General features: G+C 54.0%; 55 protein-coding genes (2 of these 55 only partly in view). 32 read left to right on the top strand and 23 right to left on the bottom strand.

Features of this window, described 5'->3' with window-relative positions:
* From cysB to acnA, 4 genes are all read left to right on the top strand, one after another.
* Positions 1-641 carry the 3' portion of an HTH-type transcriptional regulator CysB gene (cysB, locus tag V1566_RS15780; protein ID WP_024907120.1) on the top strand. It extends 334 nt beyond the left edge of the window, so only the last 641 of its 975 coding nucleotides appear in the window; the start codon falls outside the window, past its left edge; it ends in the stop codon at positions 639-641.
* 338 nt (positions 642-979) lie between these two features.
* Positions 980-1,120 carry a YmiA family putative membrane protein gene (locus V1566_RS15775; protein ID WP_213327741.1) on the top strand — a complete coding sequence of 47 codons (141 nt, stop codon included), beginning with the start codon at positions 980-982 and terminating at the stop codon, positions 1,118-1,120.
* 310 nt (positions 1,121-1,430) lie between these two features.
* Positions 1,431-1,529, top strand: coding sequence for a small membrane protein YmiC (gene ymiC / locus V1566_RS15770; protein WP_032623144.1), 99 nt, complete (start codon positions 1,431-1,433; stop codon positions 1,527-1,529).
* A gap of 161 nt (positions 1,530-1,690) precedes the next feature.
* A complete protein-coding gene (gene acnA / locus V1566_RS15765; RefSeq protein ID WP_213327740.1) occupies positions 1,691-4,366 on the top strand; it encodes an aconitate hydratase AcnA in 2,676 nt (891 codons plus the stop codon).
* A 36-nt stretch (positions 4,367-4,402) separates the two neighbouring features.
* Here acnA and ribA read toward each other — a convergent pair whose 3' ends face one another.
* Positions 4,403-4,993 (bottom strand): GTP cyclohydrolase II, encoded by a 591-nt coding sequence (gene ribA / locus V1566_RS15760; RefSeq protein ID WP_395303938.1) that lies wholly within the window; start codon positions 4,991-4,993, stop codon positions 4,403-4,405.
* A gap of 197 nt (positions 4,994-5,190) precedes the next feature.
* Between ribA and pgpB the strand changes: the two genes are divergently transcribed.
* The 5 genes from pgpB to yciH all read left to right on the top strand — a co-directional run bounded on the left by pgpB (position 5,191) and on the right by yciH (position 8,840).
* Positions 5,191-5,958 (top strand): phosphatidylglycerophosphatase B, encoded by a 768-nt coding sequence (gene pgpB / locus V1566_RS15755; protein WP_395306003.1) that lies wholly within the window; start codon positions 5,191-5,193, stop codon positions 5,956-5,958.
* Positions 5,959-6,106: 148 nt separating this feature from the next.
* A complete protein-coding gene (locus V1566_RS15750) occupies positions 6,107-6,415 on the top strand; it encodes a LapA family protein (protein ID WP_023312067.1) in 309 nt (102 codons plus the stop codon).
* Positions 6,416-6,421: 6 nt separating this feature from the next.
* Positions 6,422-7,591, top strand: a complete 1,170-nt coding sequence (lapB, locus tag V1566_RS15745; protein WP_395303937.1) for a lipopolysaccharide assembly protein LapB — start codon at positions 6,422-6,424, stop codon at positions 7,589-7,591.
* A gap of 185 nt (positions 7,592-7,776) precedes the next feature.
* On the top strand, positions 7,777-8,514 hold the full coding sequence (gene pyrF / locus V1566_RS15740) for an orotidine-5'-phosphate decarboxylase (protein ID WP_023335943.1): 738 nt from the start codon (positions 7,777-7,779) through the stop codon (positions 8,512-8,514).
* Positions 8,514-8,840: a stress response translation initiation inhibitor YciH gene (gene yciH / locus V1566_RS15735; protein ID WP_395303936.1), complete on the top strand. Its 327-nt coding sequence runs from the start codon at positions 8,514-8,516 to the stop codon at positions 8,838-8,840. The genes pyrF and yciH overlap by 1 nt, the downstream gene beginning before the upstream one ends.
* 105 nt (positions 8,841-8,945) lie before the next feature.
* Here yciH and osmB read toward each other — a convergent pair whose 3' ends face one another.
* From osmB to V1566_RS15720, 3 genes are all read right to left on the bottom strand, one after another.
* Entirely contained in the window at positions 8,946-9,164 is a 219-nt protein-coding gene (gene osmB / locus V1566_RS15730) for an osmotically-inducible lipoprotein OsmB (RefSeq protein ID WP_008501216.1), read from the bottom strand.
* Positions 9,165-9,427: 263 nt separating this feature from the next.
* Positions 9,428-10,180 (bottom strand): DNA-binding transcriptional regulator YciT, encoded by a 753-nt coding sequence (locus V1566_RS15725; protein WP_023312063.1) that lies wholly within the window; start codon positions 10,178-10,180, stop codon positions 9,428-9,430.
* Between the two features lie 43 nt (positions 10,181-10,223).
* The gene (locus V1566_RS15720) at positions 10,224-10,406 is read right to left on the bottom strand and encodes a hypothetical protein (RefSeq protein ID WP_024907126.1); all 183 of its coding nucleotides are present in this window, start codon (positions 10,404-10,406) and stop codon (positions 10,224-10,226) included.
* 193 nt (positions 10,407-10,599) lie between these two features.
* On the opposite strand from V1566_RS15720, the gene V1566_RS15715 reads away from it, so the two are divergent.
* Entirely contained in the window at positions 10,600-11,469 is an 870-nt protein-coding gene (locus tag V1566_RS15715; protein WP_395303935.1) for a crotonase/enoyl-CoA hydratase family protein, read from the top strand.
* Here V1566_RS15715 and pdeR read toward each other — a convergent pair.
* The 7 genes from pdeR to V1566_RS15680 form a co-directional block, all read right to left on the bottom strand.
* On the bottom strand, positions 11,466-13,457 hold the full coding sequence (gene pdeR, locus V1566_RS15710; protein WP_395303934.1) for a cyclic di-GMP phosphodiesterase: 1,992 nt from the start codon (positions 13,455-13,457) through the stop codon (positions 11,466-11,468). The genes V1566_RS15715 and pdeR overlap by 4 nt on opposite strands.
* A 322-nt stretch (positions 13,458-13,779) precedes the next feature.
* Entirely contained in the window at positions 13,780-15,714 is a 1,935-nt protein-coding gene (locus tag V1566_RS15705; RefSeq protein WP_395303933.1) for an exoribonuclease II, read from the bottom strand.
* A gap of 88 nt (positions 15,715-15,802) precedes the next feature.
* Entirely contained in the window at positions 15,803-16,789 is a 987-nt protein-coding gene (locus V1566_RS15700) for a CMD domain-containing protein (protein WP_395303932.1), read from the bottom strand.
* 153 nt (positions 16,790-16,942) lie between these two features.
* Positions 16,943-17,731, bottom strand: coding sequence for an enoyl-ACP reductase FabI (gene fabI / locus V1566_RS15695; protein WP_003856831.1), 789 nt, complete (start codon positions 17,729-17,731; stop codon positions 16,943-16,945).
* A 270-nt stretch (positions 17,732-18,001) separates the two neighbouring features.
* The gene (locus tag V1566_RS15690) at positions 18,002-21,097 is read right to left on the bottom strand and encodes a multidrug efflux RND transporter permease subunit (protein ID WP_395303931.1); all 3,096 of its coding nucleotides are present in this window, start codon (positions 21,095-21,097) and stop codon (positions 18,002-18,004) included.
* A 4-nt stretch (positions 21,098-21,101) separates the two neighbouring features.
* Positions 21,102-22,013 (bottom strand): ABC transporter six-transmembrane domain-containing protein, encoded by a 912-nt coding sequence (locus V1566_RS15685; protein ID WP_395303930.1) that lies wholly within the window; start codon positions 22,011-22,013, stop codon positions 21,102-21,104.
* Positions 22,014-22,136: 123 nt separating this feature from the next.
* Positions 22,137-22,523: a transporter gene (locus V1566_RS15680; RefSeq protein ID WP_395303929.1), complete on the bottom strand. Its 387-nt coding sequence runs from the start codon at positions 22,521-22,523 to the stop codon at positions 22,137-22,139.
* Positions 22,524-22,794: 271 nt separating this feature from the next.
* Here V1566_RS15680 and V1566_RS15675 point away from each other — a divergent pair, with 271 nt between their 5' ends.
* Together V1566_RS15675 and V1566_RS15670 are read left to right on the top strand one after the other, a co-directional pair.
* On the top strand, positions 22,795-23,499 hold the full coding sequence (locus V1566_RS15675; protein ID WP_395303928.1) for a response regulator: 705 nt from the start codon (positions 22,795-22,797) through the stop codon (positions 23,497-23,499).
* On the top strand, positions 23,496-24,560 hold the full coding sequence (locus V1566_RS15670; RefSeq protein WP_395303927.1) for an ATP-binding protein: 1,065 nt from the start codon (positions 23,496-23,498) through the stop codon (positions 24,558-24,560). Before V1566_RS15675 ends, V1566_RS15670 begins: the two co-directional genes overlap by 4 nt.
* Here the strand turns inward: V1566_RS15670 and V1566_RS15665 are convergent.
* The 7 genes from V1566_RS15665 to pspF form a co-directional block, all read right to left on the bottom strand.
* Positions 24,541-25,482, bottom strand: coding sequence for an ATP-grasp fold amidoligase family protein (locus tag V1566_RS15665; RefSeq protein ID WP_395303926.1), 942 nt, complete (start codon positions 25,480-25,482; stop codon positions 24,541-24,543). The genes V1566_RS15670 and V1566_RS15665 overlap by 20 nt on opposite strands.
* Positions 25,483-25,631: 149 nt before the next feature.
* Positions 25,632-26,438 carry a putrescine export ABC transporter ATP-binding protein SapF gene (gene sapF, locus V1566_RS15660; RefSeq protein WP_023312051.1) on the bottom strand — a complete coding sequence of 269 codons (807 nt, stop codon included), beginning with the start codon at positions 26,436-26,438 and terminating at the stop codon, positions 25,632-25,634.
* Between the two features lies 1 nt (position 26,439).
* The gene (sapD, locus tag V1566_RS15655) at positions 26,440-27,432 is read right to left on the bottom strand and encodes a putrescine export ABC transporter ATP-binding protein SapD (RefSeq protein ID WP_023335931.1); all 993 of its coding nucleotides are present in this window, start codon (positions 27,430-27,432) and stop codon (positions 26,440-26,442) included.
* Positions 27,432-28,322 (bottom strand): putrescine export ABC transporter permease SapC, encoded by an 891-nt coding sequence (gene sapC / locus V1566_RS15650; protein WP_032656751.1) that lies wholly within the window; start codon positions 28,320-28,322, stop codon positions 27,432-27,434. The genes sapD and sapC overlap by 1 nt, the downstream gene beginning before the upstream one ends.
* Positions 28,309-29,274: a putrescine export ABC transporter permease SapB gene (sapB, locus tag V1566_RS15645; RefSeq protein ID WP_395303925.1), complete on the bottom strand. Its 966-nt coding sequence runs from the start codon at positions 29,272-29,274 to the stop codon at positions 28,309-28,311. The genes sapC and sapB overlap by 14 nt, the downstream gene beginning before the upstream one ends.
* Positions 29,271-30,911 carry an ABC transporter substrate-binding protein SapA gene (gene sapA / locus V1566_RS15640; RefSeq protein WP_395303924.1) on the bottom strand — a complete coding sequence of 547 codons (1,641 nt, stop codon included), beginning with the start codon at positions 30,909-30,911 and terminating at the stop codon, positions 29,271-29,273. The genes sapB and sapA overlap by 4 nt, the downstream gene beginning before the upstream one ends.
* Positions 30,912-30,999: 88 nt before the next feature.
* On the bottom strand, positions 31,000-31,977 hold the full coding sequence (gene pspF / locus V1566_RS15635) for a phage shock protein operon transcriptional activator (protein WP_395303923.1): 978 nt from the start codon (positions 31,975-31,977) through the stop codon (positions 31,000-31,002).
* Positions 31,978-32,143: 166 nt separating this feature from the next.
* On the opposite strand from pspF, the gene pspA reads away from it, so the two are divergent.
* From pspA to V1566_RS15560, 15 genes are all read left to right on the top strand, one after another.
* Positions 32,144-32,812, top strand: a complete 669-nt coding sequence (pspA, locus tag V1566_RS15630) for a phage shock protein PspA (protein ID WP_023617933.1) — start codon at positions 32,144-32,146, stop codon at positions 32,810-32,812.
* Between the two features lie 49 nt (positions 32,813-32,861).
* Positions 32,862-33,086, top strand: coding sequence for an envelope stress response membrane protein PspB (pspB, locus tag V1566_RS15625; RefSeq protein ID WP_023312045.1), 225 nt, complete (start codon positions 32,862-32,864; stop codon positions 33,084-33,086).
* Complete coding sequence (gene pspC / locus V1566_RS15620) at positions 33,086-33,445, top strand: envelope stress response membrane protein PspC (RefSeq protein WP_023617934.1); 360 nt, start codon at positions 33,086-33,088, stop codon at positions 33,443-33,445. The genes pspB and pspC overlap by 1 nt, the downstream gene beginning before the upstream one ends.
* Positions 33,446-33,457: 12 nt before the next feature.
* Positions 33,458-33,682: a phage shock protein PspD gene (pspD, locus tag V1566_RS15615; protein ID WP_023312043.1), complete on the top strand. Its 225-nt coding sequence runs from the start codon at positions 33,458-33,460 to the stop codon at positions 33,680-33,682.
* Between the two features lie 197 nt (positions 33,683-33,879).
* On the top strand, positions 33,880-35,577 hold the full coding sequence (locus tag V1566_RS15610; protein ID WP_395303922.1) for a sugar phosphorylase: 1,698 nt from the start codon (positions 33,880-33,882) through the stop codon (positions 35,575-35,577).
* A gap of 14 nt (positions 35,578-35,591) precedes the next feature.
* A complete protein-coding gene (locus V1566_RS15605) occupies positions 35,592-36,884 on the top strand; it encodes an ABC transporter substrate-binding protein (protein ID WP_395303921.1) in 1,293 nt (430 codons plus the stop codon).
* A 22-nt stretch (positions 36,885-36,906) separates the two neighbouring features.
* Positions 36,907-37,788: a carbohydrate ABC transporter permease gene (locus tag V1566_RS15600; RefSeq protein ID WP_395303920.1), complete on the top strand. Its 882-nt coding sequence runs from the start codon at positions 36,907-36,909 to the stop codon at positions 37,786-37,788.
* A complete protein-coding gene (locus V1566_RS15595; protein WP_395303919.1) occupies positions 37,775-38,617 on the top strand; it encodes a carbohydrate ABC transporter permease in 843 nt (280 codons plus the stop codon). The genes V1566_RS15600 and V1566_RS15595 overlap by 14 nt, the downstream gene beginning before the upstream one ends.
* Positions 38,618-38,645: 28 nt before the next feature.
* A complete protein-coding gene (locus V1566_RS15590) occupies positions 38,646-39,698 on the top strand; it encodes a zinc-binding alcohol dehydrogenase (protein ID WP_395303918.1) in 1,053 nt (350 codons plus the stop codon).
* 17 nt (positions 39,699-39,715) lie between these two features.
* A complete protein-coding gene (locus V1566_RS15585) occupies positions 39,716-40,504 on the top strand; it encodes a sugar phosphate isomerase/epimerase family protein (RefSeq protein ID WP_395303917.1) in 789 nt (262 codons plus the stop codon).
* Between the two features lie 14 nt (positions 40,505-40,518).
* Positions 40,519-41,574 carry a Gfo/Idh/MocA family protein gene (locus tag V1566_RS15580; protein ID WP_395303916.1) on the top strand — a complete coding sequence of 352 codons (1,056 nt, stop codon included), beginning with the start codon at positions 40,519-40,521 and terminating at the stop codon, positions 41,572-41,574.
* Positions 41,568-43,847, top strand: a complete 2,280-nt coding sequence (locus V1566_RS15575; protein WP_395303915.1) for a glycoside hydrolase family 65 protein — start codon at positions 41,568-41,570, stop codon at positions 43,845-43,847. The genes V1566_RS15580 and V1566_RS15575 overlap by 7 nt, the downstream gene beginning before the upstream one ends.
* Positions 43,837-44,502: a beta-phosphoglucomutase gene (gene pgmB, locus V1566_RS15570; RefSeq protein ID WP_395303914.1), complete on the top strand. Its 666-nt coding sequence runs from the start codon at positions 43,837-43,839 to the stop codon at positions 44,500-44,502. Before V1566_RS15575 ends, pgmB begins: the two co-directional genes overlap by 11 nt.
* A 13-nt stretch (positions 44,503-44,515) precedes the next feature.
* Positions 44,516-45,598 carry an ABC transporter ATP-binding protein gene (locus tag V1566_RS15565; RefSeq protein ID WP_395303913.1) on the top strand — a complete coding sequence of 361 codons (1,083 nt, stop codon included), beginning with the start codon at positions 44,516-44,518 and terminating at the stop codon, positions 45,596-45,598.
* Positions 45,599-45,664: 66 nt separating this feature from the next.
* Positions 45,665-46,579, top strand: coding sequence for an OmpG family monomeric porin (locus tag V1566_RS15560; protein WP_395303912.1), 915 nt, complete (start codon positions 45,665-45,667; stop codon positions 46,577-46,579).
* A gap of 34 nt (positions 46,580-46,613) precedes the next feature.
* Here V1566_RS15560 and V1566_RS15555 read toward each other — a convergent pair whose 3' ends face one another.
* On the bottom strand, positions 46,614-47,624 hold the full coding sequence (locus tag V1566_RS15555) for a LacI family DNA-binding transcriptional regulator (RefSeq protein WP_395303911.1): 1,011 nt from the start codon (positions 47,622-47,624) through the stop codon (positions 46,614-46,616).
* Between the two features lie 155 nt (positions 47,625-47,779).
* Here V1566_RS15555 and V1566_RS15550 point away from each other — a divergent pair, with 155 nt between their 5' ends.
* The 3 genes from V1566_RS15550 (at position 47,780) to tyrR (ending at position 51,880) form a co-directional block, all read left to right on the top strand.
* The gene (locus V1566_RS15550; protein WP_395303910.1) at positions 47,780-49,177 is read left to right on the top strand and encodes a YcjX family protein; all 1,398 of its coding nucleotides are present in this window, start codon (positions 47,780-47,782) and stop codon (positions 49,175-49,177) included.
* On the top strand, positions 49,174-50,226 hold the full coding sequence (locus V1566_RS15545) for a TIGR01620 family protein (protein ID WP_395303909.1): 1,053 nt from the start codon (positions 49,174-49,176) through the stop codon (positions 50,224-50,226). Before V1566_RS15550 ends, V1566_RS15545 begins: the two co-directional genes overlap by 4 nt.
* A 112-nt stretch (positions 50,227-50,338) precedes the next feature.
* Positions 50,339-51,880 (top strand): transcriptional regulator TyrR, encoded by a 1,542-nt coding sequence (tyrR, locus tag V1566_RS15540; RefSeq protein WP_023312028.1) that lies wholly within the window; start codon positions 50,339-50,341, stop codon positions 51,878-51,880.
* 37 nt (positions 51,881-51,917) lie between these two features.
* On the opposite strand, the gene V1566_RS15535 is transcribed toward tyrR, so the two are convergent.
* Positions 51,918-53,126 carry an aldose 1-epimerase family protein gene (locus V1566_RS15535; protein WP_395303908.1) on the bottom strand — a complete coding sequence of 403 codons (1,209 nt, stop codon included), beginning with the start codon at positions 53,124-53,126 and terminating at the stop codon, positions 51,918-51,920.
* A gap of 275 nt (positions 53,127-53,401) precedes the next feature.
* The gene (gene tpx / locus V1566_RS15530; protein WP_023335907.1) at positions 53,402-53,908 is read right to left on the bottom strand and encodes a thiol peroxidase; all 507 of its coding nucleotides are present in this window, start codon (positions 53,906-53,908) and stop codon (positions 53,402-53,404) included.
* A gap of 107 nt (positions 53,909-54,015) precedes the next feature.
* Between tpx and ycjG the strand changes: the two genes are divergently transcribed.
* Positions 54,016-54,981 carry an L-Ala-D/L-Glu epimerase gene (gene ycjG / locus V1566_RS15525; RefSeq protein ID WP_395303907.1) on the top strand — a complete coding sequence of 322 codons (966 nt, stop codon included), beginning with the start codon at positions 54,016-54,018 and terminating at the stop codon, positions 54,979-54,981.
* Here ycjG and mpaA read toward each other — a convergent pair.
* Positions 54,972-55,685, bottom strand: a complete 714-nt coding sequence (gene mpaA / locus V1566_RS15520; protein ID WP_395303906.1) for a murein tripeptide amidase MpaA — start codon at positions 55,683-55,685, stop codon at positions 54,972-54,974. The genes ycjG and mpaA overlap by 10 nt on opposite strands.
* A gap of 185 nt (positions 55,686-55,870) precedes the next feature.
* On the opposite strand from mpaA, the gene V1566_RS15515 reads away from it, so the two are divergent.
* A complete protein-coding gene (locus tag V1566_RS15515; protein WP_395303905.1) occupies positions 55,871-57,487 on the top strand; it encodes an ABC transporter substrate-binding protein in 1,617 nt (538 codons plus the stop codon).
* A gap of 90 nt (positions 57,488-57,577) precedes the next feature.
* On the opposite strand, the gene V1566_RS15510 is transcribed toward V1566_RS15515, so the two are convergent.
* Positions 57,578-57,671, bottom strand: partial view of a DJ-1/PfpI family protein gene (locus tag V1566_RS15510; RefSeq protein ID WP_395306002.1) — the final stretch only. The gene runs 470 nt beyond the window's last position; the window shows 94 of its 564 coding nt (coding positions 471-564); its start codon lies off the right edge, out of view; its stop codon occupies positions 57,578-57,580.

Here is a 57,671-nt window from a genome sequence, read left to right as displayed (position 1 = left end):
TCAAAGGCTTTATCGAGCGTTATCCCCGCGTCTCTTTGCATATGCACCAGGGCTCGCCAACGCAAATTGCTGAAGCCGTGTCCAAGGGTAATGCAGATTTTGCCATCGCCACCGAAGCGCTTCATCTCTATGACGATCTGGTGATGCTTCCCTGCTATCACTGGAACCGTTCTATTGTGGTGACCCCGGATCACCCCCTGGCGGGTAAAGGGTCGGTCTCTATCGAAGAGCTGGCGCAATATCCGTTGGTGACGTATACGTTTGGCTTTACCGGAAGGTCCGAGCTTGATACGGCCTTTAACCGGGCAGGGCTAACGCCGCGCATTGTCTTTACCGCGACGGATGCCGACGTGATTAAGACCTATGTGCGGCTTGGTCTGGGGGTGGGCGTCATTGCCAGCATGGCGGTGGATCCGGTGTCAGACCCTGACCTGGTGCGTCTTGATGCGCACGATGTTTTCAGTCATAGCACCACAAAGATTGGATTCCGTCGCAGCACCTTCCTGCGCAGCTATATGTATGATTTTATTCAGCGCTTTGCCCCTCATTTAACGCGTGATGTGGTTGATACCGCCGTTGCATTACGCTCAAATGAAGATATTGAAGAGATGTTTAAAGACATCAAACTCCCCGAAAAATAATCACACCCGGTATCTTTCCCTTACGGAAAGATACCGAAATAACGCCTCAAAGCTAAATTAGAATTATCATCATCTACGCACTCCCTGTCATATAATGTCATTATCCATTTAACCTGTAAGGTTATAATGTCGTGAATTGGCGACAAAAGTAGAAACTAATTTACGCCTTCGCAAATTTTTCTTTTCAATTATTTATTTCTTGTCAAAAGATTGAATATTTCATACCTCCCGGTGCGTAAATTCACTGGCTTTTCGGCTAAAGTTTCTTTAGGATTTATCTCAACAGATGATTAATTGTACCAATTGTTTGGTCCTAAATGATAAGCGATGTCGATTGTATGAGGTTAGCAATGCCTTCAGGAAGTGAAGAACCGCAAAGGGATCCTGCGCTCAAGCGTAAAGCCTGGCTGGCGGTCTTTCTCGTCTCTACCCTGTTTTGGGTGGTGGTTGCTCTCCTGGCCTGGAAATATTGGGGTTAAATATGGCAGTGACGGTACGTACAGAAACGGTAAAACAGATGTGTCAGCATCGTGACAACGGCCACAGAGGGCGTAAAGCACCTGCGACTGTTGTACCCGCGTCCTGGAAACTGACGCCGCAACAGCAAGCGTTTATTGATGTGTTCGCAGAAGACGAACCCAAAAAACAATAATTTAGTTAATTGCGTAATGATGCAAATAGTCTGAATATCGACTCTGCACTTTTGTACTCTTTAATTAATACACATCAGCAATATAGCACTGAGGATTCACCTCGGAACTTTTATAAATAATGCCTGGTGTCCCTATGATGAATAACATGACGTCTCACAAATACTGGTCATGGATCGGCGTTTTTACCGTGTCGATTCTGTTCTGGAGTCAGCTCATCTGGTTGGCCCTCCACTAAATTGTAAAACCTCGCTACGGCGGGGTTTTTTGTTTTCCCATTCTGGACCAATCCTAAATTTATCAATTTGGGTTGTTATCAAAACGTTACGACATCTTTGTGTTATCTTTAATTACGGCCCTGATGATTGTCGGGACATCTCTGTGATTAAGGAGGAGCTTATGTCGTTAACCCTACGCGAAGCCAGTAAGGACACATTACAGGCAGAAAACAAAACCTGGCATTACTACAGCCTGCCGCTGGCTGCCAGAACGCTTGGGGACATTTCGCGTTTACCCAAGTCATTGAAAGTTTTACTGGAAAATTTATTGCGCTGGCAGGACGGTGACTCTGTCACCCTCGATGATATCCAGGCGCTGGCAGGGTGGCTTGAAAAAGCCCATGCCGACAGAGAAATCGCTTACCGCCCGGCAAGGGTGCTGATGCAGGACTTTACCGGCGTCCCTGCCGTCGTTGATTTAGCCGCGATGCGCGAGGCTGTTAAGCGTCTCGGCGGAGATACGGCAAAAGTGAATCCGCTTTCCCCCGTTGACCTCGTCATTGACCACTCTGTAACCGTTGACCGCTTTGGTGATGACGACGCCTTTGGCGAGAACGTGCGTCTGGAGATGGAGCGTAACCACGAGCGCTACGTGTTCCTGAAGTGGGGGCAGCAGGCGTTCAGCCGGTTTAGCGTAGTCCCGCCAGGTACCGGTATTTGTCACCAGGTAAACCTTGAATATCTGGGTAAAGCCGTCTGGAGTGAATTGCAGGATAAAGAGTGGGTCGCCTATCCGGACACGCTGGTGGGTACGGACTCCCATACCACCATGATCAACGGTCTGGGCGTGCTCGGCTGGGGCGTCGGGGGTATCGAAGCGGAAGCGGCCATGCTCGGCCAGCCGGTGTCCATGCTTATCCCGGATGTGGTGGGCTTCAAGCTCACCGGCAGGCTGTCTGAAGGCATTACCGCCACCGATCTGGTGCTCACCGTCACCCAGATGCTGCGTAAGCATGGTGTGGTAGGCAAGTTTGTCGAATTCTACGGGGACGGACTGGATTCGCTGCCGCTGGCCGACCGCGCCACCATTGCCAATATGGCGCCGGAATATGGCGCAACCTGCGGCTTTTTCCCCATCGATGATGTCACGCTGGAATACATGCGCCTTAGCGGACGGAGCGAAGAGCAGGTCGCGCTGGTGGAGGCCTATACCAAAGCGCAGGGCATGTGGCGAAACCCGGGCGATGAACCGGTCTTCACCAGCACGCTTGAACTCGATATGGGAAGCGTCGAGGCGAGCCTCGCCGGACCGAAACGTCCGCAGGATCGGGTCGCGCTGAGTGACGTGCCAAAAGCCTTTGCCGCCAGCAATGCGCTGGAAGTGAACGTGGCGCAGAAAGACCATCGTCCAGTCGACTATGTTCTGAACGGACATCAGTATCAGCTCCCGGATGGCGCGGTGGTTATTGCCGCCATCACCTCCTGCACCAACACCTCGAACCCCAGCGTATTAATGGCGGCCGGTCTGCTGGCGAAAAAGGCGGTAGAGCTTGGGCTAAAACCTCAGCCATGGGTCAAGGCCTCGCTGGCACCGGGTTCCAAAGTGGTGTCGGATTACCTGGCGCAGGCCAAACTGACGCCGTACCTTGACGAACTGGGCTTTAACCTCGTGGGCTACGGCTGTACAACCTGTATTGGTAACTCCGGCCCGCTGCCTGAACCTATTGAAACGGCGATCAAGCAGGGCGACCTGACGGTAGGCGCGGTCCTGTCCGGCAACCGAAACTTTGAAGGGCGTATTCACCCGCTGGTGAAAACCAACTGGCTGGCCTCGCCGCCGCTGGTGGTCGCTTATGCCCTGGCAGGGAACATGAATATCAACCTGGTGACCGACCCGATTGGCCACGATCGCAAGAATGACCCTGTCTACCTGAAAGATATCTGGCCATCTTCGCGTGAAATCGCGCTGGCCGTTGAAAAGGTCTCAACCGAGATGTTCCGCAAAGAGTATGCGGAGGTCTTTGAAGGCACGCCGGAATGGAAAACCATTAACGTTATTGGCTCAGATACCTATGACTGGCAGGATGACTCGACCTATATTCGTCTGTCGCCGTTCTTTGATGAGATGCTGGCCGAGCCGGCACCGCTTAAGGATATTCACGGCGCGCGCATACTGGCGATGCTGGGGGATTCTGTCACAACAGACCACATCTCTCCGGCGGGGAGTATCAAAGCCGATAGCCCGGCGGGGCGTTATCTGCAAAGCCGGGGCGTCGAACGTCGTGATTTTAACTCCTACGGATCGCGTCGCGGTAATCATGAAGTCATGATGCGCGGGACGTTTGCCAACATCCGCATTCGTAACGAAATGGTGCCGGGCGTAGAAGGGGGCATGACGCGCCATCTGCCGGGAACGGAAGTCGTTTCGATTTATGATGCGGCGGTCAAATATCAACAGGCAGGTACGCCGCTGGCGGTGATTGCCGGGAAAGAGTACGGTTCCGGCTCCAGTCGCGACTGGGCGGCGAAAGGTCCGCGTCTGCTTGGCGTTCGCGTGGTTATCGCCGAATCGTTCGAACGTATTCACCGCTCGAATCTGATCGGTATGGGGATCCTGCCGCTCGAGTTCCCGCAGGGTGTGACGCGTAAAACGCTGGGTCTGACCGGGGAAGAGCAGATTGAGATTAGCGGTCTGCAAAATCTGCAGCCGGGTAAAACGGTGCCAGTGAAGTTAACGCGGGCAGACGGGAAAACCGAGGTGCTGGATTGCCGGTGTCGTATTGATACGGCAACCGAGCTGACCTATTACCAAAACGACGGCATTTTACATTATGTGATTCGTAAGATGCTGGACTGATGAAACGAGCCCGGCACGCGTGCCGGGCTTTTAGCATCACTCTTTCAGCAGATGGCCCATTTTGGCGGCTTTGGTATCAAGGTAATGGGCGTTTTTCGGGTTACGGCCGACAATCAGCGGTACACGCTCGACGATGTTGATCCCCGCTTCGGACAGGATCTCTACTTTTTTCGGATTATTGGTCAGCAGGCGAACTTCGTCCACGCCCAGCAGCTTGAACATATCTGCGCATAAGGTGAAGTCGCGTTCGTCAGCGGCGAAGCCGAGCTGATGGTTTGCTTCAACCGTATCGTAGCCCTGGTCCTGTAGCGCGTAGGCGCGGATTTTATTCAGCAGACCAATATTACGACCTTCCTGACGATGATAAAGCAGCACACCGCGGCCTTCTTCTGCAATATGAGACAGGGCGGCTTCCAGCTGGAAACCACAATCACAGCGCAGGCTGAACAGCGCGTCGCCGGTTAGACACTCTGAATGGACACGGGACAGCACCGGCGTCTGCCCTGAAATGTTGCCATACACCAGCGCGACATGATCCTGCCCGGTTGCCAGTTCTTCAAAACCCACCATCAGGAAATCGCCCCATGGGGTTGGCAGTTTGGCTTCTGCCACACGTTTAAGCTGCATGTGATTCTCCAGAGTAGGCTGACACGTTTCGTGCCTTTGCCCTGTTTTGCTTTCTGTATCAGTTCATTTTGCCACAAGCTCAGCAGGTTCGCCTAATGGGCACCATGCTATATGAACGTTAAACGCACGATCCGACATCTCCACCCATCGAAAGAATTTCAGTTATGATTGTGAGGCTTAGCGAAAAAGGAGAAGACATGCTTTCTATCGCCAGACGTACGGCAGCAGGTGCGGCCATTTTACTGATTATGCCCCTGGCCGTATGGCTTTCAGGCTGGATGTGGCAGCCCGGGCAGAACGCCATGTGGCTGAAAACGTTATACTGGATTACGGAAACGGTCACCCAGCCGTGGGGAATTATAACCCATGTACTTCTCTGCACCTGGTTTCTGTGGTGCCTGCGCTTTCGTCTGCGCGCGGCGCTGATGCTCTTTGCGATCCTCGGAGGCGCTATCCTTATCGGCCAGGGCGTGAAGTCCTGGGTCAAAGATCGCGTTCAGGAGCCGCGTCCTTTTGTCGTCTGGCTGGAAAATACGCATCACGTTCCGGTGGATGAGTTCTACAATTTAAAGCGTAAAGATCGCGGTATGCTGGTGAAAGAACAGCTTGCGGAACAGCAGGATATCCCGAAATTCTTGCGTAAACACTGGCAGAAAGAGACGGGCTTTGCGTTTCCTTCCGGTCACACCATGTTTGCGGCCAGCTGGGCGTTGCTGGGGGTTGGGCTGCTTTGGCCAAGGCGTCGAACGGTTACGCTGGTGTTTTTACTGGTCTGGGCGACGGGGGTCATGGGCAGCCGCTTGCTGCTGGGGATGCACTGGCCGCGGGATCTTGTCGTCGCCACACTCATCTCATGGCTGCTGGTGACGCTGGCGACCTGGCTGACTGAACGATTCTGCGGTCCGCTAACACCACCGCCAGAAGAGAAAGAAGAAATAGCCGAAAGGGACCAAACGGACGCCTGACGGTTGATATTCCGTATTTTGCCCATAAATCCATGACCGGCGCGTCACTTTTTCCGTTTCGCGCCCGTCGCTAAAATGGTAGTTTATAAGGCTGATTGCGGTGAGTTGAACACACTTTATTCGCTTGAACCACATAACGGGAAGTAATGTGAAATATTTACTCATTTTCTTACTGGTATTGGCGATTTTTGTCATTTCAGTCACGTTGGGTGCACAAAACGATCAGCAGGTGACGTTTAACTATCTGCTGGCTCAGGGTGAGTATCGCGTCTCGAGCCTGCTGGCGGTCTTATTTGCTGCCGGCTTTGCCATCGGCTGGCTGGTTTGCGGTCTGTTCTGGTTGAAAGTCCGTGTTTCTCTTGCGCGCGCTGAACGTAAAATTAAGCGACTCGAAAATAACATTGCCCCTGCGTCTGACATCCCGGAAAGCTCTGGTGTGCCGGTCGTGAAGGAATAATCGACTATGCTGGAGTTGTTGTTTCTGCTTTTGCCTGTAGCCGCAGCCTATGGCTGGTATATGGGCCGCAGAAGTGCGCAACAAACAAAACAGGATGAGGCCAACCGGCTATCCCGCGACTACGTTGCGGGAGTGAACTTCCTCCTGAGCAATCAGCAGGACAAAGCGGTAGACCTGTTCCTCGATATGCTGAAAGAGGATACGGGAACGGTTGAAGCGCATCTCACCCTGGGAAACCTGTTCCGTTCGCGCGGCGAGGTCGATCGCGCCATTCGTATTCACCAGACCCTGATGGAAAGCGCCTCGCTGACCTACGATCAACGTCTCCTTGCGGTGCAACAGCTGGGGCGGGATTACATGGCCGCAGGGTTGTACGATCGCGCTGAAGATATGTTCGCGCAGCTGGTGGATGAAACAGATTTCCGCATCGGCGCCCTACAGCAACTCCTGCAGATTTATCAGGCCACCAGCGACTGGCAGAAAGCCATTGATACCGCTGAACGTCTGGTGAAGCTGGGTAAAGATAAGCAGCGCGTTGAGATAGCCCATTTCTACTGTGAGCTTGCCCTTCAGCAGATGGGCAACGACGACATGGATAAAGCCATGGCGCTGCTGAAGAAAGGCGCCGCCGCGGACCGCAACAGCGCGCGAATCTCCATCATGATGGGGCGTGTCTTTATGGCGAATGGCGACTACGCCAAAGCCGTTGAAAGCCTGCTGCGAGTTATCGACCAGGACAAAGAGCTGGTCAGTGAAACGCTGGAAATGCTGCAAACATGCTATCAACAGCTGAACAAGCAGGAAGAGTGGGTAGCATTCCTGCGTCGTTGCGTGGAAGAGAATACTGGCGCCACCGCTGAACTGATGCTCTCAGACGTTGTTGAGCAGTATGAGGGAAGCGACACCGCGCAGGTTTATATTACGCGTCAGCTGCAGCGTCATCCGACCATGCGGGTGTTCCATAAGCTGATGGATTACCACCTGAACGACGCAGAAGAAGGGCGCGCCAAAGAGAGCCTGATGGTGCTGCGTGACATGGTTGGCGAGCAGGTGCGCAGCAAGCCGCGCTATCGCTGCCAGAAGTGTGGTTTTACCGCGTATACGCTCTACTGGCACTGTCCTTCCTGCCGCGCCTGGTCCACCATCAAGCCAATTCGTGGCCTGGACGGACAGTAATTTTTTAAAACACTTCACTTTAGTTACAACATACTGATAGGTTTGTCCATGTTCTGGACTCCGTGCGGTTTGCTGGCCTGGCAGGCGCATAAATGGATCCTGTCAATTTGCGGCGTCGGCAGGTAGAATGCTGGCCGTTTATCTGTTCCGCGCCGCTGCGCGCCCATAGACGAAAAGGGCTGGTCATGACGTCTGTTACATCCTCCACTTCCCGCGTAATTACGGATTCTCCTGTTGTTGTTGCGCTTGATTACAATAAGCGTGACGCCGCACTGGCGTTTGTCGACGGCATTGACCCTCGCGACTGCCGTCTTAAAGTTGGCAAAGAGATGTTCACGCTGTTTGGACCGCAAATCGTTCGCGATCTGCAGCAGCGCGGCTTTGACGTCTTCCTCGATCTCAAATTCCACGATATCCCGAATACCACGGCGCACGCCGTTGCCGCAGCCGCAGAGCTGGGCGTATGGATGGTCAACGTCCATGCATCGGGTGGGGCCAGAATGATGACGGCCGCCCGCGAGGCGCTCCTGCCGTTCGGTAAAGATGCACCGTTGCTGATTGCGGTCACCGTGCTGACCAGTATGGACGAAAACGATTTACGCGACCTGGGCGTGACGTTGTCACCCGCCGAGCACGCGGAACGTCTCGCGCGTCTGACGCAACATTGCGGCCTGGATGGCGTTGTTTGCTCCGCGCAGGAAGCGGTACGTTTCAAATCAGCGCTGGGCAAGGATTTTAAACTGGTCACGCCGGGGATCCGCCCTGCAGGCAGTGACGTGGGCGATCAGCGCCGCATTATGACGCCTGAGCAGGCGCTGGCTGCTGGTGTTGACTACATGGTCATCGGGCGTCCTGTGACGCAGTCTGCAAACCCGGCTGAGACGCTTAAGGCTATCAACGCATCGCTGAAAAAGGGGGCGTAATGAGCGATTCCAACAGCCGTCTGGTCTATTCAACCGATAGCGGGCGTATAGATGAACCGAAAGCGAAAGTGGAACGTCCAAAGGGAGACGGCATCGTTCGGATCCAGCGCCAGACCAGTGGACGAAAAGGAAAAGGGGTTTGCCTTATCTCCGGCATTGACCTGGATGATGCGGAGCTGACAGTGCTGGCGGCCGAGTTGAAAAAGAAATGTGGCTGCGGCGGTGCCGTGAAAGACGGCATTATTGAAATCCAGGGGGACAAGCGCGATTTAATAAAATCTCTGCTGGAAGCCAAAGGGATGAAAGTCAAACTGGCAGGCGGCTAAAATAAATGAGCCACGGCATATGCCGTGGCTCGTGTTATATACGTGCGTAAGTCAGACCTGAAATGCGTTCAAATATCGCAATACCGTGGAAGGCTTAAAGAATAATTATTTGCCAACCTGGTGACCGATAATACCACCGACAGCAGCGCCACCTAATGTACCCAGCGTACTACCATCCGTTAATACTGCACCACCGAGAGCACCGGCACCGGCACCAATAGCGGTGTTACGGTCACGTTTAGACCAGTTAGAGCACGCGCTCAGGGACATTGCTACAGTGATTGCCAGAACAGCGGCGGCTAATTTTTTGCTGGTTAAGGTCATAATACTTTCTCCTGAATTATCGATTCACGGAAAGATGTACACGTTAAGTATAGACGAATCGAATACTTAATTCTGTTCTCCGTGAAAGCTGGTCGCGCAGGCGTTACGTAATCACGCAGGTGATAGTCACTTCCTGTTATATCGCTAACATTAATTTTACGACTTTAATGCAGGTTAAACAGGTAAAAACTCTTAAAGAAGTACCAGGAATCATCTCAGAGAAAGAAGGGTGTATGCGCCCGAAATTCGGGCGCGGAGGGGACTCAGGCGGTCGTCTTAATAATATTGACGATCAGTCCGTCATCTTCCAGTTTATTACGGTGCGCGTCGCTCAATCTTTCGTCGGTAATCACGCGGCTAAAGCGTGAAACGGGGCCCATCGTATAAGGGTGAACGGCGCCAAATTTAGAGCTGTCGGTGAGCACAATGGCTTCGCACTCTTTTTCCAGCACGGCATTCACAACGTCAGAGCGCATCATATCCCGGCCGGTAAAACCCGTCTCCGGCTGCCAGCCGTCAATTCCAATGAAGGCCTTACTGAAATGAACCTGCTGGACATACTGACGGGTCAGCGGGCCCACCATGCTTTCACTTTTTTTCTGGTAAATGCCGCCGAGCAGAATCACCTCGCAGCGCGTCTCTTTGAGTAAATGCGCGATATAGCTGCTGACGGTAATGATAGTAACGTCCTTTTGATCGGCAAGCGTGCGCGCCAGAAGGGCATTACTGCTGCCGTTTTCAATAAAGACGGTCTCGCCGTTGTTCACCAGGGACGCGGCAAACTCCGCCAGTTCACGTTTGAGCGCGTAGTTATTCATCATGCGCGTCTCAACGTCATCGCTGTCCAGCGGGACAGCATATCCGTGCGCACGACGCAGGTAGCTCTGTTTTTCCAGCAGATTAAGATCCTGACGGATTGTGACTTCAGACACGCCGGTGGTTTTAGCGAGATCGACTACGCTTACGCGTCCCTGATCGATGACCATCTGCAAAATGAGTTGTTGTCGGGAATTCATAGCATCCATTTAATAAAGCGAAACGAGGTCGGAGACGGTGGGGTTAAACTTCCCACGGCGCTTTGGGCTGTCTGTTTTCAGGCGCGTTATCAGCACCATTCTGAGCAAGAAGTTCAGACTTCAGGATCTCGAGATTACGGATAGCAGAGTGATAATCGCCCGCCACCAGGATATCCAGCACGGTATCAATTCGTTGTGCTACAGCTTGTGCGTCAATAGTAGACATAATCTCACCCCAGGCGCGAAAAGTTAATATTTTCAATGATGCAGAAATTAGGATCAAAAGAGAAGGGAAAAAATGCAATAACTAAATTACATAAACGTAAGTGATAAATTTATTCCCCCTCATGCAGCGGGCTTATTGCGTGGATTAGTCTAAAACTGCGCGCAAGGCGCTTTTTTATAAGAGGAATTAGACTATGACCGTTATCAATCAGCCTACCTGCACACTGTTTACCGATACTGAACGGTTCACGCAGCTGTCAGGGTATTACGAGGCGGAGCGTCACACCGTCTGGATGATGCTGCGGGCTCAGCCACGCCCTTGCTTTAACCATGCGTTAATTGAGGAGATCATGAACTTTTCATGGCTGGTTCGCCAGTCTGGTTTTGCGGTTGATTTTTGGGTGACCGGATCGCTGGTTCCCGAAATGTACAATGTGGGCGGTGATTTACAGTTCTTCGTCGAGTGTATTCAGAACGGACGTCGGGAAGCGTTACGGGCGTACGCTCGCGCCTGCGTTGATTGCGTCCATGCGGCCTCACGGGGGTTTGATACGGGAGCCATCTCTCTGGCAATGGTCGAAGGCAGTGCGTTAGGAGGTGGGTTTGAGGCCGCTCTGGCGCACCATTTCGTCCTGGCCCAGCGCGATGCCCGTCTGGGTTTCCCGGAGATTGCCTTCAACCTGTTTCCGGGTATGGGGGGATATTCCCTGGTTGCACGCCGTTCAGGCATGAAGCTGGCGGAGGAACTCATCTACAAAGGAGAATCCCATACGGCTGAATGGTACGAACAGCACGGGCTGGTGGATGTCCTGTTTGAACCCGGACAAAGCTATGTCTCCACCCGAACCTTCATCGATACGCTGCGGCCAAAACTGAATGGCATAAGGGCGATGCTGCGCGCCCGTACGCGTGTTCTGCAATTGCCCCGCAGTGAACTGATGGACATCACGGAAGACTGGGTTGATGCCGCTTTCTGCCTGGAGCAGAAAGATATCGCCTACATGGAGCGTCTGGTCACGCTGCAAAACCGCCATCATGCGGCGGGCTTGCGTAAAGCCAGTTAACGTTGATTTCGCGCTTGATATCGTTTTAGCCATCGCTCGAATGCGGCAGCGGGCATCGGCTTAGCAAACAGAAAACCCTGCCGTTCGTTGACGCCGTTCTTGGTGAGAAAGGCGTCTTCTTTTGCACTTTCCACACCTTCGGCAATCACCTGCAGATTTAACGCCTGCGCCACCGCGACGATAGCGCGCACCAGAGACTGGGAGATGGACTGCTTATGAATATCCCTGACAAAAGATTGATCGAGTTTAATGGCGTCGATAGGGAAGCGGGCCAGTTGCGAAAGGGAAGAGTAGCCGGTGCCAAAATCATCCAGATGAATTTGCGCCCCGAGTCGACTGAACTGCTGGATCACGGACAGCGCCAGCTCTTCGTTCTCGATAAGACAGCTTTCAGTTAATTCAACGTCGACAGGGCAGTATTCAAAATTCAGATCCTTCAGAGCCTGCTTTAAGTCACTGAAGATGGTCTGGTCGGCCAGCTGGCGCGCAGAGACGTTCACCGCCACGCGCAGGTTTATTCCCTTATCGCGCCATTTCGCGACCTGGCGAACCACGTCGAGCATCACCCAGCGACCCAGCGGTACAATCAAGCCCGACTCCTCGGCATAAGAGATAAACTCCAGCGGCGGGATTAAACCACGCTCTGGTGATTGCCAGCGGACCAGCGCTTCGAGGCTTCTGACTTCCCCGCGCCAGGTTATTTTCGGCTGATAGTGGATCAGAAGCTGATCGTTATCCAGGGCCTTACGCAGGTTGGTATCCAGCCAGAGATACTCAAACACGCGCTGGTTCATCTCGGGTGAGAAGACGCAGAACTTGCCCCGGCCGTTCTCTTTGGCGGTGTACATGGCGGTATCGGCGTTACGAATGACGCTTTCCCGGTCGTTCCCATGCTGCGGGGCGAGGGCGATACCCAGGGAGCAACCGGTATAAATCTCAATCAGCCCGATTCGGAACGGCTGGCGCAGACGGGTTAAAATGCGCGACGCCATCGCCTCCAGAGAGCCCTGAGAGGTATTGGTGGCCATGACGATAAACTCATCACCGCCAAGTCGCGCCAGCACCTGCTCCTCGTCCAGACAGCTCAAAATGGCGAGGGCGACAGCCTGTAACAACTGATCGCCAAACATATGACCGTAAGCATCGTTGACCTTTTTAAAGTTATCCAGATCGAGATACACCACGCCCACCTGCGTGTCGCCGCGGTTGTCGATGGCGTCAGAAATCAGCTCGTGGATCGCATTGCGGTTTGGCAGGCCGGTGATGGTATCGGTATTGGCCAGCACGCGCAGCCGCTCCTGAGCGCGGCGCTCCTCGGTGATATCGGTCCCGGAACAGATAAGGAAAATTTCATTTTTTCCGCTGCCGCTGTGCACGAATTTGTTTCTGAACAGAAACAGACGCTGCCCTTTACGCGTTTTGATCCAGCGTTCGACTTCGTAGGAGCTGCCGTTGCGAAAAAAACCGGTAATATTGCGCTTTGAAGCGGCTGCTTCGCTGCGGCTCATAAACAGCTTAAAGACGTTTTGGCCAATCACTTCTTGCTCTTTCAGGCCGGTGTACTCTTCGCTAAGCCGGTTAAAACGCTGGATATTGCCGTGCCGATCGAGAATAACAATGACGGAGTTGGCCTCTGAGACAACCTGTTCCGCGAATGAGAGCCCCTGAGCCAGATCGCGCGCCACGGAGGGCGTATCGTTCCAGGCGGAAGCGGTTCCGGCCCACTCGTTACGGGTAATTTTACGGCCCACGAGATGAACCGGGACATCTTCCCCGTACAGGGAGAGCGACATTGAGATGCTGGAGGTAATAACGGTTAAATGACGGATGAGATCGGCCTGTTCATCGTCCAGCGCCACGACCTGAGTGACATCGGCATTTTCGCTGGTGGAAAGGTGCAGAGCGTTGCTGTCGGCTGACAAGCGCCACCACGGGCTGTGAGTCCCCATGTAGCGAAACAGCAAATTCTGCTCCAGATCGTCCATCATGTTTTCTCCCGCAGCTTTCATTAGCGCACAAATTATTCATTTGCAGTCGACTTTTCCGTTGAGAAACAGCGGCAAAACCGAAGTGAACCTATTGTTTTTCCCTGTTTTCTTATAATAAAACGAGTCAGGTTAAAAAGGATACTGAGCGTATAAAAATTCACGTAACCGAATATAACAACACTCTTTTACTGTAGATAATTATGGCGGTTTTGGGCGAAGGGATGCTGAAAATAGTAAGGAAAAATAATGATTTTGTGGCGGGGATAAAAAGAAAAAATGTCGGCCTTTCCGGAAAGGAAATGGCCGACAATTGAACCGGTTATCAGGCGACAGGGCGCGCGATAATACTGCGGGTTTCCATGCGAACCTCGGCAATAGTAACGTCAATCACGTCGGTGACTTTGTAAACTGTTTCACCTTTAATTTGCACGGTACCGTTTTCCTGGCTACAGACCATTTCGTCACGAACCGCATGCAGGAACGGCGCAGGAATAAACGCGACAGCACCGTTATCGACCAGGCGGACGCGCATCCCCCCGCGGCTGATATCGATGATCTCTGCGGCGAAACGGGTATCCTTACCGGCTTTATCCTGCAGGAAGCGTGCGTACAGCCAGTCTCCAACGTCACGTTCCGCCATGCGGTTCAGACGACGGCGATCGGCCATCTGCAGCGTGGTGTCTTCCTGCGGACGGGCAATGGCTTCACCTTTGATAATCGCTTTCAGCAGACGGTGGTTAACCATATCGCCATACTTACGGATTGGCGATGTCCAGGTGGCGTATGCTTCGAGGCCAAGACCAAAGTGTGGGCCCGGCTCGGTGCTGATTTCCGCGAAGGACTGGAAGCGACGAATGCGGCTGTCAAGGAAGCCCGATGGCTGCGCGTCCAGTTCGCGGCGAAGCTTGCAGAAGCCCGGCAGCGTCAGCACTTCTTCCGGATCGACGTGCACATCGTGATTCTTCAGCAGGGCCGCCAGCGCTTCGGTATTCGCCGGATCAAACCCGGTGTGAACGTTGTAAATGCCAAAGCCCAGTTTATCGCGCAGCACGCGTGCGGCACAGATGTTGGCGGAAATCATCGCCTCTTCAACGATGCGGTTCGCAATGCGTCGCGGTTCGGCCACGATGTCCAGCACTTCGCCTTTCTCGCCCAGAACAAAGCGATAGTCCGGGCGGTCTTTGAACACCAGCGCATGGGTTTTACGCCACTCGCCGCGGTTCAGGCAGATGCGATGCAGCAGACGGATTTGCGCGGCAATGGCGTCGGATTCAGGTTTCCAGCTACCGGTATTTTCAAGCCAGTCGGACACGTTATCGTAGGCCAGTTTGGCTTTCGATTCGATAGTGGCGGCAAAGAACTCGATATCGTCTTCAATCGCGCCATCTGCGGCAATGGTCATGCGGCAGGCAAGAACCGGGCGCACTTCGTTTGGACGCAGCGAGCAGAGGTCGTCTGACAATTCGCGCGGCAGCATCGGAATGTTGAAGCCCGGCAGGTAGTTGGTGAAGGCACGGATTTTCGCGGCGTCATCCAGCTTGCTGCCTTCGGCAATCCAGGCGGTTGGATCGGCAATGGCCACGGTCAGATGCAGTTTGCCATCGGTGCTCTCTTCAGCGTAGAGCGCGTCATCCATATCTTCTGTGCTGGCGCTGTCGATGGTGACAAACTCCAGCGAGGTGAGATCGCGGCGCGTCAGACCTTCGTCCTGCATCTCAGTCGCTACGCCATTCGGCGCTTCTTTTTCAAGATTGTGGCGTGCCAGCGTAACCCACCATGGCACGAAATGGTCGGCGCCAAAGGTGATGAACTGGGTCAACTCCGCATAAAAACCGCGATCGCCTTTCAGAGGATGGCGGCGCATTTCTGCTACGGCCCAGTCGCCTTCTTTAAAATCATGCTCAACACCACGGGCGGCGCGGCAGGGAATGGCATCTTTCAGCAGGGGATGATCCGGCACGATAGAAAGACGATCGTCTTTTCCCTGCACCTTACCCACAAAACGGGTCAGGAACGGTTCGATCAGTTCTTCCGGCTCGGCAGACTCTCGATCCTTCTCGGTATGAATGACGGCCATGACGCGATCGCCATGCATTACTTTCTTCATCTGCGGTGGCGGAATGAAGTAGCTTTTCTGCGCGTCAACCTCAAGGAAGCCAAAGCCCTTTTCCGTGGCTTTTACGACCCCTTCTGCACGCGGCGTCTGGGAATGCAGTTGCTGTTTAAGCTGCGCTAGCAGCGGGTTGTCCTGAAACATAATGTTCTATTTTCGTAGCCATTGAGCGGCTGACAGTTTTACGCGATTCTCACTGTCTCAGCAAGCGGTCTTTGGGTAATTAGTATGGTTATTCCTCTTTACCAAACGCGACTTTCAGACGATTGAGCCAGCCGTCAAACGCACTCTGGGTAAGCAGCGTGATGGCATGTTCGCCGGAGAGTCCTTGATCCGTGAGAGGGGTAAACTGCGCGGCGCTGAAGCGGTCCGGAGAGCGTGTCAGCAGTTCAACAGCAGCCGAAAGTGCGGGGGACGTCAGCGGGATCTCTTCACGGCTGTTTAACAGGATCTCTCCGGTCAGGTCGAGCAGCGACGGCTCATGGCAAAGGACCGGCGTCAGCGCCTCCAGCGCGGGTTCTGCCTGCCAGCGAGACAGCGACTCAAGCTGATGCGCACTCGCATAGCGCAGCTCGACGACGGGCAAAAGCGGCACCCACGCGGCGTGGCGCGCGGGCAGCGTGTGCGGCTGAATATGATGGCCTGGCAACCAGCGAACAGGGTGTCCCAACAGCGCCTGAAAAATCGCGACGACGCGCGCCTGAAACCCGATAAACCCGATAATCTGGTTTATCACCACTATGTCATACGTTGACAGGCCAACCTCATCAAGCTGGCTCTGCGCTTTATCATCAATGACATCAGGGGAGCTGGCGAGCTGGCGGGCATACTGCGTAATTTGCGCCAGACGTCGGTTACTTTCGCGCGAGGAGTCCGGGCCGGGAAGCGGGGCGAGGAGGGCGGCATAATGGTTACAGAGCCGCTGAACGCCACAGGCCTGTGCGACCGTTAACGCGGTACTGAGTCGATCGTAGGCGCTGAGCGTATGCAGGCGGTTCACGGGAATCGAGAGCGGAAACAGCTGGTGGCATAAGGCCCTGGCAGGGGTAAGCCAGCCAGAACAGGCGGCGACAATCTCATCAGGCAGGGCTAAATCGAGCAAAAAACGATCGTCGACGTTAGCGGCTTCGGGCACCAGAGGCAGAACATCTGTCTGCGCGTGGTTTGACTGGGTTTCGTGATACCAGTGGCCTTTGCCGGAAAAACGGCGTTGTTCCATGTGCGTTCCTTGATCTCAAAATGGCGATCAATATCCTGGCGTAAGGCAGATAAAGGGAAAAATATTGTTAGGTGATAACAAATAGCAGAACGGAATAACGAAGGGGTGGTACGGGGGGGAAACTCTCTTCCCGGGCGGGAAGAGAGTCACAGCTTATTTAATTTCCAGCTCGTTCATTGCAGCGATGTTGAAGCCGCCGTCAACGTGAACCACTTCGCCGGAGATACCAGCGGAAAGGTCAGAGCACAGGAATGCTGCAGAGTTACCCACATCTTCAATGGTAACGGTACGGCGAATCGGGGTAACCGCTTCGCAGTGTGCCAGCATTTTACGGAAATCTTTAATACCGGAAGCTGCCAGAGTGCGGATAGGACCTGCAGAGATGGCGTTAACGCGCACGCCTTCAGGACCCATTGCGTTCGCCATGTAGCGTACGTTCGCTTCCAGAGACGCTTTAGCCAGACCCATAACGTTGTAGTTAGGGATAGCACGTTCAGCGCCCAGGTAGGACAGGGTCAGCAGGGCTGCGCCCGGGTTCAGCATCGCGCGGCAAGATTTCGCCATCGCAACGAAGCTGTAGGAGCTGATGTCGTGAGCGATTTTGAAGCCATCACGGGTAACCGCGTTTACGTAGTCGCCGTCCAGCTGGTCGCCAGGGGCGAAGCCAATGGAGTGAACGAAACCGTCGAATTTCGGCCATGCTTTTGCCAGTTCAGCAAACATGCCGTCGATGCTTTCGTCTTGTGCAACGTCACATTCCAGAACAATGCTGGAACCCAGCTGCGCGGCAAACTCTTCAACACGGCCTTTCAGCTTGTCGTTCTGGTAGGTGAACGCCAGCTCAGCGCCTTCGCGATGCATTGCCTGTGCGATGCCGTATGCGATGGACAGTTTGCTGGCAACGCCAGTCACCAGAATGCGCTTACCGGAAAGAAAACCCATAGCTTTAATCCTTATATTCATTGCTAATTTTGCCTTGTAATTCATAGCGTTACAGGCAGTATTTCAAAATCATTCGAAATTAGCTCGAAATTATAGCCCACTCACAGCCCCTTGTGTCACGATATTTCTCGCACTTCTCCGAAGACGCTTGCTCCGAAGAATGCACCGCGGACTCGCGGGGGCTCAAAATTTCAGCATTCGTCCAGTATATCACCCGGCAACAGCTTCGCCTCATCCAACCAGAGAGGGAGTGCGATTCCACCAGGCTATTCACGCTTTCCTGATGTTGTCGACAAAACGCGCAATGACGATAAAGAAAACCGGTACGAAGAAGATCGCGAGAAGCGTACCGCTAATCATGCCGCCAAATACGCCGGTACCGATGGCATGCTGCGTACTGTCGCTCGCACCACTGGCCAGCATCAAGGGAACAACCCCTAAGGTGAAGGCTAACGATGTCATCAGAATGGGACGCAGGCGCTGGCTGGCGGCATGAACGGTTGCCGCCAGCAGGGGTTGCCCTTCGCGATGGAGCTGCCTGGCGAATTCAACAATCAAAATGGCGTTCTTGGCCGACAGACCGATAAGCGTAATCAGGCCGACCTTGAAGAAAACGTCATTCGTCATGCCGGCAACAGACACCGCTATCACCGCGCCGATAAGACCCAGTGGAACCACCAGCATGACCGCAAAAGGAATAGACCAGCTCTCATACAGCGCGGCGAGAACCATAAATACGACCAGTATCGACAGGACGATAAGGCCCGGAAGCTGAGATTCCGATTTTCTCTCCTGCAATGAACTCCCGGCCCACTCGCCCGCCATGCCCTGAGGTAAATCTCTGGACAAACTCTCCATAACCTTCATTGCGGTGCCGCTGGACTCTCCCGAGGCCGCACTTCCGGTAATGCGAATAGCAGAATATCCCTGATAACGGGTCAACTGCTGCGGCGCAACGTTCCAGGAAAGCGTGGCAAACGTCGATACCGGTACCATCTGACCCATCCGGTTTTTCACTGATAATGTCAGTATCTGCTCAGGCTGCATTCGGTAGGGCGCATCGGCCTGAATAATCACCTGTTGAACGCGGCCGCTATTCGTATAGTCATTGACGTAATTTGAGCCCAGGGTGACGGAGAGCGTCTGGTTGATTTCATCAAATGAGACGCCCATCGCTTCCGCCTTTTCTCTATCCACCTGGAGCGCGAGGCTTGTTCCTTCCGGCAGGCCGTCTATATACACGTCGTTCAGTTCAGGGCGCTGATTAGCGTGCAGGACCAGCGCGTCGGCAGCGCGCTTTAGCGCCTCGTAACCCAGTCCTGCTCTGTCCTGCACGTACCAGGTGAAGCCCGAGGAGGTGCCCATATCTGAAATGGCTGGCGGGAGCAGGCTCATCGTGACGGCATCAGAGACGTTCGCCATGCTGGCCTGTATATGGTCGGCTTCATCCTGGGCCGTCGAGCCCTGCCGGTTTTTCCAGTCCTTTAGCGTGGTGAAGGCCATAGCCGAATTCGGCCCTGAACCTGAAAATCCAAACCCCAGGATCATAATGTTGCTTTCAATATCCGGCCGGGCCGCAATTTCCTCTTCAAATTTTTTAACCACGTTGAGGGTGCGCTGCATCGTGGCATCAGAAGGCAGCTGGATTGAGGACATAAAGTAGCCCTGATCTTCGTCCGGCAGAAAGGACGACGGTAACGAAGACAATCCCAAAAACAGCGCAGCGCAAAGCGCAACGTACAGGAGCAGCATACGTCCGGTTCGCTTCAGAACGGCACCCAGCACGGCTTCGTAGCAGACGGTGAGCGAACGGAAGCGCGCGTTAAACCTGGCCGCGAACCGTCCGCTTCCGCTCTTTCCTGCCTGATGCGGCTTGAGTAACGTTGCGCACAGAGCAGGCGTCAGCGTCAGGGCAAGAAACGCGGACAGCAGTATGGAGACCGCCATGGAAATACAAAATTGTCGGTAGATAATCCCGACGGATCCTTCAGCAAACCCCATGGGGATAAATACAGCGGTTAGCACCAGCGTGATCCCTATAATCGCCGGGGTGATTTCCTGCATGGCTTGTCGCGTGGCGTCACGCGGGGACAGGCTTTTTTCCTCCATCAGTCGTTCAACGTTTTCTACGACCACGATGGCATCATCAACGATAATTCCTATCGCCAGCACCATGCCGAACATCGTCAGAATATTGATGGAGTATCCGCTCAACAGCATCACCGTGAAGGTGCCAAGAAGTGCGACGGGAGCAACAATCGCCGGGATAAGCGTACAGCGTATCTTGTGCAGAAACAGCAGCATAACAAGGAAGACGAGGACCATCGCTTCCGCAAATGTCTGAACAACCTTCACGATAGAAAGTTTCACAAACGGCGCGGTATCGAAAGGAACCGTAAACGCCATTCCGTCGGGTAACACCCGGGAAAGCTCGTCGATGCGCGCGCGCACGCCTGAAGCCGTACTCATTGCGTTGGCACCTGGCGAGAGCTGGATTGCAGCCGCCGTTGCGGGCACGCCATTTTCACGGATACCAAAGGCGTAGCTTTGCAGGCCAGATTCAACCCGTGCAATGTCGGACAGTTTCAGGCGGGCGCCGGATGTGTCAGATTTCAGGGTGATATTCCTGAACGCCTCTACCGAGGAGAGTTGTCCCTTCACGGTGATGGGATACGTCACCCCTTGTCCTGCAGCTACAGGCTCATCTCCCGTTTTTCCGGGCAAAACCAGGGCATTTTGCTGGCCAACAGCGGTAAGAACATCATTTACCGAAAGCCCATAGCTGTGGAGCTTCAGTGGATCCAACCAGATGCGCAGCGCTTTTTCGCCGCCAAACAGCTGAACCTTCCCGACGCCGGGCACGCGACGAAGCTCGTCACTGACGTTTCTGGCAAAATAGTCGCTTAAATCGGCTTCCTCAAATTGACCTGTCGTGGACTTCAGCCCCACCATCATTAAAAAGCCAGAATTAGCGGCCTCGACGTTAATGCCGTTTTGTCTTACCGCCTGAGGCAGACGAGGCTCAACAATCTTAATCTGATTCTGCAGGTCCATCTGCGCCAGCTTGATGTCCGTGCCCGGTTTAAACGTGACGGTAATCGATGCCGACCCAGTTGTGTCACTGGAGGATTCAAAGTAGAGCAAATTATCTACGCCAGAGATTTCGCGCTCGATTAACGACACCACCGACGTATTCATGATGTCGGGGCTGGCCCCCGGGTAACTGACGGAAATAATGATTCCCGGCGGTGCCACCGCCGGATACTGCGCAACCGGTAAACGGGGAATAGACAGCAGTCCCGCCAGAACGATAAAAAGCGCCACTACCCAGGCGAAAACGGGGCGTTCAATAAAAAAATGAGGCATTAAATTAACGTCCAGTTACGTGAATTTCATCATCAGTGGATACGCGTTTACCGATGTCCCTGAGCTGCGAAAATTTCTCAAGAAGCTGCGGTGCGTCATCGAGGCTCGTCGCGAACATCCACATGTAGGTCATCACGGAATAAATATGCCCGGCGGTGATGCCGGTTGAGCGCGTCATCCAGACGATGGTCAGTGTAAAAAGCGCGGCAACAAGTACGCCAACCCACAAATAGCCCCACGCCTCGCGGTCAGATAGTGCGATACGTAAACGCGCAAGCGTGGAGTAATGTCGGTGAAGGGTGGCCGTGCCAGCCTTATGAACATAATCCACTTCTTTTTCCAGCCGATTATTCAGGCGCATGAATAGCCATTCATTTTTACGAGCATATCCGGAGACAAATCCGAGCAGGATAAATACAATCGCAAAGCACATGACGCCGGCCCAAAATTCAATAAACAGCAACATGATGGCGGCACCAAAAAGTGAACTCAGCGATGTAATCAGCAGGGGAAGGTGCATTTCAAAGAAATCCACATATTCGCGCGAGAGCGTGACTCTGGCGGCGATTGCCGAATGGTTTAGCTGATATTTGCGCTGTGCCAGGACGACGGATACCGCGAGTCCGGCATAAATGCGTGCAAACGTGCGCGTGTCGATGCTCCGTCTGGCCGCGCCGATGAACCACATACAAAGTACCATCAGGCCATACAGCGCGGCGTTAAGCGTCTCTCCTGCGAGGATGGCATTTATCGCGATGCCTGCCAGAATGGGATAAAGTAAAAAAGTCACGTTTTCGGCCACCACCAGGAAGAAAGTGACAGCCAGTTTTTTTCGGTGCCGTATCGCGAGTTTTTTAAGCGAGTGCATCACACCGGCAGGTTCAGAAGAACGAAGATTATTATTACGGTTCATCATTATGGGTAAGTCGTGCCAGACTTTTCAGTGAGTTATTTTTGTGCAAAAAAATGAGATAGAGAGTCTACCGCTAGCCTGTTTAGCGGACATGGGCGGTTTATGGAGGACGTGTGGAGCAGCGGCTCAAATCATTCTCATAATGAGGTACAGCGGTGCTCCGCCAAAAAAAATGATCAAATAACACTCGTAGTAAAAGACCAGATCCTCGATATCGGGCAGCGCGTTTAACAACACGGTGAACGTAATAATGAGATAGACAAAAATCACTATTAGCCAGAAGGCGATGACAAGCAGCTCAGTCAACGCGCCAGCTTTATTTTGAATTATCAGAGAGAGCACCGACAATGCGATGCAGCCATAGATAATGGGTGAAGAGAGCAGCGTCGAGGCGACTTTTTCATCCATTCTGTGCACCAGTACCAGCCAGGTATAAAGTAATCCCCACGACAGCAGCAGAAACAGGGAATATATGCCCAGTTTTTTAGGAGAGAAATATTTTGAAAGTTCCATGTTCATTATTTCAGCCAACTTCATAAAATCTTTAAGAAACAGTGGTAATTTGCAACGCCCAATGCACAAAAGGTTATGCCTCAATAGCGATTATGAGCGGACATTGTCGAGTCTTTATTGACTGAATGTGTAGGCTGTGTGGAGAAATAACCGGGCATTTAAATCAACCGGGAAATTTTCGTGACCACGGCACTTTTTCGCGGAGGCTGTGTCTTATTGTGCTAAAGATATCTGATAGCGTGCTCAAAGGGATTTCACCCACGGAGATAAAATGCACAAAAATACGCTGATCCTTATTGTTGAAGATGAAGACGAAATCGCCGATATACTGATGAGCTACTTAGAGCGTTCGGGAATGAAAACGCTCAGAGCCAGGCAGGGCGAGCAGGCCATAACGCTCAATCGCCTCCATAAACCGGATCTCATATTGCTGGATATTCACCTGCCCGTATGTGACGGCTGGAGCGTACTTACCACGCTTCGTCAGGAAAGTTCTGTCCCCGTCATTATGGTTTCCGCTCTCGATCAGGATGTCGATAAGCTCATGGGGCTGAGGTTGGGCGCAGATGATTACGTGATCAAACCCTTCAACCCTTCTGAGGTTGTCGCACGGGTTGAGGCGGTGCTGCGCAGGACAAAAACCGCGCTTCAGCAGGCGGGTTCCCTGCCGCTCAGAACGCCCTTTATTACGGTCTATCCGGATGACTTCTATGTGGAAGTCACCGTGGGCGAAGAGGTTATCTCCCCGGTATTAACGACGACCGAATTTAAATTACTTACCTGGCTGATGCGATATCCGCGAAAGGTCTGTTCCCGCGAAGAGTTACTCAACGCGTGTCTGCCGGAAGGTGACACGCTCGACAGAACGGTCGACAGCCATATGAGCAAGTTGCGTAAAAAACTGGAGCTTGCCGGTCTTCACGGTGTTCCCGAGAGCATCAGAGGCATGGGCTACCGGCTTGGGGAAAAGAAATGAACAAAGAGTCTGTCCTGAGTCGTCAGATCTTAACGTATATGCTGTTGCTGACGTTTACGATAATTGCCATCGCCATACTCGGCTCCTGGTTTTTTTACTCCTTTATTCTGGATCACCTCCCGGGCGGCCCTGCTGCGGGCGATGACGAGCAGATGACGATGTGGGACTGGGTGTGGATTGGGACCGCGACAACGATCAGTATGATTATTGCTCTCTTTTTCACGGTCAAACTTTCATCGCGAATACTCACCCCGCTAAACGCGGTAGCGTCCAGCCTGAAAAAAATTTCTCAGGGCGATCTGGATGCCAGGGCATTTTGCGCCAGTTCCCGGCTGGGTGAGATTAATCACCTTGTGATGGATTTCAATGAAATGGCGGAAAAATTACAGACGCTGGATATTCAGAGAAAATCCTGGAATGCCGCTATTGCGCATGAGCTGAGAACGCCGGTCACGATCTTACGCGGACGGCTTCAGGGGTTGGTTGACGGTGTTTTTACCCCAGATCCGGTGCTGTTTAATAATCTTCTCAAACAGACGGAAGGGTTAACCCGCCTGATTGAAGATCTCCGGGTTGTCAGTTCGGATGGCGGGGCGGGATACACACTATACCAGTCCAGAGCGGATCTAAAAGGGACAATACAGGGTACACTCGATACATTCATGCCCGAGTTCAACCGTAAGGCATTTACCGTCAATACAGAACTGAGGGAGCAGCAATGCGTATTCGATCCGTTACGCATCAATCAGTGTCTGACCGTTTTATTTGACAATGCCTTACACTATTCAACCTCGCACAAACTCATCGTGAAAAATGGCGTTTCTGATAAAGGCAATTATATCCTTATTCAGGACGGGGGACCGGGCATCCCCAGAGAGTTTCATGATTTCTTATTTCAGCCCTTTCAGCGCGATAATGGCGCCAGACATTTGAACCCGGAAGGCTGTGGTTTGGGCTTGTCGGTGGTAAAAGCCATCATGCTGGCTCATGGTGGCGATGTTACCTATACCTTATCGACGCAAAACCACTCGATATTTAAGCTCACCTGGCCCGACTCGTGAGTTTCAGCGGCAGGTCAAATGCGCCTGCCGGCGATAAATGCCATATTTTTCCTAACTTAGCATCCCATTCCTGCGGGGTAATCGTCAGTTTACCGCGTCTCGGGCTTAGGGTTATTTCACTGAAATAGATTTCATCTTTCTTTAGCATCAGGTCAACGCGGCAGTAGTCAATTCCATCCGCCAGCTCCTGGGACGCCAGCAATGCCTGTCGGAACAAGACCGGTTCGCCTGGATCTGCTGAAGTATTCGGATATTCCATCTGGAAGGGTTGTAAGTTCCAGTGCCTGTCATAAACGTTGATAAAACCGTTGCCGTTATCATCCGTAAAATCTGCTTCAACATAGTGGGCAACGCCGTGAAAGCAATGGATCCTCAGCATTTCGGGCGTAGTGTTCTTGTCAGCATCATCGAAGAGATCGACAAACGGCTCGCAAAGAATGCTCGGGGTAATGTTTTTGTACTGCCATTCGCGCGTGGTGTAGTACAAATTTTTCCTTAACGCGAGGCTCAGTTTTTTACATGCTTCCCTGACATTAAATTGCGCTTTATTTGTACATATTATTGTGCTGCCGCTGTCATGGTTGCACTTAAGGACGAATTTGTCAGGGAGTACTGAAAAATCAATCTGCGACGGCCGGGAATAAACACCAATTAATGGCACCGTTTTCACGCGCTTTGTTCTGGAGGAAACGTATGCCCGAACGGCGAGTTTATCGGCGAGCATCGTGTAGAGGTTATTATGGTCATAAACCAGACGATGACATATTTTTTCACTCAACGTCGTGGGTGATTGAATGTCAGGGTTTTTCCCGGATGTTTTCTTTAGCCTCACAGTATGAAAGTGCAGGTCCGTCATTAAAAATGAACGGCATTTTCTGATGAGATACTCGGTGTATTTTAGAACGTAAATGGTGGTGTTCATTTCTTCTCCTCCGTAATGTCCGGATATTCTGGAGAAGAACTGTTGATTTATTTTGCTTAGAATATGGAGCAGGAGTGGAGATGAAAAAGTTAAAGGATTAAACAGCGTGTAAAAGCTATTTAATCCTTATTGAACAGTGCAACGTTTGTTTAACGGTCTTTGCGCCATGCATCGGCGGTTAATGCTTCACCGAAATGACCGGCTATCAGTCGTTTCGTCAGCTCATGAAGCGGGGAGGCCATCACATCTGCCGTACTGCCGCGCTCGACAACTTCACCCTGGTGCATGACCATCACCTGATCGCTGATGTGCTTCATCATTCCCAGATGTTGGGTGACATAGATATACGAGATCCCCTGTTTTTCCTGCAATTCCAGCATCAGGTTAATCAGCTGTGAGCGCATCGACATATCCAGCGAGGCAAGCGCTTCATCCGCAATGATCACTTTTGGCCGCAAAATCAATGCACGCGCCAGACCCAGACGCTGTTTCTGGCCGGGGGCCAGCATATGCGGGTAGTAGCTTTCGTGATCCGGTAACAGGCCAACCATACGCAGGGTTTCAAATACGCGTTTACGGCGTGCCTCCGGCTCCAGGTCGGTGTTCAGACGCAGCGGAAAATCGAGGATCTGCGAAATGCGCTGACGCGGATTAAGCGAGGTAGACGGATCCTGGAAGATCATGCGGATGCGCTGGCTGCGGAAAGAGTAATCGCCGAACGTCAGAGGATGATCGTCAATCAACACTTCGCCTGCAGTCGGTTCAACCATGCCGGCGAGCATTTTCGCCAGGGTGGATTTCCCGGAACCGTTCTCGCCGATGATCGCCAGGGTCTGTTTTTCACGCAGCGTAAAGCTTAGCGGCTTCACCGCGTCGACAGTTTGACGATGAAACAGCCCCGTGCGGTAGCGAAAGGTCTTACTCAGGTTGCGAACTTCCAGTAAGGTTTCGACCATTTCACTCTCTCTCCATGTTCAGCGGGAAATGACAGGCGTAAAGATGATTTTTCGCCCCGGTCAGACGTGGCGTCTCGATACATTTACGCTGAGCATAAGGGCACCGCGGCCCCAAACGACAGCCTATCGGCAAGGATTCCAGCAGCGGAATCGCCCCCGGCAGGGTATTCAGGCGGCTTTTATGCGGCATGGCGCTGCCAAAATCCGGAATGGCGCGGATGAGCGCCTGTGTATACGGATGATGCGGGGCGTTGATCAGATCTTCACTCGGCGCGGTTTCGACCGTTTGCCCGCAGTACATCACGTCAATTTTATCCGCCCATTTGCTGAGCATTTGCAGGTCATGGCTGATCAGCAAAATGGTAGTGTTGTTATTCTGGTTGAGACGCGACAGCAGGCGGAAAATTTGCGCCTGCGTGGTGGGTTCCATCGCGTTGGTGGGCTCATCCGCAATCAGCAAACGCGGCTGATTTGCCAGCGCGATGGCGATCATCACTTTCTGACATTCACCGTCGGTCAGCTCATAAGGGAAGCTGCGCATCGCATCTTTGTGATCTTTAATCCCAACGCGGTGTAAAAGCTCGATGGCGCGACGCTTACGCCAGCCAACGCGTTGCCACCAGCGGCCTTTATAGGTCCAGCCGGGAATGTTCTGCATGAGCTGTTTACCCACGCGTTCGGACGGGTCGAGACAGGACTGCGGTTCCTGGAAAATCATCGAGACGTTATGCCCGACCAGCTTACGCCGCTCGCGGGGGGAGAGGCGCAGCAGATCGATATCATCAAAACGCATACGGTCTGCGGTCACGCGCCAGTTGTCTTTCGCCACGCCGCAGATAGCCTTGGCAATCAGGCTTTTTCCGGAGCCGGATTCCCCCACCAGCCCGCGAATTTCGCCCTCCGCGAGGGTGATACTGATGCGATCGACGGCTTTAACCCAGCCTTCACCGGTTTTAAATTCGATGGTGAGGTTGCGAATATCAAGAAGCGGCATTATTGCACCCCCGCATTAATTGCACGGCGAATACCGTCGCCCAGCAGGTTGATGAGCAGCACGCTCACCATAATGGCCGCCCCCGGCAGCATGACCGTCCACGGAGCCACGTAGATGAGTTCCAGCGCGTCGCCGAGCATCGCACCCCATTCGGGTGACGGAAGCTGTGCACCGAGGTCGAGGAAGCCGAGCGCCGCGATGTCCAGGATCGCCATTGACAGAGCACGGGTGATCTCAGTGACCAGCCCGGCAGCAATGTTAGGCAGCACGGCAAACCACAGAATGTTGAAGGTCGTTGCGCCGTCCAGACGCGCGGCGACGACGTACTCTTTTTCCAGCTCATCATGCACCATGCTGTAAACCGAGCGCACAATGCGGGGCAGGATAGCCAGCCAGACGGCGAACATGGCATGTGACAGATGCGGACCGGCAAAGGCAACAACTATGATCGCCAGCAGCAGGGACGGAATCGACAGCAGCGTATCCAGAATGTGGTTAAGCACCGCCGAACGCAGGCCATGCGTGGATCCTGCAAAAATACCGAGCGCCAGCCCACAGATCGTTGCCGCGAGCGTCACCACAAATGCACCGCCCACCGTCGGGGCTGCACCGCTCAGCAGGCGGCTCAACACGTCACGTCCGAGGTCGTCCGTTCCCAGGAAGAAAGAGACTTCGCCGTAGCGCGACCAGGACGGCGGCAGCAGCTGATAGCCAAGGAACTGCTGGTCAATGCCGTACGGCGCAAACCACGAGCCAAAGACGCACAGCAACACCAGACCGGCACAGCCGTAAAGGCCGATCATCGCCGTGGTATCACCATAGAATTTACGCCACACGGTGCGCAGCACACCGGGCGTGCGCTTTTCACTGTATACGCTATCGTAGGGCATACCATTCCTTATGCTTCAATGGGTTAGCCATAGCACCCAGAATATCGGACAACACGTTGACAATAATCACCAGCGAACCAATCACCATCACACCCGCAGAAATAGCGGCGTAGTCCTGCTGGCGGATGGCGTTAATCAGCCATCGCCCGAGGCCTGGCCAGCTAAAGACCATCTCGGTGATCATGGCCAGCGTCAGCATGGTGGAAAACTGTAATCCCAGGCGCGGAATAACCGGCGGCAGCGCGTTGTGCAGGACGTTGCGGCGCAGTATGGTCAGGCGTGACAACCCGCGCGTGGCGGCGGCTTTGACATAGTTCTGGTCAAATACCTCAATGGTGCTAAGGCGCATCAGGCGGATCACTTCGGTTGTCGGTGCAACCGCCAGCGTCAATACCGGCAATACCATATGGCGCAGGGCGCTGACGATCATCTCGTGGCGCCACACCGAATCGGACAGCCATGCGTCAATGATGGCAAAACCCGTCACCGTTTTAACCGTATAGAGCAGGTCAAAACGACCCGAAACCGGCAGCCAGCCCATCGTCAGCGAGAAGAACAGCGTCAGCAGCAGCGCCAGCCAGAATACCGGGATAGAGAAGCCGAACAGGGCGAGGGCGCTGATAAACTTATCCTGCCATTTATTGCGGTAGATCCCGGCGAGCATGCCCACGGGAATGCCAACCATCAGGGCAAAGCCGAAGGCCAGAATGCACAGCTCCATCGTGGCCGGGAACACCTCTTTAAGCTGCTGGGAAATCAGCTGTCCGTTAATGCTGGACACGCCGAAATCCCAGTGCAGCAGCCCGTTAAACCAAAAGAGCCAGGCATCCCACAGCGACGACCCCTGGAGCGGGGCGTGGGGCGTGAAATAGCTCAGGCTAAAGCCGACAAAGTTCAATAAAAAGAGCGTCACCAGCAGCAAAAGGAGCCGACGTAAGGTAAAAATAATCATGGTTTTTTCACCTCTTGTTCTTTTTCACGCGACACGCCGGCGAACGAGGCGTTGCCAAACGGACTCAGCACCAGGCCTTTAATATCATAACGATAGGCCTGAAGACGCAGGGAAGAGGCCAGCGGCAGCACCGGCAGTTCCTGGGCGAGGATCTTCTGCGCTTCATCATAGGCGTCGATGCGTGAGGCCAGCTGCTGGGAAGCCAGCGCTTTTTGCAGTACGGCGTCAAACTCCCGGTTACACCAGTGGGCGTAGTTGGTCTGCGAGTTTATTGCCGCACAGCTCAGTAGCGGCCGGAAGAAGCTGTCCGGATCGTTACTGTCGGTCGCCCAGCCGGTCAGGGTTAAATCATGATTCATGTCCATCAGGCGCGCCTCCTGGAAACGGCCCTCAACCGGTACGATGATCACTTTCACGCCCACCTGCGCCATATCTGCCTGCAGCAGTTCGGCGGTCTTGAGTGGGCTGGGGTTCCACGCCTGGGAACTGGTGGGCACCCAAAGCTGCAGCGTAAGGTTTTCCGCCCCCAGCGCCTTCAGCTGCTCACGCGCTTTTGCCGGATTGTATTCCGTAATTTTAGCCTCACCGTCATAGGCCCACGAGGCGCGCGGTAAAATTGAGGCGGCGGTTTCTGCCGTGCCGTAGTAGATCGACTGCATCAAACGCTGGTTGTTAATCGCCAGCGCCAGAGCGTGACGAACGGCAGGGTTATTCAACGGCGGCTTATCGGTGTTAAAGGCCAGATAAGCGATATTCATGCCGGGGCGCAACGTCAGACGCAGACGCGGATCGTCGCGCAAAATGGTGAGTTGGCTGGCCGCGGGCCAGGCGAGCACGTCACATTCCCCGGTGAGCAGTTTCGACAGACGTCCCGTTCCGCCTGAACCGAGGTCGACCACCACCTGCGGCATCAGCGGGGTGCCGCGCCAGAAATGCTCATGGCGCTGCAGACGAATATACTGCCCGGCGCGGTATTCGGCGAGCTGGAACGGACCGGTGCCGACCGGCTGACGATCGAGTAACTCCTGGCGATCTTTTTTCGTCAGGTTCGCCGCGTACTCAGCGGACATGACCGACGCATAGTGGGTTGCCAGGTGCCAGAGGAAGGAGGCATCCGGGCGCGTCAGCGTAAATTCTACCGTGCGGTTATCCAGCTTACGCACGCTTTTGACGGTGTCGGCAAACTGCAGGCTGTCGAAATAAGGGAAGTTGCCGCCGTTAACGTTATGCCAGGGGTGGTTGCGGTTAAAGATGCGCTGGAAGGTGAAGACCACGTCATCTGCGTTCAGCTTGCGCGTGGGGGTAAACCACGGTGTGCGCTGAAACGCGACGTCATCGCGCAGGTGAAAACGGTAGGTTGCGCCGTTATCCAGCACTTCCCAGCTTTCCGCAAGCTCAGGCACCAGACGGTAGGTGTACGGGTCAACATCAAGTAGACGATCGTAAAGCTGCGCGGCCAGAGTATCCACGATCAGGCCGCTGCCCGCTTTTTGCGGGTTGAATGTATCCACCTGGCCGCTTACGCAATAGACGAAGCCGCTGTCACGAATGTCAGGCTGCGGCGTTAGCCCGGGCGCGGCAAAGGCCAGGCTGCTAAACAGACCGAGTGCAAAAAAGGACGATAAAACCAGACGCATAATTTTTGAGGTTTTTAGGTTCGATCTGCAAAGTGTATCGCACTTACGCCTGCTACGTAAAAATGTCTGCAGGTAAGTGCTGATATTGTCAGCGCATTTGATGTTTTTTGAGCAATGCCCTTAACTGATGGTAGGTCAGACCCAGCAGTTCAGCCGCCCGTTTCTGGTTATATTTCGCCGTCTTCAGGCTTTGCTCCAGCAGCTGTTTTTCCTGATCGTTCTGGAACTGGCGTAAATCAAGGGGAAGAGGAGGGCGATCGCCTGAAGACGTTGGTGCGGGTAGCGGCGGCACGCTGCGCTGGAAAGGATCGATAATGATGTTGTCCAGCTCCGTCTCGCTGCTCCCGTGGCGATAGACGGAACGCTCCACGACGTTTTTCAGTTCACGGATATTTCCCGGCCAGTGGTAAGCAAGCAGCGTCTCCTGTGCATAATCGCTGAAGCCGGGGAACAGCGGCAGGCCGAGCTCGCGGCACATCTGAATCGCAAACTGGTCTGCCAGCAGCATGATGTCGCTTTTGCGCTCGCGCAGCGGAGGAAGCTGAACGACGTCAAAGGCCAGGCGGTCAAGCAGGTCGGCACGGAATTTCTCCTCCGCCACCATCTCCGGCAGGTTGGCGTTCGTGGCGCACACCAGACGCACGTTAACCTGCAGCGGCTGGCTACCGCCGACGCGCTCCAGCTCGCCGTACTCAATTACGCGCAGCAGTTTTTCCTGCACCAGCATGGGCGCGGTGGCCAGTTCATCAAGAAACAGCGTACCGCCATCGGCGCGCTCAAAGCGACCGGGATGGCGTTTCTGGGCACCGGTAAACGCACCTGCTTCATGGCCGAAGAGTTCGGTGTCGAGCAGGTTTTCATTCAGCGCCGCGCAGTTAAGGGAAATGAAGGGGCCGTCCCAGCGCCCGGATAAATAGTGCAGACGGTTGGCTATCAGCTCTTTCCCCGTTCCGCGTTCACCGATGATCAGCACCGGTTTGTTGAGCGGCGCCAGGCGAGAGACCTGTTCCAGCACTTCAAGGAAACTGTTTGCTTCGCCGAGTAAATTGTCTTTGTATCCAGGCATGATGAAATTAACCACTCCTTAGCGATATTCACCAGGGAAGGATAGTTCTTCGCTGCATGAAAATCAATCAGTGTCAGTGAAATCAATAAGATAAAAAGTTGGCATGATGTTTGTATTATCTCTACAGCAGGGCATAGCCCGATAACAGAACTATGAGGATTAGATTATGGGTATTTTTTCTCGTTTTGCCGACATCGTGAACGCCAACATCAACTCACTGCTTGAGAAAGCGGAAGATCCGCAGAAACTGGTACGTCTGATGATTCAGGAGATGGAAGACACGCTGGTTGAAGTGCGTTCTACCTCCGCCCGCGCGCTGGCGGAGAAAAAACAGCTTACGCGTCGTATTGAACAAGCTACCGCTCAGCTGAACGAATGGCAGGAAAAAGCGGAACTTGCGCTGCGCAAAGATAAAGAGGATCTGGCCCGCGCGGCGCTGATCGAAAAGCAGAAGCTGGCCGATATGGTCGCGACGCTCGAGCATGAAGTGACGCTGGTGGATGACACGCTCACCCGTATGAAGAAAGAGATCGGTGAGCTTGAAAACAAACTGAGCGAAACCCGCGCGCGTCAGCAGGCGCTGACCCTGCGTCACCAGGCGGCAAGCTCTTCCCGCGACGTGCGTCGTCAGCTGGACAGCGGTAAGCTTGATGAAGCGATGGCGCGTTTTGAATCGTTTGAACGTCGTATCGACCAGATGGAAGCCGAAGCCGAAAGCCACGGCATCGGCAAGCAGAAGTCGCTGGATCAACAGTTCGCCGACCTGAAGGCTGATGATGAAATCAGCGAGCAGCTGGCGGCACTGAAAGCCAAAATGAAGCAAGACAACCAATAATAATTCCTGCGGCACCTGAGCGTGCCGCATCGTAAGACAAGGAGTACACATGAGCGCGCTTTTTCTGGCCATTCCCCTGACAATTTTCGTGCTGTTCGTTTTGCCGATTTGGCTGTGGCTGCACTACAGCAACCGTTCTTCACGGGGCGAACTTTCCCAGAGTGAACAACAGCGTCTGGTACAGCTCTCCGATGAGGCGAACAAAATGCGCGAACGCATTCAGGCGCTGGAAGCCATCCTGGATGCTGAACATCCAAACTGGAGGGACCGTTAATGTCTGGACTGAATCTGAACAAAAAGTTGTGGCGTATTCCCCAGCAGGGCATGGTGCGCGGCGTTTGTGCCGGACTGGCTCATTATCTTGATGTCCCGGTCAAACTGGTGCGCGTGGTCACGGTGCTATCGATCTTCTTCGGTCTGGCGTTTATTACCCTGGTGGCATACATCGTCCTGTCGTTTGTCCTTGATCCGATGCCGGAAGGAGAACTGGCTGCGGAAGGTGCCCCTACCAGCAGCGATCTTCTCAATGCGGTTGATGAGCAACTTGCCGCCGGTGAGAAGCGGCTACGGGAAATGGAACGCTATGTCACGTCGGATACCTTTACGCTGAGAAGTCGTTTTCGTCAGCTTTAAGAGAGAGATGAGATGAAACAACACTGGCAACAGGCCGGTCAGAAGGTAAAACCCGGCCTGAAAATCGCAGGTAAACTGGTCCTGCTGACCGCGTTACGGTTCGGCCCGGCAGGTGTCGCGGGCTGGGCAATAAAATCCGTTGCCCGCAAGCCGGTCAGAATGGTGCTGGCCGTGGCGCTCGAGCCGCTGTTGCAAAAGGTGGCAAAACGGCTTTCTCGCCGCTACTTATCCCAATAATTCCCGCTGGCGTTAGCCCTTTCCCTTCCGGGAGAGGGACTGGCGACGGTTAACCGCATTTTCTCTTTTCCCCGTGCTTTCTTTGCAGCAGCTCACAATATTGCGCTGAGTTGCTTTGCAAACACCTTTTTCTCCTTCCCGGTCCGTTGACAGATATTTTTCATGGGAGTAGATTGCCATTCCGTGGGACCGCTACCATGGAAAATAAAATGAAGACAAAAATTAAAGAACTCATTAATCTTGTTTACGGGGAAACGTTTTCTGAAGCCCATCTTAATGTGCTATTGGAAAATATCGGAAAGGCCACTTCTGTTATTACAGAAAAACGTAAGATGGCCTGGGATGAAAAAGATGTTGTTCTGATTACCTATGCCGATCAGTTTTCAGCGAAAGGGGAGAAGGCGCTTCCGGTTTTAACACGTTTTTATAACAAATGGCTTTCTCATTCTTTTTCTCATGTCCATCTCTTGCCTTTTTATCCGTGGTCTTCGGACGACGGATTTTCTGTTATTGATTATCATGAGGTTGCACCTGAGACGGGTACGTGGCGAGATGTCGCTGAGTTAAAACAGTCTGCCAGCTTAATGTTTGATTTCGTCTGCAACCACATGTCAGCCAAAAGTAAATGGTTCGCTAATTATCTGAAGCAAACGCCTGGGTATGACGATTTCTTTATTTCTGTCGATCCTGAAACAAACTTATCCGCGGTGACGCGTCCGCGTGCCTTACCGCTTCTTACGCCTTTCACGCTGCATGATGGCAGTGTGCGACATCTGTGGACCACCTTCAGCGAGGACCAGGTTGACCTCAATTTCGCCTCTCCGCAGGTGCTGATCGCGATGGTGGATGTGCTGCTGCATTACCTGATTGAAGGGGCGCGGTACATTCGTCTGGATGCTGTTGGCTTCATGTGGAAAATACCCGGAACAAACTGCATCCACCTTGAGCAAACCCACCAGCTCATCCAGCTTTTCCGCGCCATCACCGAGGCTGTCGCTCCGGGGACGGTGATTATCACCGAGACGAACGTTCCGCATAAAGATAACGTTGCTTACTTCGGCGACGGTGAAAATGAAGCGCAGATGGTTTATCAGTTCTCTTTGCCCCCGCTGGTGCTGCATGCGGTGCATTGTCAGGACGTCCGGACGCTGAGCCAGTGGGCTGCGTCGCTGACGCTGCCTTCCACGAAAACCACCTGGTTTAACTTCCTGGCCTCGCATGACGGGATTGGTCTGAATCCGTTACGCGGCATTTTACCTGAGTCGGAAATCCTCTCACTTGTGGAGAAACTTCAGGCTGAAGGGGCGTTGGTTAACTGGAAAAATAACCCGGATGGTACCCGCAGCCCTTATGAAATTAATGTGGCCTATCTGGATGCATTAAGTCCGCGTGACAGTCTTGATAGCCATCGGATTGCCCGGTTTATTCTGGCGCATGCCGTCCTCCTAAGCTTCCCCGGCGTGCCTGCGATTTATATCCAGAGTATTCTCGGCTCGCGTAATGATTATGCCGGCGTTGAACGCCTGGGATACAACCGTGCGATAAATCGAGAGAAATACGCTGCGGGACAAATTGATAGCGTGCTTGAAGATAAAAATAGCCTGCGTTCTCGGGTCTATTGCTCGTTAAGCCAGTTAATCGTGCTGCGTCGGGCGGAAAAAGCATTCCATCCTGACAGCGAGGCTTATTTCAGTGCGTCAGGTGAACATGTTTTAAAAATCGTTCGCGTGGCGAGTTGTGGCGAAAAAATAACGGCGTTGTTTAATTTCAGTGATGGCATTCAAATGGTGGAGTCCGATATTCAATCCGGAACGGAGTTGATTGCGGGAAAAGATATTACAGATAAAACGCTGACCCTACATCCATGGCAGGTATTGTGGATTAAAGAAAACTAAAAAGGACCTTAAAAATGAAAATGCCCAGAATTGTGCTGATATCAGCACTGGTTTCGTGCGCCCTGTTATCAGGCTGTAAGGATGACAAAAAGTCTGCTGTCACCATCGAGTTTATGCACTCATCGGTCGAGCAGGAGCGCCAGGCGGTTATCACGAAGCTTATCGAAAAGTTCGAGAAAGAGAACCCCGGCATCACGGTGAAACAGGTGCCGGTAGAAGAGGATGCCTACAACACCAAGGTCATTACGCTCGCCAGAACGGGCGCGCTGCCTGAGGTAATTGAAGTCAGCCATGACTACGCGAAAGTCATGGACAAGGAACAGCTGCTGGATCGCAAAGCTATTGGTGAAGCCATTAAAGCGGTAGGTGAAAACACCTTCTATGACGGCATCTTGCGTGTTGTTCGAACGGAAGACGGTTCAGCCTGGACGGGGGTGCCAGTCAGTGCCTGGCTATCTGGCGTCTGGTATCACAAAGATGTGCTTGCTGCGGCGGGTATCCAGGAGCCCCATAACTGGGAACAGCTGCTTAAAGCCAGCCAGAGCCTTAACGACCCGGCCAAAAAACGTTACGGCATTGCGCTGCCCACCGCGGAAAGCGTGATGACAGAGCAGGCATTCTCCCAGTTTGCGCTTTCCGGCGGCGCGAACGTTTTTGATGCCAAAGGGAACGTCGACATCGATACCCCTGAAATGGCAAAGGCTCTGGCGTTTTATAAATCCCTGGCCGCGACCACCATGCCGGGTTCAAACGACGTCATGGAGATCAAAGATGCCTTCATGAACGGTTCTGCGCCGATGGCGGTTTACTCCACCTACATCCTCCCGGCGATATTCCAGGACGGTAACCCTGCGAACCTGGGCTTCGTCGTCCCAACAGAAACATCTTCTGCTGTTTACGGCATGGTCACGTCGCTGACGATTACCACCGGTCAAACCGAAGATGAAACTCAGGCGGCTGAAAAGTTTGTGACCTGGATGGAGCAGGCTCAAAACGCAACCGACTGGGTCATGATGTCGCCTGGTGCGGCACTGCCGGTAAACAAGCTGGTGGTGGGCACCGATACCTGGAAAAACAACGATGTGATTAAAGCGTTTGGGCAACTGCCTTACGAACTGATTGCGCAGTTCCCAAATGTGCAAGTCTTTGGCGCCGTGGGCGACAAAAACTTCACACGCATGGGGGATGTAACCGGGTCCGGCATCATCAGCTCCATGGTGCATAACGTCACGGTGGGGAAACACGATCTCAGCAGCACGCTTAGTGACAGCCAGAAGCGACTGACTGATCTGATTTCACAACGATAGGAGCGCTCTGCGGAAGGAAATTATGAAGACGTTGTTTTCTGGTCGTTCAGATATGCCTTTCGCCATGCTGCTGTTGGCCCCCAGTCTGGTTTTGCTGGGGGGCCTGGTGGCCTGGCCAATGATTTCCAATATTGAAATCAGTTTCTTACGTCTGCCGCTTAACCCGCGTATTGATGCGGTGTTCGTCGGGCTCGATAACTACATCCGCATTCTCGGGGATGCTGCGTTCTGGCACTCACTGTGGATGACGTTCTGGTATACGGCGCTGGTCGTGCTCGGCAGTACCGGTCTGGGGCTTGCTGTCGCCATCTTCTTTAACCGGGAGTTTCGTCTGCGGAAAACGGCGCGTTCGCTGGTGATTTTATCCTACGTAACGCCGTCCATTTCGCTGGTGTTTGCCTGGAAATACATGTTCAACAACGGCTACGGCATTGTGAACTATCTGGGCGTTGACCTGCTGCATCTGTATGACCAGGCACCTCTGTGGTTCGACAACCCGGGCAGCAGCTTTGTACTGGTGGTGCTGTTCGCCATCTGGCGTTACTTCCCGTACGCGTTCATTTCGTTCCTGGCGATTTTGCAGACCATTGATAAGTCGCTGTATGAAGCGGCGGAAATGGACGGCGCGAATGCCTGGCAGCGTTTTCGAATCGTTACGCTGCCCGCGATTATGCCGGTGCTGGCAACGGTGGTGACGCTTCGCACCATCTGGATGTTCTACATGTTTGCGGACGTCTACCTGTTGACGACCAGGGTCGATATTTTGGGCGTCTACCTCTACAAAACAGCATTCGCTTTCAATGATTTGGGTAAAGCTGCGGCGATCTCCGTCGTGCTGTTCGTGATCATCTTCGCGGTGATTCTGCTGACCAGAAAAAGGGTAAACCTCAATGGCAACAAATAAACGCGTACTGAGCCGTATTGGTTTTTATCTGGGGCTGGCGATGTTTCTGGTCATCACGCTGTTCCCGTTCTTCGTGATGCTAATGACGTCATTTAAGAGTGCGAAAGAGGCGATATCGCTTAATCCGACCATACTGCCGCAGGCCTGGACGCTGCAGCATTACGTCGACATATTTAACCCGCTGATTTTCCCGTTTGTGGACTATTTCAAAAACAGCATGGTCGTGTCGCTGACCTCCTCGGTGATTGCCGTGTTTCTCGGCACGCTGGGGGCTTACGCCTTGTCCAAACTGCGTTTTAAGGGGCGCACGACGATCAATGCGAGTTTTTACACCGTCTACATGTTCTCCGGGATATTGCTGGTAGTGCCGCTGTTCAAAATCATCACTGCCCTTGGGATCTACGACACCGAGCTGGCGCTGATTATCACCATGGTGACCCAAACGTTACCGACCGCAGTGTTCATGCTGCGCAGCTATTTCGACACCATCCCGGACGAAATCGAAGAAGCCGCGATGATGGACGGCCTGAACCGCCTGCAAATCATCTTCCGCATCACCGTGCCGCTGGCGATTTCCGGGCTTGTATCGGTGTTTGTCTACTGCTTCATGGTGGCGTGGAACGACTATCTGTTTGCGTCCATTTTCCTGTCCAGCGCCAGCAATTTCACCTTGCCGGTCGGGCTGAACACGCTCTTTAGCACGCCAGATTATATCTGGGGTCGCATGATGGCGGCATCGCTGGTGACGGCGCTTCCGGTTGTCATCATGTATGCCCTGTCTGAACGTTTTATTAAAAGTGGTTTGACCGCCGGTGGCGTGAAGGGCTGAGGCGGCCAATTTTAACAAGGAGTCAGTCATGAAAAAATTAGTAGCGACAGCGCCTCGTATGGCGGCGCTGGTGGAATATGAAGATCGTGCTGTTGAAGCACATGAAGTGAAAATTCGTTCACGCTTTGGCGCCCCGAAGCACGGAACGGAAGTCGTGGATTTCCGCGCGGCAAGCCCGTTTATTGACGAAGAGTTCAACGCGGAGTGGCAGATGTTTACCCCGCGTGAAGAGGGGGCGGCCCGCGGGATCGAATTCGGTAAGTTCCAGCTGGGCAACATGATTGTTGGTGACATTATCGAATGCGGTGATGACGTCACTGAATATCAGATCGGCGACAGCGTCTGCTGCTACGGCCCGCTGCAGGAAACAGTCATCGTCAACGCAGTGAACAACTACAAGTTGCGCAAAATGCCGCAGGGTGCCTCCTGGAAGAATGCCGTTTGCTACGATCCAGCGCAGTTCGCCATGAGCGGCGTGCGTGATGCCAACGTCCGGGTCGGCGATTTTGTGGTCGTGGTGGGACTGGGGGCGATTGGGCAGATTGCGATCCAGCTGGCGAAAAAAGCCGGTGCGTCAGTGGTTATCGGCGTTGACCCTATCGAACACCGCTGTGAGATCGCCCGTCGTCATGGGGCAGACCACTGCCTGAACCCAATCGGCACTGATGTCGGTCTGGAAATCAAGAAGCTGACCGGGAAGCAGGGCGCGGACGTGATCATCGAAACCAGCGGCTTTGCAGATGCACTGCAGTCCGCGCTGCGCGGACTCGCCTACGGCGGCACTATCTCCTACGTAGCCTTCGCTAAACCGTTCGCGGAAGGCTTTAACCTTGGCCGCGAAGCGCATTTCAATAACGCGAAGATTGTCTTCTCCCGCGCCTGTAGCGAACCCAACCCGGATTACCCGCGCTGGAGCCGCAAACGTATTGAAGAGACCTGCTGGGAACTGCTGATGAATGGCTATCTGAATTGTGACGATCTGATCAACCCGGTCGTGACCTTCACCACCAGCCCGGAAAGCTACATGACGTATGTCGATCAGCACCCGGAACTCAGTATCAAAATGGGCGTCACTTTTTAAGCTAAGGAGAGCAAATCATGAAAATAGCAACACAAAACCAGGCCTTTTTCCCGAGCACTATCATGGAGAAATTCGAGTACATCAAAGCGATAGGTTTTGATGGCTACGAAATTGACGGCCGCCTGTTGGTTGAAAACCTCGACGATGTAAAAGCCGCTATCAAAGCCACCGGTCTGCCGGTGACGACGGCCTGCGGTGGATACGATGGCTGGATTGGCGACTTCATCGAAGAACGTCGGCTGAACGGATTAAAGCAGATTGAACGCATTCTGGAAGCGCTGGCTGAAGTGGGTGGCAAGGGCATTATCGTGCCTGCCGCGTGGGGGATGTTTACCTTCCGTCTCCCGCCAATGACCTCGCCACGCAGCCTGGACGGTGACCGCAAAGCGGTGAGCGCCTCGCTGCGCTGGCTGGATGAGGTCGCGGCGCGCACCGGGACGACCGTCTACCTGGAGCCGCTGAACCGCTACCAGGATCATATGATCAACACCCTGGCTGACGCGCGTCGCTATATCGAAGAGAACGGCCTGAAGCACGTGCAGATCATCGGCGATTTCTATCATATGAACATCGAAGAAGACTCGCTGACGGACGCGCTGCATCAGCATCGCGATCTGCTGGGCCATGTGCACATCGCAGATAACCACCGCTATCAGCCGGGCAGCGGCAGCCTCGATTTTGCCAGCCTGTTCGATCGGCTGCGTGCGGATAATTACCAGGGTTACGTGGTGTATGAGTGCCGAGTCCGCGCCGAGGATCCGGCTCAGGCATACCAGGACTCACTCACTTATCTGCGTGAATGCTAAGGATGACGAGCGTGATGAGTGCTTCTTCACCTTCGCCTCTGCGCGTTGCCATCATCGGTGCCGGGCAGGTCGCGGATAAAGTGCATGCCTCGTATTACGCCACGCGCAGTGATGTTCAGATGGTGGCTGTCATGGACAGCCATCCTGAACAGGCTCGGGCGTTTGCGGAACGTCATGGTATTCCCTCGGTATGGCAGGATGCGCGAGAGATGCTCGAGGCGGTTAAGCCGGATGCGGTGAGCGTCTGTTCGCCTAACCGGTTCCATTTCGAGCACGTCATGGCAGCGCTGGAAGCGGGCTGCCACGTAATGTGTGAAAAACCGCCGGCTATGACGCCGCAGGAGGCCGATCGGATGCGCATGGCCGCGCGCAAGGCGGGAAAAGTGCTGGCGTATGATTTTCACCATCGCTTTGCCCTGGATACCCAGCTGCTGCGCGATGCGGTAATAAACGGAACGCTCGGCGAAATTTACTTCACGTCTGCGCAGGCGCTGCGCCGCTGTGGCGTGCCAGGCTGGGGCGTCTTTACCAACAAAATGCTTCAGGGCGGTGGGCCGCTGATTGATATCGGCATCCATATGCTCGATGCCGCGATGTACGTGCTGGGGTTTCCGGCGGTAAAAAAGGTGACGGCACGCGGCTTCCAGAGGCTGGGAAACCGTAAAAGCAGCGGCCAGTTTGGCGAGTGGGACCCCATGCAGTTTACCGTTGAGGATGCCCTGTTTGGCACCATTGAATTTTGCAACGGTGGCCTTCTGCGTCTGGACACCTCCTTTGCACTTAACATCCGCGAACAGTCCATCATGAACGTTGCATTCTGCGGTGAAAAGGCGGGGGCGACGTTATTCCCGGCGCACATTTACAACGACGAAGCCGGTACTTTAGTCACCCTCACGCAGCGTGAAGAGGCTGACGATCAGCGTCATATGCGCAGTATGGATGCCTTTGTTCGCCATGTGCAGGGAGAACCCGTCATGATCGCTGATGCAGAGCAGGGGCTGGTTATCCAGCAGCTTGTCGCCGCGCTGTATGAATCAGCAGAGACAGGGGAAAGCGTGACGTTATGCTAAACGTGTCTGTATTAACCGACCCCGGCTTTTGTCCACACAGCCTTAATAAATACGCCTCCATCATGGCCTGCGGTAATGGCTACATGGGGATCCGGGCTGCGCATGAAGAAGATTACACCCAGCAAACCCGAGGCATGTATCTTGCAGGTCTCTATCATCAGGCGGGGCGTAATGAGACCACTGAGCTGATCAACCTGCCGGATGTCATCGGTATTGATGTTGAACTGGATGGCGTAAATGTCACGCTCCTGTCAGGCGAAATTCTTGAATGGCAGCGCGAGCTGGCATTTGCCAATGGCGAACTTCGTCGCAGCGTCGTCTGGCGCTCGCCTGACGGGAAACGCTATCGTCTGGAAAGTCGTCGTTTTGTGTCGCTGGTCCAGTTGCCCTTAGTGGCCATGCAGCTTTTGATTACACCGCTTGATGCCGCCACGCAGGCCGTGCTGAAAACCGGCATTGATGCAACGCAAACGAACAGCGGCAGACAGCATCTGGATGAAATGTCGGTCAGAGTGTTCGACCAGCAATACATGCAGGGCGTGTATGAAACGCAGGACCGAGCGTCAGAAGTTGTTGTTTCGGCGTTTTGTCAGCTCTCTGCGAAGAGCGACAGCTGTTTCACCGCCAAGAATCGTCGTCTCAGCGTTCATCATTCGCTGACGATTGCGATGGGTGACACTGTCACGCTCGAGAAAATCGTCTGGGTGACGCATCGCAGTGATAAAGCGCTGTCTCAGGTGTCTTTCGCGCGCAACGCGCTGGCCGATCTTAAGGTGTGTGCGGCAAGAGGCTACGACGCGTTGCTTGAGAGTTCATCTTATGCCTGGGAAGAGGTCTGGCGTGACGCTCGGGTGGAAGTGGACTCTGCGGAGTATCAGGATCAGATGGCGCTGGATTACGCCGTCTGGCATCTAACCGCGATGACGCCAGCCCATGACGAACGCAGCAGTATCGCCGCCAAAGGGCTAACGGGCGAGGGGTATAAAGGCCACGTCTTCTGGGATACCGAAATTTTCCTGCTGCCTTTTCATCTGTTCACCCGCCCGAAGATAGCCCGAAGCCTGCTGCGCTATCGCTGGCTTAATCTCTCAGGGGCACGGGAAAAAGCCCGTCGCAACGGCTGGCCCGGTGCGTTGTTCCCATGGGAAAGTGCCGCCAGCGGCCTGGAAGAGACGCCGGAGTTTGCGGCTATCAACATCCGAACCGGCACGCGTCAGAAGGTGGCCTCCGCGCTGGCGGAACACCACATCGTGGCGGACATTGCCTGGGCCGTCGTCGCTTACTGGCAGGCAACGCACGACGATGCCTTTATGCGAAATGAAGGCATCACGCTGCTGATGGAAACCGCGATGTTCTGGATGGGCCGCGCAACGGAAATTAATGGCCGTCTCGAAATCCACGACGTTATCGGACCGGACGAATACACCGAGCATGTGAACAACAACGCGTATACCAACTATCTGGCCTGGCATAACGTTGCCTGCGCTCGCCATTTTATGGCGATGTTTGGGCGCGAGGATGAAGGTTTTACGCAGAATGCCGCACGGTTCCTGACGCGCCTATGGCTGCCGGAGGCCAATTCAGACGGTGTGATCCCGCAGGATGATACCTTCATGGCAAAACCTGCCATCGATCTGAGCCGCTACAAAGCCAAAGCGGGTAAGCAGACCATTCTGCTCGATTATTCCCGCGCGGAAGTCAACGAGATGCAGATCCTTAAGCAGGCCGATGTGGTGATGCTTACCTACCTGTTGCCGGAGCGGTTTACCCCGCAGCAATGTGCCGCCAATCTGGCCTTCTACGAGCCCCGCACGATCCATGACTCTTCGCTGAGCAAGGCCATTCACGGCATTGTTACCGCCCGCTGCGGTGACACCGAAGGTGCCTACGCCTTCTGGCGTGACGGCGTCGCCATTGACCTTGGGGACGACCCGCACAGCTGCGATGACGGGATTCACGCTGCTGCGACCGGCGCTATCTGGTCCGGCGTCGTTCAGGGCTTTGCCGGTATGCAGATAGTGGAAGGGGAGCTGCACCTTGCGCCCAGGTTGCCCGCCCACTGGCGAAGACTTGCTTTCCCCCTGCGCTGGCGGAACGCAACGCTGCACTTTACGTATGAAAACGAGGTTTTAACCATTGAAACTTCGGCGCCGGCCACGTTGACGCTGTGGGGCAAAACGCTACACGTATCGGGGCATAAGGTTTGCGCCTATAAGGACTTTCTTGCATCTGTAAATGGGACCGCTACCACGGAGGTGCGCCATGACGCTTAAGGCTGTTGTATTCGATCTGGACGGTGTGATCACCGATACCGCACACCTCCATTTTTTGGCCTGGCGTGCAGTGGCGGAGGAGATCGGCATCACCTTCGACGACGTGTTTAATGAACAGCTGAAGGGCATTAGCCGCATGGATTCCCTTCAGCGCATCCTGAAGCATGGCGGGAAAGAGGGGATGTTTAGCGATGAGCAGTGCCTCGCGCTGGCGACGAAAAAAAACGCGCTCTATGTCCAGTCTCTGGCGTCACTGACGGAAGATTCACTGCTTCCAGGCATTCGCGACATGCTGGCGGATATCCGTGCGGCGAACGTCAAAATTGGGCTCGCCTCCGTTTCCCTGAATGCCCCTGGCATATTGCGTGCCCTGGGCATTCAGCACGCTTTTGATTTTTGCGCTGATGCTTCCCTCATTGTCTGTTCGAAGCCAGACCCGGAGATCTTCCTCGCCGCCTGTGCTGGCCTGAATGTGCGTCCTGAAGAGGCCATGGGTATCGAAGATGCACCTGCAGGCGTTGAGGCGATCAACGCGGCGGGAATGCTGTCGGTTGGGATTGGATCTGGCCTGAACCATGCGGGATTACAACTTCGTTCAACGCGGGAACTGACCTGGAAATGCCTTACCGAGTTTTGGGCATCCCGGACGTATTGATAAGGAATTAACAATGGCTCAACTGTCTCTGAAACACATTCAGAAAATCTATGATAACCAGGTCCACGTGGTTAAGGATTTCAATCTCGAGATCGAAGACAAGGAGTTCATCGTCTTCGTCGGGCCTTCGGGCTGCGGTAAATCCACGACGCTACGTATGATTGCCGGTCTGGAGGAGATCAGCGCGGGGGAACTGGTCATTGACGGGGTTTGCATGAATGACGTGCCTGCCAAGTCTCGCGATATTGCGATGGTGTTCCAGAACTATGCGCTTTATCCGCATATGACGGTCTACGACAACATGGCGTTTGGCCTGAAGATGCAAAAAATTGCGCCTGCGGTTATCGAAGAACGCGTTAACTGGGCGGCTCAGATCCTCGGATTACGCGAGTACCTCAAGCGCAAACCGGGCGCGCTGTCCGGCGGCCAGCGTCAGCGCGTGGCATTAGGCAGGGCGATCGTGCGCGAAGCCGGCGTGTTCCTGATGGATGAACCGCTCTCCAACCTCGATGCCAAGCTACGCGTGCAGATGCGGGCTGAAATCAGCAAGCTGCACCAGAAGCTTAACACCACCATGATTTACGTGACCCACGATCAGACGGAAGCCATGACGATGGCGACCCGCATCGTGATCTTAAAAGACGGCATTATTCAGCAGGTCGGTGTACCGAAGCAGGTGTACAACGAACCGGCAAACATGTTTGTCGCAGGGTTCATTGGTTCGCCAGCCATGAACTTCATTCGCGGCGCTATCGACGACCGCTATTTCGTCACGGAAACGCTGCGTCTGGCGATCCCTCATGACAAGCTCGCTTCACTGAATGCCGCAGGGTATCAGCGCAAAGCCGTGGTCTTTGGGATCCGCCCGGAAGATATTCTCACGCTGCAGAGCAGTGGTGAGAATATCGCGGCGAAAGTCAGCGTAGCCGAACTGACTGGCGCGGAGTTCATGCTCTACGCCACCGTTGGCGGCCATGAGCTGGTTGTTCGCGCTGGAGCCGCGAATGATTATGCCGCTGGGGATAATATCGATATTCAGTTCGATATGAATAAGTGCCATTTCTTCGACGCTGAAACCGAAGCGGCTATTAGATAAGAAAGGTGTTTGCCGGGAATGTAAATTTCCGGTTTTTTCGTTTGTTAATTATAAAGGGAATATCTAATGAGTACTCTACTAAGAAGTGCTGCGCTCGTTTTGTGCGCAGGAGTTAGCTGTGCACAAGCATCAGAAACAGCGAAACAGTGGGAATTTAATATTGGTGCGATGTATGAAATCGAAAACGTTGAGGGGCAGGGCGACGATAAAGATGGATTATATGAACCTTCCGTGTGGTTTAATGCAACCTGGGACGCGTGGACTATTTCGCTGGCAATGTACCAGGAGGGGCCGGTTGATTACAGCAGTATGACCCGTGGAACCTATTTCGACCGTCCTGAATTTGAATTACGCTATCGCTTTATCGGAACCGATGATTTTACTTTCGGTCTGACCGGCGGTTTCCGTAATTATAGTTATCATTTTAAAGATGAGCACGGTGCCAGAGACGGCAGCGCGAATATGCAGCGCTACAAAGTTCAGCCTGACTGGGATATTAAATTATCCGATGACTGGCGTTTTGGCGGCTGGTTTGCCATGTATCAGTTTGCCAATGACCTGGAGAAAACCGGTTACTCTGACAGTCGCGTCGAAACTGAAACGGGCTTTACGTGGACCATTAACGAAACCTTTGCCGCCAAAGTGAATTACTATTTGGAGCGCGGTTTCAATATGGACAGTTCCCGTAATAACGGCGAGTTTTCTACCCAGGAAATTCGTGCCTATCTGCCCATTTCGTTAGGCCAGACCACCCTGACGCCTTATACCCGCCTGGGGCTTGATCGCTGGTCGAACTGGGACTGGCAGGACGATCCTGAACGTGAAGGACACGATTTCAACCGACTCGGCCTTCTCTACGCTTACGATTTCAACAATGGTTTATCCATGACACTGGAATACGCCTATGAGTGGGAGAACCATGATGAAGGCGAAAGCGACCGCTTCCACTATGCGGGTGTTGGCGTAAACTACGCGTTCTGACCAACGGCACGCCAGGGGTACAAAGCCCCTGGTTTTAGCGAAGGGAAGCAGCCAACAAAAAGTGGGTATCAACAAGTACTTTTTGCGGGGCGGGCTGACCCGCAATACGCCTGAAAAGAAGATCGCAGCTCTCTTCCCCCAGTTTTCGGGTCGGGATATCAAAGCCGCCTAGTGCGGGCGTTAAAATAAGTGACAGCATCGGGTCACTGTATCCGGCTATCACCACCTGCTCCGGGATCATCAGGTTCAACTCATCCGCCGCGCGATACAGGCTGAGCAACTTCATGCTGTCGGTAGCAAACACAGCATCAGGCGGCGTGGGTGATGACAACAGTTCCAGAGATGCTGCAAGCGCGCTCTCATGGGTATAACCGCCATCCCTGATCCAGTCCGGGTTAAGAGCAATATGGTGCTTTTCCAGACTGGCTTTATAACCCGCCAGACGATCGATCGAAACATGATAATCAAGCGGTGCATGCAGACAGGCAATTTTCCGGCGACCGTTTTTTATAAAACTTTCGGTCAGCGTGGCGCTGTCATGAAAATTATCCGTATCGACGGAATAAATATTCTGATACTCACCTTCCACTTTGCCAATAACCACTACCGGTACGCCATACGCATCCAGCGTGGTGAAAAAGGATTCATTTGCGGGTGAACTCAGCATAATGATCCCTTTGATCATCTTCTGTTTTATTTTACTCACACATTTCAGCAGATCGTCTTCGCTGCTTTTTGACGTTTGTAAAATAACATCAAAGCCTTCTTCTTCCGCTTTTGCCGTAATGGCATGAAGGACATCGGAGAAAAAAGGATTGCCGGCAGTGGTTTTGGTTGAACGGGTAGAAATAACCATAATGGCATCGAAGCCTGAAGAGGTCAGGGCGCGGGCCAGTTTGTTGGGCTGATAATTTAATTCGTCAATCGCCTTCAGCACTTTGTCGCGTGCTTCGGGAGAAATATTCGTTTGTTTATTCAGAACGCGGGAAACGGTTGATTTCGATACGCCCGCAACCCGTGCGATATCATAGATGGTGGGTGACATACACCTTACTCACTCCGGACTGACAGCAATGCTGTTCATCTTACTGGAGAGAAAACGGCAATAGCAATAAATAAGAATTGATAATCAACGATCTGCCCCCATTTATTGTATTCTGAATCCATGCATTCAAGGCTTCCAGGCAACGAAGGACGGCGATGAAGCGACTTAAACACGAAATCAATTCACTGGTGAACCGTGGCGTTGACCGTCATCTGCGTCTGGCCGTGACGGGGCTGAGCCGCAGCGGTAAGACGGCGTTTATCACCGCGATGGTAAACCAGCTCCTGAACCTGCACGCCGGGGCGCGTCTGCCGTTGCTTAGCGCGGTGCGGGAAGAGCGTCTGCTGGGCGTGAAGCGCGTACCACAGCGTGATTTTGGTATTCCACGCTTTACCTATGACGAAGGGCTGGCACAGCTCTACGGCGATCCGCCCACGTGGCCGACGCCGACGCGAGGGGTCAGTGAAATTCGCCTCGCGCTGCGTTTTCGCTCGAATGAATCCCTGATGCGCCACTTCAAGGATACCTCCACGCTGTACCTGGAAATCGTCGATTACCCCGGTGAATGGCTGCTCGACTTGCCGATGCTGGCGCAGGATTACCTCAGCTGGTCCCGTCAGATGACGGGCTTGTTGCAGGGGCAGCGCGCCGGGTGGTCGGCCAAATGGCGACAGCTGTGCGAAGGCCTGGACCCGCTTGCGCCGGCAGATGAGAACCGTCTTGCAGCCATTGCCGAAGCCTGGACGGCGTATCTGCATCAGTGCAAGCAGGAAGGTTTGCACTTTATTCAGCCGGGTCGCTTTGTCCTGCCGGGTGATTTAGCGGGTGCGCCTGCGCTTCAGTTCTTCCCCTGGCCGGATGTGGATGGGGTGGGTGAGTCGACGCTGGCGCAGGCTGACAGGCACACAAACGCCGGGATGCTGCGCGAGCGTTACAATTACTACTGTGAAAAAGTGGTCAAAGGATTCTATAAAAACCACTTTTTGCGATTTGACCGTCAGATTGTGCTGGTGGATTGTCTACAGCCGCTCAACAGCGGGCCACAGGCTTTCAACGATATGCGGCTTGCGCTGACGCAGCTGATGCAAAGTTTTCACTACGGACAGCGGACGCTGTTTCGCCGTCTGTTCTCACCGGTGATCGACAAACTGCTCTTTGCGGCCACGAAGGCCGATCACGTCACGGTCGACCAGCATGCCAATATGGTATCGCTGCTGCAGCAGCTGGTGCAGGACGCGTGGCAGAACGCCGCCTTCGAAGGGATTAGCATGGATTGCCTTGGGCTCGCGTCCGTGCAGGCGACGCAAAGCGGGCTGATTGACCTTAACGGCGAGAAAATACCGGCATTACGTGGGAACCGGCTCAGCGACGGTGAACCGCTTACCGTGTATCCAGGCGAAGTGCCTGCGCGGCTACCGGGTCAGGCCTTCTGGCAGAACCAGGGCTTCCAGTTTGAAGCCTTTCGCCCGCAGGCAATGAGCGTCGATCGGCCATTACCACACATCCGTCTGGATGCGGCGCTGGAGTTTTTGATTGGAGATAAATTGCGATGACGGAACCGTTAAAACCGCGCATAGACTTTACCGGAACGCTTGAGCAGGACCCTCAGGAGGCGTTCAAAACCGCGCAGACGTTCAGCGGCACGCAGGCTGATAACTTTGCCCCGGCCCTGACTGAGGAGCCGGGCGTCGAGGAAGGTCCGGCAGAGGCGGTTGTGGAAGCCGCTCTGCGTCCAAAACGCAGCCTGTGGCGCAGGATGGTCACCGCCGGTCTGGCGCTGTTTGGCGTAAGCGTGGTTGGGCAGGGCGTGCAGTGGACGATGAATGCCTGGCAAACTCAGGACTGGGTCGCGCTGGGCGGATGTGCCGCGGGCGCGCTGATTGTGGGGGCGGGCATCGGGTCGGTTACCACCGAGTGGCGTCGGCTCTGGCGATTGCGCCAGCGCGCGCATGAGCGTGATGAAGCGCGGGATCTGCTCCACAGCCACGGTACCGGGAAAGGCCGTGCATTCTGTGAAAAGTTGGCCAGCCAGGCCGGCATCGATCAGTCGCATCCGGCGCTTCAGCGCTGGTATGCCGCCATCCATGAAACCCAGAATGACCGGGAAGTGGTGACGCTCTACTCCCATATTGTTCAGCCGGTGCTGGATGCCCAGGCACGACGGGAGATCAGCCGCTCTGCGGCGGAATCCACCCTGATGATTGCCGTCAGCCCGCTGGCGCTGGTCGATATGGCTTTTATCGCCTGGCGCAACCTGCGCCTGATCAACCGTATTGCGAACCTTTACGGCATAGAGCTGGGTTATTACAGTCGGCTCAGGCTGTTCAAACTGGTCCTGCTCAATATCGCGTTTGCCGGAGCGAGTGAACTGGTGCGCGAAGTGGGCATGGACTGGATGTCGCAGGATCTGGCGGCGCGTCTTTCTGCTCGTGCCGCCCAGGGTATCGGCGCGGGATTATTGACGGCGCGTTTGGGGATTAAAGCGATGGAGGTCTGCCGTCCGCTGCCGTGGATTGATGGCGATAAGCCCCGGCTGGGGGATTTCAGGCGTGAACTGATCGGCCAGCTCAAAGAGACGCTCAATAAAAAACCTGCTCCGTGAGGTTTTGTTCACTAATCGTGCTGGCTGTCAATATTTGTTGACAGCCATCTTCCGGATCACCGTGTTCTGACATATCATTTTACTGTTATTGGCTTAAAACGGTGAATTTCCCATGCGTCTTGAAGTCTTCTGTGAAGACCGTCTCGGTCTGACCCGCGAATTACTCGATCTTCTTGTTTTACGTAGCATTGATTTACGTGGCATTGAGATCGATCCTGTCGGGCGAATTTACCTCAATTTTGCCGAAATTGAATTTAATACCTTCAGTAGCCTGATGGCTGAAATCCGCCGTATCGCTGGCGTTACGGATGTACGCACCATTCCCTGGATGCCATCTGAGCGTGAGCATCTGGCGCTGAGCGCGCTGCTGGAAGCTATGCCTGAGCCGTTCCTCTCCCTGGATTTGAAAAGCAAAGTTGAGCGCGTTAACCACGCGAGCTGCCAGCTTTTCGCGCAGAGCCAGGAGAAGCTCAGCAATCATAACGCTGCGCAGCTGATCCCCGGCTTTAACTTCCAGCGCTGGCTGGACAGCAATCCGCAGAATACGCTTAGCGAGCATGTGGTGATTAACGGGCAGAATTTCCTGATGGAGATCACGCCGGTCTATCTGAAAGGGGAAGGGAATACCCGCGTGTTGACCGGGGCGGTGATCATGCTGCGCTCGACGTTACGCATGGGCCGTCAGCTGCAAAACCTCTCCAGTCAGGATGTCGGTGCATTCAGCCAGATTATTGCCGTCAGCCCGAAAATGCGCCATGTGGTTGATCAGGCGCGCAAGCTCGCAAGCCTGACCGCGCCGCTGCTGATTACCGGGGATACCGGCACCGGGAAAGACCTGCTGGCTCACGCCGTGCATCTGGCGAGCCCGCGTGCGGCCAAGCCTTATCTGGCACTTAACTGCGCCTCTATTCCGGAAGATGCTGTTGAGAGCGAGCTGTTTGGTCACGCGCCGGAAGGCAAGAAAGGGTTCTTCGAGCAGGCTAACGGCGGCTCCGTGCTGCTGGACGAGATCGGCGAAATGTCGCCGCGTATGCAGGCTAAGCTGCTGCGTTTCCTGAACGACGGAACGTTCCGCCGCGTCGGTGAGGATCACGAAGTGCATGTGGACGTGCGCGTCATTTGCGCCACCCAGAAAAACCTGGTTGAACTGGTGCAAAAGGGGATCTTCCGCGAGGATCTCTATTACCGCCTCAACGTCCTGACGCTGAATATTCCACCGCTGCGCGATTGTCCGCAGGACATCATGCCGCTAACGGAGCTGTTCGTCGCCCGCTTTGCCGACGAGCAGGGGGTGCCGCGTCCGAAGCTGTCTGCCGATCTCGGCACGGTGCTCATGCGCTACGGCTGGCCGGGTAACATTCGCCAGCTCAAAAACGCCGTTTATCGTGCGCTGACCCAGCTGGAAGGCTATGAGCTGCGTCCGCAGGATATTCTGTTGCCTGATTACGACGCGGGGACAGTGTCTGTCGGCGAAGAGGCGATGGAGGGTTCGCTGGATGATATCACCAGCCGTTTTGAGCGTTCAGTGCTGACGCAGCTGTACCGCAGCTATCCCAGCACCCGCAAGCTGGCAAAACGTCTTGGCGTCTCGCACACCGCGATCGCGAACAAGTTGCGCGAGTACGGTTTGAACCATAAGAAAGGCGACGAATAACAAAAAAGCCTCTGTAAAGAGGCTTTTTGCTTTACGTTTATTCCTTCGCCATCGGCGTGTTAACGATTTCTGTTTTTGTCTCTCCCTGAATCGACGCAATCCTGCTTTCCACGTCTTTCACCTGCTGCGGGTTGTGCAGCAGGGTATAGGTCAGATCAAACTGCGCGCTGGCACCGGGCGCCAGCTGCTTAACCCGCTTCTGCTCGCGTTCAATCGTAACGGGGTAGGCGTAGCTGGTGCCTGGCTCAATGCCCGTGACATAGCCCTGCTTCAGCGTGTCGGTGTTCTTCCATAAGGTCAGCACGGGCAGCTGGCGGGTATCAAACTGGATTGACGCGCCTTTATCTCCGGCTTTATTGACCACTGCCGCGAGCGTTTCGTGGTTATTGTCCGCGAGCGGTTTAATGTTAAAGACCATCTCATCAAAGCCTTTTGTCGGCCCGGCATAGGTTTGCCAGTCGTTAACGCCCGCTTTGGCGTAGTCATTGAACGGGCTCACGCTCACCGCAGGCGCAAGGAAACGGGCACCTTCTTCGAGGATCGGCGTGCCGAAGTTGCTGTGATAGATGATTTGGTAATCATGAGGGTAATCTGCATGGTTTGTCAGAACATCATGCAGGCTGAACTGGTTGGTTCCGGGAACGTAGCGCAGTTCGGTCATGGTTTGCAGATCTGCTTTTTTAAACGTGCTCTCTTTGATCAAACCGCGAACGCGGATCTCATGCGGGGCGGCATCGGCGATTTCAACCTCGACCTGCGAAACCGGGGTATTACCGGCCCTGCCGTGCAGGGTGTAAATTTGCCCGTCCGCGGTGACCGGGTGCCCGGTCCACTCATAGCCACAGCGCACCATCATCTCGTTGAAACCATCCAGCCAGCCGAGACCATTGCGGCTTTCAAGATTGATATAAGCCGGGTTTACGACCTCTTTGACGGGAGAATTCCAACCCAGTCGGGTACCAAAACCTTCTACGTGCAGAAGGTTCATCCCACGGGTCGGGCTCAGGGTGATGGTGAGGCCATCTTTGCTGCTAATAATGATGACTTTGCTGCCTTCCTGCTTACCGCCGTGCAAGACTTTTTGCTCAATGCTGAACGTTTGGTCTTTAACTTTCAGCTCATCACTGGAAATCTTCCAGTTTCCTTTCTCTACGCTGCTTTCAGCGCTTGTCAGCACCCAGGTTTTAGCCGCTGCATGGCCAGAAATCAGTACCGCAAGGAGCGTAAAAGCGAATTTAATCTTCATATATTATCCTTTTTGCTGAAACGATTATTTTCTTTCGTAAGCAAATCTAATGTTTAGACAAAAAGGGAAATGTGATGTGCTTCACTGGAGATAAAAATAGGGGATTTTAACGATTATTATGCGGTATTGATCACGCACATGTTACATATTACCTAAGTTATTGCATGATTAATGTGACTTGCGTGCATCCTTGCTTTAACGATTCAGCTTTAAAGTAATAAAAAACCCCGCCGCGGCGAGGTTGAGAATAAGTTGTATAGAATGCTAAGTACTTATTATGCTTTCAGCACGTCCAGCGCGGCAGTGTAGTCCGGCTCGGTGGTGATTTCGTTAACCAGTTCGCTGAAGACGACAGTGTCGTTTTCATCAAGAACCAGTACAGCACGCGCAGCCAGACCTTTCAGTGGGCCTTCCGCGATGCTGACGCCGTATTTCTCGAGGAAATCTGCGCTGCGGAGGGTGGAGAGGGTAATAACGTTGCTCAGACCTTCGGCACCGCAGAAACGGGACTGGGCAAACGGCAGGTCAGCGGAAATGCACAGCACAACGGTGTTGTCCATTTCAGTCGCCAGCTGGTTGAATTTACGCACGGATGCGGCACAAACGCCGGTATCAATGCTTGGGAAAATGTTCAGTACTTTGCGTTTACCCGCAAACTGAGCCAGTGTGACGTCAGACAGATCTTTAGCCACCAGAGTAAAAGCCTGCGCTTTGCTGCCAGCCTGCGGAATGGAACCTGCAACAGCAACCGGGTTGCCCTGGAAATGAACGAGTTGTGACATAGATATCTTCCTGTTTACATATAGTTAACGTCGGGGCTAGTGTATGCCATCAGCGGATAACACGGCAAACCAAATTTTTCGCCTTTCCGGGCCGCAAGGAGTCAGTGATGAGAAGCGTTAAGGTCTATGAAGAAGCCTGGCCATTGCATACCCCGTTTGTGATCTCCCGCGGCAGCCGAAGTGAAGCCAGCGTGGTCGTGGTTGAAATCGAAGAAGAGGGAGTTAAAGGCGTCGGGGAATGTACGCCTTACCCGCGCTACGGAGAAAGTCCTGCGTCGGTGATGGCGCATATCATGACCCTGGTACCAGACCTGCAAAAAGGGCTCACACGCGAGGCGTTACAGCAGCGTTTGCCCGCCGGGGCAGCGCGCAACGCCATCGACTGTGCGCTCTGGGGCCTTGAGGCCGCTAAGCAGCAGCAATCGCTGACGACCTTACTCGGTGTGGCGCTGCCGGAGTCCGTCGTGACGGCGCAAACGGTGGTGATTGGTGAGCCGGAGCAGATGGCTGCCAGCGCAAAAGCGCTCTATGACGCGGGGGCCACGCTGTTAAAAGTGAAGCTCGACGATCGCCTGATCAGCGAGCGGATGGTCGCCATTCGCTCGGCGGTTCCCTCGGCCACGCTGATTGTTGACGCCAACGAGTCGTGGCATCCCGAGGGGCTTGCCGCGCGATGTCAACTGCTGGCTGACCTGGGCGTGGCGATGCTGGAGCAGCCTCTGCCAGCGAAGGATGATGCGGCACTGAAGAATTTTATCCATCCGCTGCCCGTCTGCGCGGACGAGAGTTGCCATACCCGCGAGAATTTGAGCGCGCTTAAGGGTAGCTATGAGATGGTCAATATCAAGCTCGACAAGACCGGCGGGCTGACAGAAGCGCTGGCCCTGGCGGCGGAAGCGCAGGCGCAGGGCTTTTCCCTGATGCTGGGATGCATGCTCTGCACATCCCGGGCAATCGGCGCGGCGCTGCCGCTGGTCAATCAGGTCCGTTTTGCCGATCTGGACGGCCCGACGTGGCTGGCGGTTGACGTTTCACCTGCGCTTAATTTTACCAGCGGCGTGCTTCATCTTTGAGGCTGCCAGCGCAGAAGCTCCATCATCGCTTTTAGGTAAATTTCGCTGGCTTCGTCGGAGGATATCGGCGGGAATTCAGCGGTGATGCAGGGCAGGCTTAAATCAGCGCACCAGCTTCCGAAGGACCCGGGGGTTTCATAACCCACGCTGGTGACGAGCGGCAGGGCGAAAGCCTGCGCCAGCCACACGCCCAGATCGGAGTGACGCGGATCTTCAATGCAGGCCAGCGGATCGTGGAAGGAGACAACCCATGCGGGGTGGATCTTATGGATAAGCTGGCAAAGCGCCTGCGTTTCCGGCTCCGAGCCGGGTTTGTCTCCCGTCAGCAGCACCACGTCCCGCTCCTCGGCTGAGCTGTTCCAGCGATAAACCGTTTCTCCGGCGCGCCAGTTTGCCGCCGGGAAATTGCGGTTCAGGTCGACCCCCCTCGCATTCGCCCGTAATCCAAGCTGACAGCCATCCGGATTCACGGCAAGAATCACATGATGACGCCGCAAGGAAGGCGTCAGCGTCCGCAGCGCGCAGGAAAGCGTGACGATGGACGAGTTCTCATCTCCGTGCGTGCCGGCAATGATCAAACCGCTGCTGCGATCGGCATCGGGCGCCGGGAACCAGATTAGCGATGCGCCTAAAAATGAGCGGCCATATTGCTCAGCGCCCGGCGGAAAGGCCCCGCGCTCCGCTCGTGGTCGGGTGATTGCCATACGAAATCCTGATAAAGAAGTCTCTACTGGCAGTGTTGTGCAAAACTCGCTGTTAATCAAATAGTTTCCGTGAAGGCTGAGAATTGCCTCAAATCACTATTCCGGACGAAGGTATTTGCATTTCTCTTTTTCGAAACAAATAATTACGCATCTGCTTGTTACCTGAATTCATTAAAGGGGATCTTATGAAGCATCCTGTTTCGCGTCTCTGTGCTGCACTGTACCTGTGCGGACTCTCTACACTCTCGTACGCTGCTGATGTGCCACAGGGCACGGTACTGGCGCAAAAACAGGAGCTGGTCAGGCATATTAAAGACGAACCGGCTTCGCTCGATCCGGCAAAAGCGGTGGGATTACCCGAGATTCAGGTGATTCGCGATCTTTTCGAAGGGCTGGTAAATCAGAACGAGAAAGGGGAACTGACCCCGGGCGTGGCGACGCGCTGGCAGAGCAACGATAACCGTATCTGGACGTTCACCCTGCGCGATAACGCAAAATGGTCTGACGGTACGCCCGTCACCGCGCAGGATTTTGTCTACAGCTGGCAGCGTCTGGTTGACCCGAAAACCACGTCTCCGTTTGCCTGGTTTGCGGCGCTGGCGGGCATCAACAACGCCCAGGCCATTATCGATGGCAAAGCGGCGCCTGACACCCTGGGCGTGACGGCGGTGGATGCCAGAACCTTACGCGTCCAGCTGGACAAACCGCTACCGTGGTTTAGCAACCTGACGGCAAACTTTGCCTTCTATCCGGTGCAAAAAGCGAACATTGAAAGCGGCAAAGAGTGGACGCGTCCGGGCGCCCTGGTGGGCAATGGCGCATACGTCCTGAACGACCGCGTGGTGAATGAAAAACTGGTTGTCGTTCCGAATACTCACTACTGGGACAATGCGAAAACTGTCCTGAAAAAAGTGACTTTCATTCCGATTAATCAGGAATCGTCCGCCACCAAACGCTATCTGGCGGGGGATATTGATATCACCGAATCGTTCCCGAAAAACCTGTATCAGAAGCTCCTGAAGGACATTCCGGGGCAGGTTTATACGCCGCCTCAGCTCGGGACCTATTACTATGCGTTTAACACGCAAAAGGGCCCGACGGCCGATGCCCGGGTTCGTCTTGCCCTGAGCATGACCATCGATCGTCGCATTATGGCTGAAAAGGTATTAGGTACCGGTGAGAAGCCGGCCTGGCATTTCACGCCTGACGTGACGGCGGGTTTTACCCCTGAGCCTTCACCGTTCGAGCAGATGTCCCAGCAGGAGCTGAATGCCCAGGCGAAAACCTTGCTACAGGCTGCAGGTTACGGTCCTCAGCGTCCGCTGAAGTTGACCCTGCTGTACAATACCTCGGAAAACCATCAGAAAATCGCCATTGCGGTGGCGTCCATGTGGAAGAAAAATCTCGGTGTGGATGTCAAACTGCAAAACCAGGAGTGGAAAACTTATATCGACAGCCGTAATACCGGCAATTTTGATGTGATCCGCGCGTCATGGGTAGGCGATTACAACGAGCCGTCGACCTTCCTGTCCCTGCTGACCTCAACCCACAGCGGCAATATCTCGCGTTTCAATGAACCGGCCTACGATAAAATTATCCACCAGGCAACGCTGGAAACCACGGCGAAAGCGCGTAATACGGACTACAACATGGCGGAGAAAATCCTCATGGAGAAAGCGCCCATCGCGCCAATTTATCAGTACACCAATGGTCGTCTGATTAAGCCCTGGGTGAAAGGTTATCCTATCAATAACCCGGAAGACGTGGCGTATAGCCGGACAATGTATATTGAGAAGCACTGACGGTTAACGAGAACTGGCGCATTCGCGCGCCAGTTCTGCAGTACGCGGTATCGCTTCATCCGTTCTGCATGGCCCGATGCCGGGTCTCTATTATTCTAATAATGCACTAAACTTCGCCAGCCACTGCGGATGCGCGGGCCAGGCGGGAGCCGTCACCAGGTTGCCGTCTACATGGGCCTGATCG

Source organism: Enterobacter sp. ECC-019, assembly GCF_043974075.1.
Classification (GTDB): Bacteria; Pseudomonadota; Gammaproteobacteria; order Enterobacterales; family Enterobacteriaceae; genus Enterobacter; species Enterobacter asburiae_D.
Note: the sequence above shows the minus strand (reverse complement) of the source record. Positions and strands in the feature narration are given on the sequence as shown.

Bases quoted from the DNA above. Each gene is read 5' to 3' on its own strand.
- V1566_RS15775 (WP_213327741.1), top strand. From the start codon at position 980: ATGAGGTTAGCAATGCCTTCAGGAAGTGAAGAACCGCAAAGGGATCCT.
- ymiC (WP_032623144.1), top strand. From the start codon at position 1,431: ATGAATAACATGACGTCTCACAAATACTGGTCATGGATCGGCGTTTTT.
- acnA (WP_213327740.1), top strand. From the start codon at position 1,691: ATGTCGTTAACCCTACGCGAAGCCAGTAAGGACACATTACAGGCAGAA.
- ribA (WP_395303938.1), bottom strand. From the start codon at position 4,993: ATGCAGCTTAAACGTGTGGCAGAAGCCAAACTGCCAACCCCATGGGGC.
- pgpB (WP_395306003.1), top strand. From the start codon at position 5,191: ATGCTTTCTATCGCCAGACGTACGGCAGCAGGTGCGGCCATTTTACTG.
- lapB (WP_395303937.1), top strand. From the start codon at position 6,422: ATGCTGGAGTTGTTGTTTCTGCTTTTGCCTGTAGCCGCAGCCTATGGC.
- pyrF (WP_023335943.1), top strand. From the start codon at position 7,777: ATGACGTCTGTTACATCCTCCACTTCCCGCGTAATTACGGATTCTCCT.
- yciH (WP_395303936.1), top strand. From the start codon at position 8,514: ATGAGCGATTCCAACAGCCGTCTGGTCTATTCAACCGATAGCGGGCGT.
- osmB (WP_008501216.1), bottom strand. From the start codon at position 9,164: ATGACCTTAACCAGCAAAAAATTAGCCGCCGCTGTTCTGGCAATCACT.
- V1566_RS15725 (WP_023312063.1), bottom strand. From the start codon at position 10,180: ATGAATTCCCGACAACAACTCATTTTGCAGATGGTCATCGATCAGGGA.
- V1566_RS15720 (WP_024907126.1), bottom strand. From the start codon at position 10,406: ATGTCTACTATTGACGCACAAGCTGTAGCACAACGAATTGATACCGTG.
- V1566_RS15715 (WP_395303935.1), top strand. From the start codon at position 10,600: ATGACCGTTATCAATCAGCCTACCTGCACACTGTTTACCGATACTGAA.
- pdeR (WP_395303934.1), bottom strand. From the start codon at position 13,457: ATGATGGACGATCTGGAGCAGAATTTGCTGTTTCGCTACATGGGGACT.
- V1566_RS15705 (WP_395303933.1), bottom strand. From the start codon at position 15,714: ATGTTTCAGGACAACCCGCTGCTAGCGCAGCTTAAACAGCAACTGCAT.
- V1566_RS15700 (WP_395303932.1), bottom strand. From the start codon at position 16,789: ATGGAACAACGCCGTTTTTCCGGCAAAGGCCACTGGTATCACGAAACC.
- fabI (WP_003856831.1), bottom strand. From the start codon at position 17,731: ATGGGTTTTCTTTCCGGTAAGCGCATTCTGGTGACTGGCGTTGCCAGC.
- V1566_RS15690 (WP_395303931.1), bottom strand. From the start codon at position 21,097: ATGCCTCATTTTTTTATTGAACGCCCCGTTTTCGCCTGGGTAGTGGCG.
- V1566_RS15685 (WP_395303930.1), bottom strand. From the start codon at position 22,013: ATGATGAACCGTAATAATAATCTTCGTTCTTCTGAACCTGCCGGTGTG.
- V1566_RS15680 (WP_395303929.1), bottom strand. From the start codon at position 22,523: ATGGAACTTTCAAAATATTTCTCTCCTAAAAAACTGGGCATATATTCC.
- V1566_RS15675 (WP_395303928.1), top strand. From the start codon at position 22,795: ATGCACAAAAATACGCTGATCCTTATTGTTGAAGATGAAGACGAAATC.
- V1566_RS15670 (WP_395303927.1), top strand. From the start codon at position 23,496: ATGAACAAAGAGTCTGTCCTGAGTCGTCAGATCTTAACGTATATGCTG.
- V1566_RS15665 (WP_395303926.1), bottom strand. From the start codon at position 25,482: ATGAACACCACCATTTACGTTCTAAAATACACCGAGTATCTCATCAGA.
- sapF (WP_023312051.1), bottom strand. From the start codon at position 26,438: ATGGTCGAAACCTTACTGGAAGTTCGCAACCTGAGTAAGACCTTTCGC.
- sapD (WP_023335931.1), bottom strand. From the start codon at position 27,432: ATGCCGCTTCTTGATATTCGCAACCTCACCATCGAATTTAAAACCGGT.
- sapC (WP_032656751.1), bottom strand. From the start codon at position 28,322: ATGCCCTACGATAGCGTATACAGTGAAAAGCGCACGCCCGGTGTGCTG.
- sapB (WP_395303925.1), bottom strand. From the start codon at position 29,274: ATGATTATTTTTACCTTACGTCGGCTCCTTTTGCTGCTGGTGACGCTC.
- sapA (WP_395303924.1), bottom strand. From the start codon at position 30,911: ATGCGTCTGGTTTTATCGTCCTTTTTTGCACTCGGTCTGTTTAGCAGC.
- pspF (WP_395303923.1), bottom strand. From the start codon at position 31,977: ATGCCTGGATACAAAGACAATTTACTCGGCGAAGCAAACAGTTTCCTT.
- pspA (WP_023617933.1), top strand. From the start codon at position 32,144: ATGGGTATTTTTTCTCGTTTTGCCGACATCGTGAACGCCAACATCAAC.
- pspB (WP_023312045.1), top strand. From the start codon at position 32,862: ATGAGCGCGCTTTTTCTGGCCATTCCCCTGACAATTTTCGTGCTGTTC.
- pspC (WP_023617934.1), top strand. From the start codon at position 33,086: ATGTCTGGACTGAATCTGAACAAAAAGTTGTGGCGTATTCCCCAGCAG.
- pspD (WP_023312043.1), top strand. From the start codon at position 33,458: ATGAAACAACACTGGCAACAGGCCGGTCAGAAGGTAAAACCCGGCCTG.
- V1566_RS15610 (WP_395303922.1), top strand. From the start codon at position 33,880: ATGGAAAATAAAATGAAGACAAAAATTAAAGAACTCATTAATCTTGTT.
- V1566_RS15605 (WP_395303921.1), top strand. From the start codon at position 35,592: ATGAAAATGCCCAGAATTGTGCTGATATCAGCACTGGTTTCGTGCGCC.
- V1566_RS15600 (WP_395303920.1), top strand. From the start codon at position 36,907: ATGAAGACGTTGTTTTCTGGTCGTTCAGATATGCCTTTCGCCATGCTG.
- V1566_RS15595 (WP_395303919.1), top strand. From the start codon at position 37,775: ATGGCAACAAATAAACGCGTACTGAGCCGTATTGGTTTTTATCTGGGG.
- V1566_RS15590 (WP_395303918.1), top strand. From the start codon at position 38,646: ATGAAAAAATTAGTAGCGACAGCGCCTCGTATGGCGGCGCTGGTGGAA.
- V1566_RS15585 (WP_395303917.1), top strand. From the start codon at position 39,716: ATGAAAATAGCAACACAAAACCAGGCCTTTTTCCCGAGCACTATCATG.
- V1566_RS15580 (WP_395303916.1), top strand. From the start codon at position 40,519: ATGAGTGCTTCTTCACCTTCGCCTCTGCGCGTTGCCATCATCGGTGCC.
- V1566_RS15575 (WP_395303915.1), top strand. From the start codon at position 41,568: ATGCTAAACGTGTCTGTATTAACCGACCCCGGCTTTTGTCCACACAGC.
- pgmB (WP_395303914.1), top strand. From the start codon at position 43,837: ATGACGCTTAAGGCTGTTGTATTCGATCTGGACGGTGTGATCACCGAT.
- V1566_RS15565 (WP_395303913.1), top strand. From the start codon at position 44,516: ATGGCTCAACTGTCTCTGAAACACATTCAGAAAATCTATGATAACCAG.
- V1566_RS15560 (WP_395303912.1), top strand. From the start codon at position 45,665: ATGAGTACTCTACTAAGAAGTGCTGCGCTCGTTTTGTGCGCAGGAGTT.
- V1566_RS15555 (WP_395303911.1), bottom strand. From the start codon at position 47,624: ATGTCACCCACCATCTATGATATCGCACGGGTTGCGGGCGTATCGAAA.
- V1566_RS15550 (WP_395303910.1), top strand. From the start codon at position 47,780: ATGAAGCGACTTAAACACGAAATCAATTCACTGGTGAACCGTGGCGTT.
- V1566_RS15545 (WP_395303909.1), top strand. From the start codon at position 49,174: ATGACGGAACCGTTAAAACCGCGCATAGACTTTACCGGAACGCTTGAG.
- tyrR (WP_023312028.1), top strand. From the start codon at position 50,339: ATGCGTCTTGAAGTCTTCTGTGAAGACCGTCTCGGTCTGACCCGCGAA.
- V1566_RS15535 (WP_395303908.1), bottom strand. From the start codon at position 53,126: ATGAAGATTAAATTCGCTTTTACGCTCCTTGCGGTACTGATTTCTGGC.
- tpx (WP_023335907.1), bottom strand. From the start codon at position 53,908: ATGTCACAACTCGTTCATTTCCAGGGCAACCCGGTTGCTGTTGCAGGT.
- ycjG (WP_395303907.1), top strand. From the start codon at position 54,016: ATGAGAAGCGTTAAGGTCTATGAAGAAGCCTGGCCATTGCATACCCCG.
- mpaA (WP_395303906.1), bottom strand. From the start codon at position 55,685: ATGGCAATCACCCGACCACGAGCGGAGCGCGGGGCCTTTCCGCCGGGC.
- V1566_RS15515 (WP_395303905.1), top strand. From the start codon at position 55,871: ATGAAGCATCCTGTTTCGCGTCTCTGTGCTGCACTGTACCTGTGCGGA.